The organism is Cellulomonas sp. ICMP 17802 (assembly GCF_041295535.1).
In the GTDB taxonomy this organism is placed as follows: domain Bacteria; phylum Actinomycetota; class Actinomycetes; order Actinomycetales; family Cellulomonadaceae; genus Cellulomonas.
This window is the reverse complement of sequence record NZ_JBGFQZ010000029.1, coordinates 1-45,415: the sequence shown is the minus strand read 5'-3', so window position 1 is coordinate 45,415 and position 45,415 is coordinate 1. Positions and strand designations below refer to the sequence as shown.

Genomic DNA, 45,415 nt, shown 5'->3' with positions numbered 1-45,415 from the left:
CCCCCTGCGCCCCCGGCGCGCACGCCCCGGCCCCCGCAGCCCCCGCGCCCGCCGCGTCCCCGCACCCCGGGTGCCGGCGTCGGCACGGTCGGCGTGGTCGTCGCGCTCACCCTGCTCAGCCTCGCGGTGCTGCTCATCGCCGAGCGCTCGGGCGACTTCACCGGCCCCGTCGGCCTCACCACCCTCGGCATCGGCATCGTGCTCTGCGGCCTCGGCATCATCGTGTCGGGCCTGCGCGGTCGGACCAGCGGCGGCCTGGGCGGCCTCGCGGTGGTCGGCATCCTCGTGGCCGTGCCGGTCGGCGTGGTGCAGAACAACCACTGGATCTGGACGGCCGAGGGTCGGCACGACTTCGCCGCCTCCGGTGACGTCACCGCGACCACCCGGACCGAGGCCGCCGACGGCTGGTCGATGGGCTTCGGCGACGTGACGATCGACCTGACCGACGTGCCGATGACCTCCCAGACCCTCGAGGTCCCGGTCTCGCTCGCCGCGGGCGACCTCACCGTCATCGTGCCGAGCGACGCGACCGTCAGCGCGGACGTCGAGCTCGGCGCCGGCAGCGTCCTCTGGGACGTCAACGGCGAGCAGAAGAGCCAGAACGGCGTCGGCCTCGGCCAGCGCTCGTTCACCACCGGCACCCTCGGCGGCGGCGACCCGCAGCTCCAGCTGCAGGTCCAGGTCGGCGCCGGCGACGTCACGATCACCGAGGAGAACTGATGCCCACCGAGAAGACCCCCCGCCCGGCGGAGGACGAGACGGCCGTGCAGCCGATCGAGGAGACCCCGGTCGACGAGACCGCCGCCGACGACACGGCCGTGCTGCCGGTCGAGGAAGCCGCTGCCGACGAGGCCGCAGCCGACGACACCGCGGCGCTCCCGGTCGAGGAGACGGCAGCCGACGACACCGTCGTCCTCCCCGTCGAGGAGTCGGCAGTCGACGAGGTCGAGCGCGACACCGACACCACGGTGCTGCCGACCGACCAGACGCGCCCGCTGCCGGTCGGAGCGACGAGCGCCGGCGGTGTCGAGGAGCCGGTCCCGGCCGAGGCCGCCGCGCCGATCGCGGCCACCGAGGCGTCTGCCCCGACGTCGCCGATCGGCGCGCTCTACGCACCGACCGACCGGCCGGAGCGCGTCACGTCCGCCTACCCGGCGGCCGGTGTCGACCCGACCGCCACGGCCTACGCCGGGCCGACGGCGGCCTACGCGCCGGCGGACCGCGTCGACCCCGTCGGCGAGCCGGCCGCTCCGGTGGCCCCCGTCACGCCGCCCCGTCGCCGGCTCCGGGTGGGCACCGTCGTCTGGGGCCTCGTGATCGCCGCGATCGGCGTCGGGCTGCTGGCGTGGGCGGCCGGCGTGGCGATCGACCTGCAGCTCGCGATGATCGTGCTGCTCGCGGTCGCGGGCACGGCCCTGCTGGTGGGCTCGATCGTCAGCGGCGCGCGCAACGCCCGGCGCTGACGCAGGACGTCCGGGCAGAAGGGGCCCCTGCCCCACCTCTGCTCGGACGTCCGGTGCGGTCCGACGACGCTCGAGGGGATCCTCGGGCGTCGTCGTGCGTCAGGCGACGGGGTCGGGGGTAGCCGTCGTCGGGGCCGCGCGGTCCACGGCCGTGCCGACGAGCGCGGCCGCCCGGCGCAGCGCCCAGCCGATGAGGATGAAGACGACGCCGATGCCGACCACCAGCAGCGCCACCCCGAACGCCACCACCGACGTGAACAGCGACGCCCGCAGGAACGACGCCGTCATGACCGTCTGCCGCTTCGGGTCGTCCTGGGCCAGCTCGGCATAGGTCTTGCCGCCCGACGCCTCGAGCGCGTGCGTGTTGATGATGTCGGCCTGGAACCAGGCCTCCCACGGCGTGTCGACCAGCTGACCGCCGAAGGCCTTCGCGTCCTCGGACACCGTGATCTTCTCGGCCGCCAGGTTGCTGGCCACCGCACCCCACGTCACGCCGCCCGCGATGATGAAGATGATCCCGAAGATGATCGTGATCAGCCCGAGCACGCGGACCGACCTCGAGCTTCCCGTTGTCGTCGTCATGTCTCTCCTTCCGAACCCCCCACAGGACGGGTCCGGAACCCTGGACCCGGTGGGCCGCGCGCGGCCCATGACAGAAGCGCCCAACGGCAACGACTCTAGGGGAGATAAGGGGTGAAATGCGTCAGACGTGCGCGTTCGTCCGCGCCCGGGCGTACTCGGCCTCGGCGGCCCCGAGGACGTCGTCCCAGCCGAACCGCGGCCGCACCGCCCGGTTGTGCGTGAGCATGCCCTCGAGCAGGCGGTTGTCGCGGGCGAGCTGCACGATCGCCTCCGACATCTCCGCGTCGTCCGCCACGAGCAGGCCGTCCACGCCGTCCTCGACGAACTCCTCGATGCCGGTGCCGCGCCGCGCGACGATCGCGAGGCCGGCCGTGCGCGCCTCGAGCGCCGCGATGCCGAAAGCCTCGAGCTCGGCGGGGGCGAGGAACACGGCGGCGTCGGCGTAGGCAGCCCGTACCTGCGGCCGGGTCAGCCGGCCCCGCAGCTCGACCACGTGCTGCAGCCCCTGCCCGGCCACGGCCGAGAGCACGCGGCCTTGCGCCGGCCCCGAGCCGATGATCGAGAGGCGCACCCGGTCCGGCGGCAGGCGCCGCGCCGCCGTGCCCACCAGCTCGACCAGGGGCACAGCCCGCTTGCGGGGGGCCAGGCGCATCGTCGAGACCAGCCGGAGCGGCCCGTGCTCGCCCGGGCGCCCGCGCCCCTCGGAGAAGGTCCGGGGCGCCCAGGCGTCGAGGTCGAGCCCGTTCGGCATCACGGTCACGTCCGTGCCGAACACGTCGCGCACCCGTGCCGCCGCCGCGTGGCTGACCGCGCTCAACGCGGCCGGCGTGCGCTTCCACCCGGTCCGCTGGACCAGCGTGCGCAGGGGGGCGACGACGCCGTCGAGCATGCAGTGCCACGTGATCGCGGTCGGCACGCCGGCGTCGAGGGCGATCCGCGCCCCGTCGTACGCGAAGGGCGAGAGCACGCCGGCATGCACGTGCACGACGTCGGGCCGCAGGGCGCCGAACGCCTCGCGGAACAGGCGCGGCCCGGCGGGGTTGACCGGCAGGTCGAACGGCAGCCGGGCGCCCAGCCGGTGCACGTGGACCCCGTCCTCGAGGTCCACCACGCCGCCGCGCTCGCCGCCCACGCCGAGGGTGGCCGTGAGCACGTGCACCTCGTGGCCGGCCGCGACCTGTCGGGCCGCCAGGTCGCCGACCTGCGACTCGATCCCGCCGGTCCGCGGCGCGTAGCAGTCGGACACGTGGACGATCAGCACGGGCACACCGTAACCGCGCGAACGGGACGGTCGGTCATGATCCGGGACATGTCACCCGCGTGCGCCACCCGCGGCCTCGATGCGGGCCAGGGCCTGGGCGTGCACCTTGCGCTCGAGGATGAACGACATCGCCGGCACGACGCCCGCCGCGGCCATCGTCGCCAGCCGGCCGAGGCGCCAACGCATCTTCGACCAGAGGTCGAACACCGTGACCAGGTAGACGACGTAGATCCAGCCGTGCGCGTAGGCCACCCAAGCGCCGATCACCGGGTTCGGGTGCCCGGAGGCGTCGACCCCGCTCGCGTGGAACACGTACTTGAGGATCAGCTCGAGGCAGAGCAGGAGCAGCATCGTGCCCGTGATCCACGCGAGCACGCGGTAGCGCTTGGTGGCCCCCGCGGCCTTGCGCACCCAGGGGTCCACGCCCGTCACCGTCTCGCTCACGCCTGCATCTCCTTCGTCATGGTCGCCGGTCACTCCCACTCGATCGTGCCCGGCGGCTTGCTGGTCACGTCGAGCACGACGCGGTTGACCTCGGGCACCTCGTTGGTGATCCGGGTCGAGATCGTCGCCAGCACGTCGTACGGCAGGCGCGTCCAGTCGGCGGTCATCGCGTCCTCGGACGACACGGGCCGCAGGACGACCGGGTGCCCGTAGGTCCGGCCGTCGCCCTGCACACCCACCGACCGCACGTCGGCGAGCAGGACCACCGGGCACTGCCAGATGTCGCGGTCGAGCCCCGCCCTCGTGAGCTCCTCGCGGGCGATGACGTCCGCCGCGCGCAGGATGTCGAGGCGCTCGGCCGTGACCTCGCCGATGATCCGGATGCCCAGGCCGGGGCCGGGGAACGGCTGGCGCCAGACGATGGCCTCGGGCACGCCGAGCTCCAGGCCGACCGCGCGGACCTCGTCCTTGAACAGGGTGCGCAGTGGTTCGACCAGCTCGAACTGGAGGTCGTCGGGCAGCCCGCCCACGTTGTGGTGGGACTTGATGTTCGCCGCGCCCTCGCCGCCGCCGGACTCGACGACGTCGGGGTACAGGGTGCCCTGCACCAGGAACTTCACCTCGTCGTCGCTGTGCTGGACGATGTCGCGCGCCGCGTCCTCGAACACGCGGATGAACTCGCGGCCGATGATCTTGCGCTTGGTCTCGGGGTCGGTGTGCCCGGCCAGCGCGTGCAGGAACCGCTCCCGCGCGTCGACCACCTTGAGCTCCACGCCCGTGGCGGCCACGAAGTCCTTCTCCACCTGCTCGGCCTCGCCCGAGCGCAGCAGCCCGTGGTCGACGAACACGCAGGTCAGCTGGCTGCCCACGGCTTTCTGCACCAGTGCCGCGGCGACGGAGGAGTCCACGCCGCCCGACAGCCCGCAGATCACCCGGGCGTCGCCGACCTGCGCGCGGATCTTCTCGACCTGCTCGGCGACGACGTTGCCGGCGTTCCAGTCGGCGGCCAGCCCGGCGCCCTCGTAGAGGAAGTTCTCGAGCGCCTTCTGACCCAGCGGGGAGTGCTTGACCTCGGGGTGCCACTGCACGCCGTACAGGCGGCGGGCCCGGTCCTCGAACGCGGCGACGGGGCTCCCCGCCGACGTCGCGAGCACCTCGAAGCCCTCGGGCGCGGCGTGCACCGCGTCGCCGTGGCTCATCCACACGGTCTGCTGGTCCGGGCTGCCGGCCAGGACGGTGCCGGCGGACGTCACCTCGACGGCCGTCCCGCCGTACTCGCGCTGCCCGGTCTGCGCGACGGTCCCGCCGAGCGCGGCCGCCATGGCCTGGAAGCCGTAGCAGATGCCGAGCACGGGCACCCCGGCCTCGAACAGCGCCGGGTCGACGAACGGGGCACCCGTCGCGTAGACCGACGACGGCCCGCCGGACAGGATGATCGCCGCGGGGTCCTTGGCCAGCAGGTCCGCGACCGACGCCGTGTGCGGCACGATCTCGGAGTACACGTTGGCCTCGCGCACGCGGCGCGCGATGAGCTGGGCGTACTGGGCGCCGAAGTCGACGACGAGCACGGGGCGGTGGGTGGTGGCGGCCGGGTCAGGCGTCTGCGTCACGCCCTCAGGGTAGTCGGCGCGCGCACCCTCCCCGTCCCGCGTCCGGGGTCACGGAAAACGGTTCGATGCCTGTCAGTACCCCCACGTAACGTTGCCCCTCATGCGTTCCCTCCCCCTCGACGACCCCGGTACACCGCCTCTGAGCGGTCCCTCGGCGCTGCTCTGGTGGCTCGCCGGTCGCCAGTGGGGCATCCTCCTGACCGCCGTGGGCCTGGGCATCGTGATGTTCGCCGCACAGGCGTTCACCCCGTACGTCGTGGGACACGCGATCGACGACGGCCTCACCAGCGGCTTCGGGCCCGACCTGTGGCGCGCGTGCGCGACCCTGCTCGGGCTCGGCGCGGTGGTCATCACGACGTCGGCGATCGGCCACCGGTACGACATCGCGAACTGGCTGCGCGCCGCCTTCACCTCCTCGCAGCTGGTCGGCAGGACGGTGTCCCGGTCCGGGCACGCGATCACCAAGGAGCTGCCCACCGGTGAGGTCGTCTCGGCCGTCGCCAACGACGCGCTGCGCATCGGCGAGGTCTACGCCCTGGCCGCGCACTTCCTCGGCAGCCTGGTGGCGTACGGGATCGTCGCGGTCCTCATGCTGCGGGTCTCGGTGCCCCTCGGACTCGTCGTCGTCCTCGGCCTGCCCACCGTCGCGGCGATCCTCGGCCTGCTGGTCAAGCCGCTCTCGCGGCGGCAGGCGGCGCAGCGCGAGGCGTCGGGCCGCCTGACCACCCTGGGCGCCGACACGGTCTCGGGCCTGCGCATCCTGCGCGGGATCGGCGGCGAGGGCGTGTTCACGGGGCGCTACCGCGCGCAGTCGCAGGAGACGCGGCGCCGCGGCGTCGAGGTGGCCAAGACCCAGTCGGTGCTCGACGCCCTGCAGGTGCTGCTGCCCGGCGCGTTCGTGATCACGCTGCTCTACCTGGGTGCCCACATGGCGTTGGCGGGCACCATCACGCCCGGCCAGCTGGTCTCCACCTACGGGTTCGCGGCCTTCCTCTCGTGGCCGGTGCAGAACGCCACGCAGATGCTGCAGGCCGCCACCCGCGCACACATCGGCGCGACCAAGGTGGTCAAGGTGCTGCGCGTCGTCCCCGCGACGGGCGCGACCGAGGGCACGGCCGCTGTCCCGGACCCGCACGTCCCGCTGGTCGACGAGGTGAGCGACCTGCGCCTCGAGCCGGGGCGCGTGATCGCGCTGGTCAGCGCCGACCCCGACGAGTCCGCTGCCATCGCGACGCGGCTCGGACGGTTCGACGACGACGCCGAGAAGGACACCCCGGTCCGGCTGGGCGGCGTGCTGCTGGCCGACCTGGACAAGGACGCGGTGCGCGAGCGCATCGTCGTCGCCGAGGCGACCCCGCACCTGTTCTCCGGCCTGCTCGAGCACGAGCTCGACGTCCGGGGCGACGCGACGCACGACGACCTCCTGCGCGTCATCGCCACGGCCGACGCGCACGACGTGCTCGACTCGGTGCCCGACGGCTTGGCCGGCGAGCTGCCCGAGAAGGGCCGGTCGCTGTCCGGCGGCCAGCGCCAGCGCGTCGCGCTGGCCCGCGCGCTGCTCATCGACCCGGAGATCCTCGTGCTCGTGGAGCCGACCAGCGCGGTCGACGCCCACACCGAGGCGCGGATCGCGGCCCGACTGGCGGAGGTCCGCCGCGGGCGCACCACGCTGGTGGTCACCGCGAGCCCGCTCGTGCTGGACCACGTCGACGAGGTGGCGTTCGTGCAGGACGGCGTCATCCGCGCGCGCGGCACGCACGACGAGCTGCTCGAGCACGGCGCCGACGACCTGTCGGTGGCGCGCGCCTACCGGGCCGTCGTCGGACGGAAGATGGACGAGGAGTCGCTGGAGAACCGCGCGGTCGAGGACCTGGCGGACGACGAGCGGCTGCACCAGGAACTGATGGCACAGCAGACGAACGGAGGACAGTCGTGAAGCTCCCCATCGCCGACTCGGCGACCGTGCGGGCCTACACCGGCCTCCTGATGCGCAAGCACCGTCGGCCGCTGACCACCATCGCGGTGCTGCACACGCTCGCCGCGACCGCGGGCCTGGCCGGCCCGTGGATCCTCGGCATGCTGGTCGACGCCGTGAACGACGGCACCACGGTCGGGTACGTCAACACCCTCATCGCGATCGGCGCGGTGGCGGTGCTGGCGCAGACTGTGATCATCCGGTTCGCGCAGCGCCAGTCGATGGTGTTCGGCGAGGAGGTCTTCGCCGAGCTGCGCGAGGAGTTCATCGAGAAGGTCACGGCCCTGCCGCTGTCCACCGTCGAGCGCGCCGGCACGGGCGACCTGGTGGCGCGCACCACGAACGACGTGAACAAGCTGCAGCACGCGGTGCGCTTCGGCGTGCCCCGGGTGATCGTCGCCGTGGTGACCATCACGCTGACCATCGTCGCGTGCGTGGTGATCTCGCCGCTCGTCTCGATCGCGATGTTCATCGGCGTCCCCACGCTGGTGGCGCTCGTGCGCTGGTACCTCAAGCGCGCGACGCCGGCCTACCAGCGCGAGTCGGCGGCGTACGCGACGCTCAACGGCACCATCACCGAGTCGGTCGAGGGCGCCCGCACGGTCGACGCCCTGCGGCTCGGCCGACGCCGGTCGGCCCGTGTGGACGACGACCTGCGCGAGGCGTTCGCCGCCGAGAAGGCGACGCTCCGGCTGCGCACCATCCTGTTCCCGGGCATCGACGGGGCGTTCGTCCTCGCCCCGGCTGCCGTGCTGCTGTGGGGCGGCTACCTCGCGTCGCAGGGTCAGGTCACGGTCGGCGCGGTCACCACGATCGTCCTGTACACGTACCAGATCACCGGGCCGGTGTGGGAGCTGATCTTCTGGATCGACGAGATCCAGGTGGCCGCCACGTCGCTCGCGCGCATCGTCGGGGTGCAGCTGGTCGAGCCCGACCGGACGTCCCGCGACGGCACGCCGACCGACGAGGACATCGCGGCACGGGACCTGACCTACGCGTACCGCGAGGGCCACAACGTGCTGCACGGGATCGACCTCGACCTGGCGGCCGGCGAGCGGCTGGCGGTCGTCGGGCCGTCGGGCGCCGGCAAGTCGACGCTCGGCCGCATGCTCGCGGGCATCCACCCGCCCACCGGCGGCACGGTGACGGTCGGCGGCGTGCCACTGGTGGACCTGCCGCTCGAGGAGCTGCGCGGGCACGTCGCCCTGGTCACGCAGGAGCACCACGTGTTCGTCGGCACGGTCGCGGACAACCTGCGGCTCGCGCAGGAGGACGCCGACCCGGCCGCCCTCGAGCGCGCGCTGCGGGCGGTCGACGCGTGGGAGTGGGTGCAGGCCCTGCCCGAGGGGCTGGCCACCGAGGTCGGTTCGGGCGGCGCGCCGCTCACGCCCGCGCAGGCGCAGCAGATCGCGCTGGCCCGGCTCGTCCTGCTCGACCCGCACACGCTGGTGCTGGACGAGGCGACCTCGCTGCTCGACCCACGCGCGGCCCGGCACCTGGAGAGGTCCCTGTCGGCGGTGCTCGCCGGCCGGACGGTCGTCGCCATCGCCCACCGCCTGCACACCGCGCACGACGCGGACCGGGTCGCGGTGGTCGACGCCGGTCGCATCACCGAGATCGGCCCGCACGACGAGCTGGTCGCGGCCGGCGGCGACTACGCGGCGCTGTGGCACTCGTGGCAGCACGACTGAGATGACCGGTCCCTTGGTGCTGCGCGGGGGTGTCGTCGTTCCCGACGATGCCCTCGCGTGGCGCTTCTCCCGGTCGAGCGGCCCGGGCGGTCAGTCGGTCAACACGACCGACTCGCGCGTGGAGCTCACGGTCGACCTCGCGCGGATCGCGTGGACCAGCCCGACCCAGCAGGACCGCGTGCTCGCGCGCCTGGCCGGGCGGCTGCGCGGCGAGCTGCTGACCCTCAGCGCGCAGGAGTACCGGTCGCAGCTGCGCAACCGCGAGGCCGCCCTCGCCCGGGCGCACGCACTGCTCGACGACGCCCTGGCTCCCCCGGGGCCCGTCCGCCGCGCCACCCGCCCGAGCCGGGGCTCTCAGGTGCGCCGGGTGCAGGGCGAGCAGAAGCGGCGCGAGGTCAAGGCGCTTCGCCGCCGGCCGCCGCTGGTCTGAGACCGACCGTCCGCCCGGGCCTGAGAATGCGGCCTTGGATGCAGGTCCCACGGCGTGACGCCGGTGGATCCTGCATCCATCCGTGCATCCCTGGGGTCGCGCGTCACGCCGCCGAGGGATCGCGGGTCCCGGCACCCCGCTCAGGCGCAGGCTCCGGTTCCGGGCCTGATCCCCTGGCCTCGTCGCGGACCAGGCGCAGCCACAGCAGCACCGCGAACGCGCCGAAGATCCACCACTGCGCGGCGTAGGCGAGGTTCTGGATGTTGAGCCCCGCGCCGGGCTTGGTCGGCGGGTCGAGCAGCACGACGGACGGGGCCTGCGCGGGGTCGGACACGGAGACCACCAGATAGCCCGTGTAGATCGGGCCGCCCCAGGAGTTGAGCAGCTCGGCGGAGCTGATCGCGTCGGTGCGCCCGTCGGCGACCCCGGTCCCGGCCTCCTCGGACGCCTGCAGGTACCCGGTGACGTCGACGGTGCCGGCGGGCGGGGCATCGGCGTCGGCGGGCGTCGCCACCCAGCCGCGGACCACCGGCAGGACCGCGTCGTCGGTCCGCAGCGGCGTGAGGACCAGGAACCCGGTCGTCCCGTCGTGCGCGCGGCCGGTCACCAGCAGCTGGCCGGTCGCGTCGTACGTGCCGGTCACCGACACCTTGCGGCCGACGAGGTCGCCGGTGAAGGTCGTCTGCGGCGCGAGCTCGTCGGCCAGCGGGACGGCGGGGGCAGCCACCAGCTCGGCGGTGTGCCGGGCCGCGGCGGCGGCGCCGTGCACCTGCGCGCGGTCCAGCTGCCAGACGCCGAGGCGCGCACAGAGGGCCGCCGCGGCGAGCAGGAGGACCAGGAGCAGGAGCATCCGGGGCCGGACGGCGGCGCGCAGCATCGTCGTGGGGGGCCGCCGGGTGGTCTGCTCCCAGGCGGTCGGCGGTCGGTCCGGCGCGGGGGTGGCCGGAGCGGCGGGGGTGCCGACATCGCGCGACGGCTGACCTGCCGCAGGCGCCGACGGTCGGGGACCGGGGCCGCTGCCGCCGGAGGGGCTCGACGCGGCCGACCCGGAGCGAGCACCGGATCCCGTGGCGCGCTCGCGCGCGACGGCTGCGGGGCTCTGCTCGGTCACGCCTCACGGTACCCCGCGGCGCGGACGCGACCGGAACCGCCGCAGCACCCCGCAGAGGCCCCCACAGCCCCGCTGACCTGCACAGCCACCCGGTCGCGACGCCATCGAACGTTCTGCGTGCGTTCGCCCACAACCACTGCGCCGGGGGGCAGAGTGCGGTTGTATGACAGCAGGGCACGCTCACCCCGGCGGGACGAAGGTCCTCCGCTCGTGGCGACGCCCGCCGCAAGGCTGACACCGGGCCGGCGCTCACCGCCGGCACGACGACTGGGGAGCGCGCATGACCACGACGACGTCGGCAAGCACCGCATGGCGGACCGGGAGCGGGGCGGCGATCGACGCCGACACCGTGGCCCGCATCGACCAGTGGTGGCGTGCCGCCAACTACCTCTCGGTGGGCCAGATCTACCTGCTGGACAACCCGCTGCTGCGTGAGCCGCTGACCCGCGACCACGTGAAGCCGCGCCTGCTCGGGCACTGGGGCACCACGCCCGGCCTGACCTTCCTGTACGCGCACCTGAACCGGGCGATCGCCGAGCGTGAGCAGTCGACCATCTACGTCACGGGCCCGGGGCACGGCGGCCCGGGTCTGGTGGCCGCCGCGTACCTCGACGGCACGTACTCCGAGTACTACTCGGACATCACCGAGGACTCCGAGGGCGTCCGCCGTCTGTTCCGGCAGTTCTCGTTCCCGGGCGGCATCCCGAGCCACGTGGCACCCGAGACGCCGGGCTCCATCCACGAGGGCGGCGAGCTGGGCTACGCGCTGAGCCACGCCTACGGCGCCGCGTTCGACAACCCCGACCTGCTCGTCGCGACCGTCGTCGGCGACGGCGAGGCCGAGACCGGGCCGCTGGCCACCAGCTGGCACTCGAACAAGTTCGTCAACCCGGAGAAGGACGGCGTCGTCCTGCCGATCCTGCACCTCAACGGCTACAAGATCGCCAACCCGACCGTGCTGGCGCGGATCCCCGACGACGAGCTCGAGTCGCTCATGGTCGGCTACGGGCACAAGCCGCACATGTTCGTCGCGGGCTTCGACGAGGAGTCGCACGAGGACATCCACCGCCGGTTCGCGACGCTGCTGGACGAGGTGCTCGACGAGATCGCGGAGATCAAGCGCAGCGCCCACGCCGGCAACGAGCAGCGGCCGCAGTGGCCCATGATCGTGTTCCAGACGCCCAAGGGCTGGACCGGCCCCGACTTCATCGACGGCAAGAAGACCACCGGGTCCTGGCGGGCGCACCAGGTGCCGCTGGCCAGCGCGCGGGACACCCCGGAGCACCTCGACGTGCTGCGGACGTGGCTCGAGTCGTACCGCGTGGACGAGCTGTTCGACGAGAGCGGCCGGCTGCACGCCGACATCCGCGCGCTGTCCCCGCAGGGCCACCTGCGCATGAGCGACAACCCCCACGCGAACGGGGGCCAGCTGCTCAAGGACCTGCGCCTGCCCGACTTCCGCGAGTACGCGGTCGACGTGCCCGTGCCCGGCGGCTCGATGAGCGAGGCCCCGCGCGTGCTGGGCGACTGGCTCACCGACGTGATCCGCCTCAACCCCGACAACTTCCGGATCTTCGGCCCGGACGAGACGGCCTCGAACCGCCTGCAGTCGGTGTTCGCGGTGACGGACAAGCAGTGGAACGCCGAGTTCTTCGGCGCCGACGTCGACGAGCACCTGGCCCGGGCCGGGCGCGTGCTGGAGATGCTCAGCGAGCACCAGTGCCAGGGGTGGCTCGAGGGCTACCTGCTGACCGGTCGGCACGGCCTGTTCAACTGCTACGAGGCGTTCATCCACATCATCGACTCGATGTTCAACCAGCACGCCAAGTGGTTGAAGGTCACGGACGACATCCCGTGGCGCCGGCCCATCGCGAGCCTGAACTACCTGCTGTCCAGCCACGTGTGGCGCCAGGACCACAACGGCTTCAGCCACCAGGACCCGGGGTTCATCGACCACGTGGTCAACAAGAAGGCGGACGTCATCCGGGTGTACCTGCCGCCGGACGCGAACACGCTGCTCTCGACGTACGACCACTGCCTGCGCAGCCGGCAGTACGTCAACGTCGTGGTCGCGGGCAAGCAGCCGGCCCCGAACTTCCTGACCATGGACCAGGCGGTCGCGCACTGCACGCGCGGCCTGGGCATCTGGGACTGGGCCGGGTCGGAGGTCGCGGGCGAGAAGCCCGACGTCGTCCTCGGCTGCGCGGGGGACGTGCCCACGCTCGAGGTGCTCGCGGCGGCGGACATCCTGCGGCGCGAGCTGCCGGACCTCAAGGTGCGCGTCATCAACGTGGTCGACCTCATGCGGCTGCAGGACGAGCGGGAGCACCCGCACGGGCTGTCCGACGCGCAGTTCGACGGCCTGTTCACCGACGACAAGCCGGTGATCTTCGCCTACCACGGGTACCCCTGGCTCATCCACCGGCTCACCTACCGCCGGCACGGGCACAGCAACATCCACGTGCGCGGGTACAAGGAGGAGGGCACCACGACGACGCCGTTCGACATGGTCATGCTCAACGACCTCGACCGGTTCCACCTGGTCATCGACGTCATCGACAACGTCCCGCACCTGCGCACGGCCCAGGCGAACCTGCGGCAGAAGATGGTCGACGAGCGCCTGCGGGCCCGCGAGTACACCCGCGCGCACGGCGACGACCTGCCCGAGGTCCGCGACTGGGTGTGGCCCGACGCACAGGACGCGGCCGACGAGGGGCAGGTGGCCGCCACGATCGCGACGGGCGGCGACAACGAGTAGCCCACACCTGTCCGTGGGGCGGACGACCCCCCCGTCCGCCCCACGGCACCGCACGACCGATCCACCGTTCAGGAGACGCCCACCGTGGCCCGCAGCATCTACGTGACCTCCCCCGAGGGGGACTCCGGCAAGTCCATGATCGCGCTCGGACTCGTCGACCTCCTCGCGCGCACCGTGCAGCGGGTGGGGGTGTTCCGGCCGGTCGCCCGCTCGACCGACGTGCGCGACTACGTGCTCGAGCTGCTGCTCCAGCACGACGGGGTCGACCTGTCGTACGAGGAGTGCGTCGGGGTGACGTACGAGCAGGTGCTGGACGACCCCGAGCAGGCGCTCGCGCAGATCGTGTCGCGGTACCACGACGTCGAGCGGCGCTGCGACGCCGTGGTCGTCGTCGGCACCGACTACACGGACGTCGCCGGCCCCACCGAGCTGGCCTACAACGCCCGCATCGCGGCCAACCTGGGTGCCCCGGTGGTGCTCGTGATCAACGGCGGCCACCGCAAGCCCGCGGTCGTCGCGCAGGTGGCCGACGTCGTCGTCACCGAGATGACGGCCAACCACGCCCAGGTGGTCTCGATCGTCGCCAACCGGTGCGCGCCCGGCTCCGTGAGCGGCGTCCGCGACGCGCTGCGGGCCGGCACGGGACTGCCGGCGTGGGCGGTCCCCGAGAACCCCCTGCTCACGGCCCCGACGGTCCGCCAGCTGACCGCGGCCGTGCACGGCACCCTCATCGCCGGCGACGAGGCCCTGCTGTCGCGCGAGGTGCTCGACGTGCTCGTCGGCGCCATGTCGGTCGAGCACCTGCTGAGCCGCCTGACCGACGGCGCCGTCGTGATCACCCCGGGCGACCGCTCCGACGTCCTGCTGGGCCTGCTCGTGGCGCACCAGGCCGAGGGGTTCCCGTCGCTCGCCGGCATCGTGCTCAACGGCGGCTTCCGGCCGGCTCCGTTGATCGCGCGGCTGGTCGAGGGCCTGGGCAGCCGGCTGCCCATCATCAGCACGGAGCTGGGCACGTTCCGGTCCGCGAGCGCCGCGGCCGACACCCACGGGCACCTGTCGGCCGACTCGCAGCGCAAGGTCGACACCGCGCTCTCGCTGTTCGAGCAGCACGTCGACGGGGCCGCGCTGCTGGCCGCCCTCGACGTCGAGCGGCCCGAGGTGGTCACGCCGCTGATGTTCGAGTTCGCGCTGCTGGACCGCGCGCGCTCCGACCGCAAGCACGTGGTCCTGCCCGAGGGTGGCGACGACCGGATCCTGCGCGCGGCGTCGACCCTGCTGCAGCGCGGCGTCGCGCAGCTCACGATCCTCGGCGAGGAGCCGGCCATCCGCGCCCGCGCCACCGAGCTGGGCCTCGACCTCGACGCCGCCGCGATCATCGACCCGCACGACCCGGTGCTGCTGGAGAAGTTCGCCGAGGCGTACACCGAGATGCGCAAGCACAAGGGCATGACCGTCGAGCGGGCGCGGGAGATCGTCTCGTCGGTCTCCTACTTCGGCACGATGATGGTCCAGCTGGGGCTGGCCGACGGCATGGTCTCCGGGGCCGCGCACACCACGGCGCACACCATCAAGCCCTCGTTCGAGATCATCAAGACCACGCCGGGCGTCTCGAACGTCTCGAGCGCGTTCCTCATGTGCCTCGAGGACCGCGTGCTGGTCTACGCCGACTGCGCAGTGATCCCCGACCCCACCGCGGAGCAGCTGGCGGACATCGCGATCTCGTCGGCGGGCACGGCCGCGCAGTTCGGCATCGAGCCGCGCATCGCGATGCTCAGCTACTCCACGGGCGAGTCCGGCTCGGGCGCCGACGTCGAGAAGGTCCGCGCCGCCACGGCGCTGGTCCGCGAGCGCCGACCCGACCTCTCGGTCGAGGGCCCGATCCAGTACGACGCCGCCGTCGACGCCTCCGTGGCGAAGACCAAGATGCCGGACTCCGCGGTGGCCGGGCGCGCGACGGTGTTTGTGTTCCCCGACCTCAACACCGGCAACAACACCTACAAGGCCGTGCAGCGCTCGGCCGGCGCGGTCGCCATCGGCCCCGTGCTCCAGGGGCTGCGCAAGCCGGTCAACGACCTGTCGCGCGGCGCCCTGGTCCAGGACATCGTGAACACGGTGGCGATCACGGCCATCCAGGCCCAGACGGAGACGCCCGCATGAACCCGATCACCCAGCCCGTCCCGCACAGCGCCCACGGCGCGCACGGCAGCGTCCTCGTCGTGAACTCGGGCTCGTCGTCCATCAAGTACCAGCTGGTCAACCCCGTGGGCGGCGAGGCGATCGCCTCCGGGCTCGTCGAGCGCATCGGCGAGTCCGAGGGCCTGGTCAAGCACACGTACGGCGGCAACACGACCCAGCGCACCGACCCGGTGCCCGACCACGGCGCGGGCCTGCGCGCGGTGCTCGCGCTCTTCGACGAGGTCGGGCCGGACCTGGCCGAGGCGCACGTGGTCGCGGTCGGTCACCGCGTGGTGCAGGGCGGCTCGGTCTTCGGCTCCCCCGTGATCGTCGACGACGACGTGGTCGCGCAGATCGACGCCCTCGCGCCGCTCGCGCCGCTGCACACGCCGCCCAACCTCACCGGCATCCAGGTGGCCCGCGAGCTGCTGCCCGACGTGCCGCACGTGGTCGTGTTCGACACCGCGTTCTTCCGCACGCTGCCCGAGGCCGCCGCCACGTACGCGATCGACCGAGCGGTGGCCAAGGCGCACGACGTCCGGCGCTACGGGTTCCACGGGACGTCGCACCAGTACGTGTCGGGCAAGGTCGCGCGCGTGCTCGGGCGTCGCCTCGAGGACATCAACCAGATCGTGCTGCACCTGGGCAACGGCGCCTCGGCGTCGGCCGTCCGCGGGGGCGTCGCGGTGGAGACGTCGATGGGCATGACGCCGCTGGAGGGCCTGGTCATGGGCACCCGGTCCGGCGACATCGACCCCGCCGTCCTCATCCACCTGCAGCGCAACGCGGGCATGTCGCTCGACGACATCGACGACCTGCTCAACCGGCGCTCGGGCCTCAAGGGCCTCGCGGGCGAGAACGACTTCCGCGAGCTGCACAAGCTCGTCGAGGCCGGCGACGAGGACGCCGTCCTGGCGCTCGACGTCTACATCCACCGCCTGCGCAAGTACATCGGCGCGTACCACGCGGTCCTCGGGCGCGTGGACGTCATCACGTTCACGGCCGGCGTCGGCGAGAACGACGACATCGTCCGCGCCCGCGCGCTCGAGGGGCTCGAGTCGATGGGCATCGCGGTCGACCCGGTGCGCAACGCGGGCCGCAAGAAGGAGCCGACGATCATCTCGCCCGACTGGACCAGCACCCTGGTCATGGTCGTGCCGACCAACGAGGAGCTGGCCATCGCCCGGCAGGCGGTCGCGACCATCGAGGCGGCCGGCTTCGAGGGCACCAGCGACGAGTCGGACCCCGCCCCGGCGGCCGCCGGGCACGCCTGAGCCCTACGGCAGGCGCAGCGTCCTCATCGCGCGCAGCGCCTCGGTGTACACGCGCGGCCACGTCTCGGTGCCCAGGTCGAACAGCCGGTGCAGGCCGACGCCGGGCGCACCGAGCACGCCGTGGACCCCGTGCTGCACGGCGACCGTCTGCGTCCGGGTGGTCTCCCACAGGCCCTCGCGCCCGTGCCGGCGGCCGATGCCCGACGAGCCCACGCCGCCCTGCGGCGCGCCCACCGAGCCCCACGTGGCGACGTAGCCCTCGTTGACGTTGACCGACCCCGCGCGCACCCGCGCGGCCAGCGCGGCGCCACGGCGGCTGTCCGCGGTCCAGACGCTGGCGTTCAGGCCGAACTCGCTGTCGTTCATGGCCGCGACCGCCTCGTCGTCGGACGCCACGCGGTAGAGCGTCACCACGGGCCCGAACGTCTCCTCGCGGACCAGCCGCGCCTCGTTCGGCACGTCGACCAGGATCGTCGGCTCGTAGAACCAGGGCCCGAGGTCGCTGCGGTGCACCCCGCCCGCCAGCACGGTCGCCCCGTGCCCGACCGCGTCCTCGACGTGCTCGACGACCGTGGCCAGCTGCGCGGCCGACGTCAGCGAGCCGACGTCCGACCGGTAGTCGAGCCCCGACCCGAGCCGCAGCGCCCGGGTGCGGCGCACGAACGCCTCGGTGAACGCCTCGGCCACGTCCTCGTGCACGTAGATCCGCTCGATGCTCACGCAGACCTGCCCCGTGCCGACGAAGCACGCCCGCACGGCGCCCTCGGCGGCCACCTCGACATCCACGTCCTCGGCGACGTACATCGGGTTCTTGCCGCCCAGCTCGAGGGTGACCGGCACCAGCCGCTCCCCCGCCTGCGCGGCGACGATCCGGCCGGTGCGCGTCGACCCGGTGAAGCTCACGTGGTCGACGTTCTCGACCACCGCGGCGCCGACCGTCGGGCCGTCGCCGACGACCACCTGCAGCAGACCCTCGGGCAGCCCGGCCTCCTCGAGCAGCTCGGCGGCCCACAGGGAGGTCAGGGCCGTCTGCGGGTCGGGCCGCAGGATGACCGCGTTGCCGGCCACGAGCGCGGGCAGCACGTCGCCGAGCGTGAGCGTCAGCGGGAAGTTCCAGGGCGCGATGATGCCGACGACGCCCACGGGGTGCCGCAGCACGCGCGTCGTGGTCAGGCCCGGGATCAGGCTCGCCACCCGCCGCGGCGCCAGGTAGCGACCGGCCCGCGCGGCGTAGTGCCGGGCGACGTTCGCGATGTCGCAGACCTCCTCGAACGCCGAGACGCGCGCCTTGCCCGCCTCCACCTGGATGAGGTCGAGCACGTCGCTCTGCCGCTCGAGCACGAGGTCGTGCACGCGGGCCAGGACGGCGGTCCGGTCCCGCAGGGGCCGCGCGGCCCACAGCCGCTGGGCACCCCGCGCGGCCCTGGCGGCGCGCGCGACGTCGTCCGGCGTGGACAGCGGGATCGCGGCGATCGGACCGCCCGTGAACGGCGCGTGCGACGTGAACACCGCGGCGCCGGGCGACGCGACGATGCGTCGGAGCAGCGGGCGGACGTCGTCCGGCTCGAGCACGTAGGTCGCGAGCGGGTCGGTCTCAGGGTCGTGGAGCTCGATGTGTCCCGGGTCGTGCGCCATACCGGCGAGGGTACGCGCGGCGGCCGGGGAATCCGCCCCCTCCGGCCCCCGCGCGCCGCGCTCTGCCTTCTGGGCTCACACGCTGTGCCTTTTGCGCTTACACGCCCAACGTCTCCCGCACGTCCGCGTGCAGCAGGCCCACCACCGCGGCGCGCCCCTCGGCCGCGGACGGCGCCGCGAGCGCCGCGGCGGCCATCGTGGCGCACTCCGACGTGGTGTGGTGCCGCAGCGCGTACCGGACCGCGGGGACCGCGCCGGCCGACATCGACAGGCTGGTGACCCCGAGCCCGACGAGCACGAGCGCGAGCACGGGGTCCGACGCCGACTCACCGCAGACGCCGACGGGCTTGCGCGCCTGCAGCCCCGCCCGCGCGGTCGCGTCGACCAGGTCGAGCACCGCGGGCTGCCACGGGTCGAGCAGGTCGGCCAGCTCGCCGCGCAGCCGGTCGGTGGCCATCGTGTACTGCGCCAGGTCGTTGGTGCCCAGCGAGACGAAGTCCACCTCGGCGAGGATCTCCTGCGCCCGCAGCGCCGCCGCGGGCACCTCGATCATCACGCCGACGGTGGCGACGCCGGCGGCCCGCGCCCGGGTGGCGAACGCGCGGGCCTCGGCCGCGGTGGCAATCATCGGCGCCATGACCCACGGGGTGGTGCCGGTGTCGGCCTGGGCGTGCGCGAGCGCCTCGAGCTGCGTGTCCAGCAGCTCGGGGTGCGTGCGCACCAGGCGGTAGCCGCGGACGCCGAGCGCGGGGTTCTCCTCGTCGGGCTGCGTGGCGAACGCGAGCGGCTTGTCGGCGCCGGCGTCCAGCGTGCGGACCACGACCTTGCGGTCGCCGAACGAGCGCAGCACCTTCGTGTAGACGGCCGCCTGCGCGTCGAGCGTCGGCGCCGTCGTGCTCTCGAGGAACAGCACCTCGGTGCGGAACAGCCCGACACCCTCGACCGCCCCGACGGCGACGCGCGCGGCGTCTTCCGCGGTCCCGATGTTCGCCAGCAGCATGACCGCCCGACCGTCGGCCGTGCCGCCCGGAGCGGTGTCCGACTCGAGCGCGGTCTCCACCTGCGCCCGGCGGGCGAGCTCGGCGCGCTGGGCGTCGTCGGGGTCCACGGTGACGGTGCCGTCGGCAGCGTCGACCGCCACGACGGCCCCGTCGGCCAGAGAGGTGGCCTCCGCGACGCGCACGATGCAGGGCAGGCCCAGCTGGCCGGCGATGATCGCGGTGTGGCCCGTCGGGCCGCCCAGCTCGGTGACGATCGCGAGCACGTTGGCCAGGTCCAGCGCGGCCGTGTCGGCCGGCGCCAGGTCCTTGGCCACGATCACCGAGGGCCGCTCCAGCGCGGGCACGCCGGGCGCCGGCAGGCCGAGGGCCTGGGCGACGACGCGGTCCCGTACCGAGCGCAGGTCGGTGACCCGCTCGGCCAGGTACCCGCCCGCCTGCGTGAACATGGTGGCGAACATCTCGACGACGCCGTCGATCGCGCTCACCACCGGCTCCCCGACGTCGATCTTGGCCAGCACGCCGCTGCGCAGCGCCTTGTCGTCGGCCATCTGCGCCGTGGCCGCGAGCACGTCCTTCACCGTGCCGGCGGACCGCGCCGACTGCTCGCGCAGCCGGGCGGCCACGTCCGAGAAGGCGGCCTCGACCACGGTGTGCGCCGTCGCGGCGTCGGCCGGGACCCCGTCGACCAGCAGCGGGGCGTCTGGCTCGACGTGCGGGGCGGGCCGCACCTGCGCGACGGGTCCCACGATCGCCCGACGCCCGACGCCGACTCCCTGGAGCACGTGCGGGGCGCCGACCGTGGGCGCAGTCACGACGCCTCCTCCGCGTCCAGGTCCGTGGCCAGCAGGTCGACCAGGCCGTCGAGCGCTTCGTCGGCACCCTCGCCCTCGGCCTCGAGCGTGACCTCCTCGCCGCTCGGCACGCCGAGCGACATGACGAACAGGATGCTGCCGGCGTCCACCGGCTCACCGCCCGGTCGGGCGATGGTGACGGGCAGCCCGGTCTCGGCGACGGCCTGCGTGAAGAGCATCGCGGGGCGGGCGTGCAGGCCGACGCGGGAGGCGACGACGACGGTGCGCTGGGGCATGACGGTTCTCCGATCGGGGGCCGCCCGGCCACGGTGCCGGGCGGCGGCGGGTGGTGCGGGGTCAGGCCGCCTGGGCGACGAGCGCCTGGGCGTCCGCCTCCTGCTCGGCCTGGACGAACTCGTTGGTGCGGGCGCTCTTGAGCACGATGACGAGCACCGCGGTGACGGCCATGCCGACGGCGACCGCCATGAGGAACCCGAGCGGGTTCGAGATCAGCGGCAGCACCCAGATGCCACCGTGCGGGGCGCGCTGGGCCGACCCGACCGCCATGACGAGGGCGCCGGTGACGCTCGAGCCCACGAGCGACGAGACGATGACGCGCCACGGGTCGGCGGCGGCGAACGGGATCGCGCCCTCGGAGATGAACGACAGGCCCAGGAGCCACGCGGCCTTGCCGTTCTCGCGCTCGGCGTGCGTGAACAGCTGCTTGCGGACCACGGTCGCGAACGCCATGGCCAGCGGGGCGACCATGCCGGCGGCCATGACCGCGGCCATGATCCGGTACTGCACCGCGTCGGTGGACAGCCCCTCGGTGGCCAGGCCGGTCACCGCGAAGGTGTAGGCGACCTTGTTGATCGGTCCGCCGAGGTCGAAGCCCATCATCGCGCCGAGCAGGGCGCCCAGCAGGACGAGGTTGGAGCCCGACAGGCCGTTCAGCCAGTTGCTCAGGCCGGTCATCAGGCTCGCGATCGGCTGCCCGATGATGAGGAACATCACGAGCCCGACGACGAAGGTCGACAGCAGCGGGATGACCACGACCGGCATCACGCCGCGCACGCCCTTCGGCACCTTCCAGCGGCTGATCCACAGGGCCAGGAACCCGGCCAGGAAGCCGGTCACCAGGCCGCCCAGGAAGCCGGCGCCGACGGCGACCGAGACCGCCCCGCCGACGAAGCCGGGCACCAGGCCGGGCCGGTCGGCGATCGCGTAGGCGATGAAGCCGGAGAGCACCGGCACCAGGAACCCGAAGGCCACGACGCCGGTCCGGAACAGCAGCGCCGCCCAGTCCATCCCGCTCGCGGCGTTGAAGTCGTTGAGCAGGTGGTCGACCGTGATGTTCGTGACGTCGATGACGCCCTGCGCGCCGTCCGCGAACTGGGCGACCATGAAGCCGAGGGCGATGAGGATCCCGCCCGCGGCGACGAACGGGATCATGTACGAGACGCCGGTCATCAGCCACTGGCGGACCTTGGTGCCCGCGCCGGCGTTGCGGTCGACCTTGGTCGCGGGACCGGCCGGAGCAGCCACGGGCGTCCCGGCAGGGACCCCCGCCTCGACCGCGGCGACGGCGGCGGCGATGACGCCCGGGGCGTCGTGCACGGCCTTCTTCACGCCGACGTCGATGAACGGCTTGCCGGCGAAGCGCTCCTTGTCCTTGACCTCGAGGTCGGCGGCGTAGATCACGCCGTCGGCCGCGGCGATGATCGCGGGGTCCAGCGGCGTGGAGCCCGCGGCACCCTGGGTCTCGACGTGGACCTCGTGACCGGCGGCCTTGCCCGCCTGCTCGAGGGCCTCGGCGGCCATGTAGGTGTGCGCGATGCCCGTGGGGCAGGAGGAGACGGCGACGAGCTTCATGAGGGGACCACCTCTCGGGTGACGATGTCGGCGACCGTGGTGGGGTCGGTCGCCTCCTTGAGCGACGTGCGGAACGACTCGTGGACCAGGCGGCGGGCGAGCGCCGCGAGGATCTTGAGGTGGTCGCCGTCGCCCTCGGTGGGCGCGGCGATGAGGAAGATCAGGGTCGCGGGGCCGTCGGGGGCGCCGAAGTCGACGCCGGCGGCGACCTTGCCGACGGCCAGGCTCGGCGCCGTGACGTAGCTGGACCGGGCGTGCGGCAGGCCGATGCCGCCGGGCATGCCGGTGGCCATCTGCGCCTCGCGGGCACGCACGTCCGCGTGGAACCCATCGGCGTCGGTGACCCGGCCTGCCGCGTGCAGCAGGTCGATCAGCTGGCGGGTCGCGTCGTCGCGATCCGTGGCGACCAGGTCGACGGCGACCAGGTCCGGGGTGATCAGCGGGGTGCTCACGTCACAGCTCCTTGAGTGCGAGTCGGGGATCGGGGTTCTCCACGACCTGGACGGCGCCCAGGTCGATGTCGGTGGGTCGGGGGACGGCGGTGCCGGGCAGCAGGACGGCGGCGCGGCCGAAGGCGACGGCGGTGCGCAGCCGCTCGCCCGCGCGGCCCTCGGCGGCGAGGAAGCCCGCGAGCGTCGAGTCGCCGGCGCCGACGGTGGACAGCGGGACGATCGGCGGGCCGCCGGCCCACCAGACGCCCTCGGCGACGACGAGCATCGCGCCGTGCGCCCCGAGGCTGACCAGGACCGCGCGGTTGCCGGCGTCGAGGACCTCGTGCGAGGCGTCGACGACGTCCCCGACTGTGACCAGGTCGCGGCCCACCAGCTCGGCCAGCTCCTCGTCGTTGGGCTTGACCAGGGTCAGCCCACCGGAGCGGATCGCCCGGGCCAGCGGCAGGCCCGAGGTGTCGAGGGCGAACGGGACCGCGTACCGGGCGGCGAGCCCGGCCAGCCGGACGAAGAACGTCTCGGCGGCGCCGAGCGGCAGGCTGCCGGCGCCGACGAGCGCGCGCGGCCGGGTGGCCAGCTGCTGCTCGACGGCGGCGAGCAGCGCGTCGACCTCGTCGGGCGTGAGCTTCGGGCCCGGCGCGTTGACCTTGGTGGTCGCCCCGCCGCGCTCGACCAGCGTGAGGTTGGTGCGCGTGTCGCCGTGCACCGGGACGGCGACCGCGGGCACGCCGTGCTCGTCGAGCAGCTCGACCAGGCGCCGTCCGTCGGGTCCGCCGGTGGGCAGGACGGCCAGCGAGTCGACGCCGTGCCCGACCAGGACGCGCGAGACGTTGATGCCCTTGCCGCCCGGGTGCACGTGGGCGCGGTCGGCGCGGTTGACCTCGCCGACGACGAGCCGGTCGAGCTCGAGCGCGCGGTCGAGGCTCGGGTTGGGGGTCAGCGTGACGATCATGCGGTCACCACCCGGGGTCCGGCGGCCTCGAGCTCCTCGACGAGCTCGGGCTCCGCACCGCTGTCGGTGATCACGGTGTCGACCGCGCTCAGCGGGACGACGTGGGCGAACTCGACGCGACCGATCTTCGAGTGGTCGGTCAGCACGACCGTCCGCCGGGCGTTGGCGACGAGCGCGCGCTTCACCGCGGCCTCCGCCAGGTCCGGCGTGGTGAGCCCGTGCTCGACGCTCAGCCCGTTGGTGCCCAGGAACGCGACGTCCGCGTGGATGTCCGCCAGCTCGCGCTCGGCCCACGAGCCGACCGCCGCGAGGGTGCGGCCGCGGACCGTGCCGCCGACGAGGTGCAGCGTGATGCCCGGGCGGGTGGCCAGCACCATCGCGACCGGCAGCGCGTGGGTGACCACGGTGAGCTCGCGGTCGAGCGGCAGCAGCTCGGCCAGCCGCACGGTCGTGGTGCCGGCGTCGAAGATCACGGCGCCGCCGTCGGGGAGCTCGTCGAGCGCCGCCTTGGCGATCCGGTCCTTCTCCCCCGCGAACTTGCCCTCGCGGTCGGCGATGCCGGGCTCGAAGCCCAGCCGCTCCACCGGGATGGCCCCGCCGTGCACCCGGCGCACGAGGCCGTGGCGCTCGAGGACGGTGAGGTCCCGGCGGATGGTCTCGGGGGTGACGTCCAGGTCCTCGGCCAGCCGGTTGACGTCGACCCGGCCGTCGGCGCGTGCCGTGGCCAGGATCTGCTGGTGCCGCTCCGGTGCGTACACATCGACTCCGTCGTCCCCTGCGCCGACCCTGTCGTCGGCGTCCAGTGGCTCCAGAGTGCCCCCGATCACACCTCCGCGTCAAGCGATACGGACAATATCGGCGCCAAACAAATGTTGATACGGACAGACGTGCTGGTCAGTTGCCCGTTTCGGCGAGCCCCCGGACAGACAAGAACGCCCGGTTGCGCCCGTGTCGGGCGCCACCGGGCGTCTGCGGAGCGGTGGGGATCAGTGCGGCTGGTACGGGCTGACGACGACCTCGACCCGCTGGAACTCCTTGAGGTCCGAGTAGCCGGTGGTGGCCATCGCGCGCTTGAGGGCGCCGATCAGGTTGAGGGTGCCGTCGGCCGTGTGGCCCGGGCCGAAGAGGATCTGCTCGAGCGACCCGGCGGTGCCCACCTCGACCCGCTCGCCGCGCGGCAGCTGCGGGTGGTGCGCCTCGGGCCCCCAGTGCCAGCCGCGTCCGGGCGCCTCGGTGGCCCGCGCCAGGGCGGCGCCGAGCATGACCGCGTCCGCGCCGCACGCGACGGCCTTGACCAGGTCGCCGGAGCGCCCGACGCCGCCGTCGGCGATCACGTGCACGTACCGGCCCCCGGACTCGTCGAGGTAGTCCCGGCGCGCCGCCGCGACGTCCGCCACGGCCGACGCCATCGGCGCGTGGATGCCCAGCGAGAGCCGCGTGGTGTGCGCGGCGCCCCCGCCGAAGCCGACGAGCACGCCCGCCGCCCCGGTCCGCATGAGGTGGAGGGCGGCCGTGTACGTCGAGGCGCCGCCGACGATCACAGGGACGTCGAGCTCGTAGATGAACCGCTTGAGGTTGAGGGGCTCCGCGCGGCCCGAGACGTGCTCGGCCGAGACCGTGGTGCCGCGGATGACGAACAGGTCGACGCCGGCGTCGACCACGGTCCGCCAGAACTCGTTGGTGCGCTGCGGGGAGAGCGCGCCGGCGACGGTCACGCCGGCCGCGCGGACCTCCTTGAGCCGGGCCGTGATCAGCTCGGGCTGGATCGGGGCCGCGTAGATCTCCTGCATGCGGGAGGTCGCCCGGGCGCTGTCGAACGTGGCGATCTCGGCCAGCAGCGGCGCGGGGTCCTCGTAGCGCGTCCAGAGGCCCTCGAGGTCGAGGACGCCGAGCCCACCGGCCTGGCCCAGCGCCACCGCGGTGGCCGGGCTCATCACCGAGTCCATGGGGGCCGCGATGATCGGCAGGTCGAAGTGGTAGGCGTCGATCTGCCAGCCGACCGAGACCTCCTCCGGGTCCCGCGTGCGCCGCGACGGGACGACCGCGACGTCGTCGAAGGAGTACGCGCGGCGTCCGCGCTTGCCGCGGCCGATCTCGATCTCGTTGCTCACCGGACCAGGCTACCGGCGCACGGTCCCCCGCCCGCGCCGAACGGAGCCCGAGGCCACGCGCGGGCCGATCTGCGGCACGCGGGGCCACCCTCCCCGGCCATGTCAGCGCCCGGTGCCATCCTGGCCACGCACGGGATCCCCAGGGCGGCACGGATCCACCGAAGGACGAGAGCGGGACGCGATGAGCTGGACGGACGGGCCACTTCTCGGCTTCGACACGGAGACCACCGGGGTCGACGTGGACAACGACCGGATCGTGACCGCCGCCCTGGTCCGCCGCGACGAGTCCGGCACCCACGTGCGCAGCTGGCTGATCGACCCGGGCGTCGAGATCCCGGAGGCCGCCGCGGCGATCCACGGGGTGAGCACGGAGCACGCCCGCGAGCACGGCCGCCCGCCGCGCGAGGCGCTGGAGGAGATCGCCACCGAGCTGGCCGAGGCGTTCCGCGGCGGCGTCCCCGTCGTCGCCTACAACGCGGCGTTCGACCTGTGCCTGCTCGACGCCGAGCTGCGCCGCCACCGGCTCAAGACCCTGCCGGACCGGCTGTGCAGCGACGCCCGGCCGGTCATCGACCCGCTCGTGCTGGACCGCGCCGAGGACCAGTTCCGGCGCGGCAAGCGCAAGCTGGTCGACCTCTGCGGCTACTACCAGGTGGTCGAGTCGGGCGCGCTGCACACCGCCGACGTCGACGTCGTCGCCACGCTCGACGTGCTCGAGCGGATCATCGGGCGGTTCCCGCACCTGGCCTCCCTGGACCTCGACACGTTGCACGAGTACCAGTCGACGGCGCACCAGGCGTGGGCCGAGGGGTTCAACGCCTGGCGCGCTGAGCAGGGCTTCGACGGCCCCGGAGCCTCCGGCGTGTGGCCGACCCGGGAGCCGGTCGGTACTCTCTGGTGAGATGCGCGTCATATCGCGGCTGAGTTCACCCGCGAGCGGTCGGCCGGTTCTGACCGATTCGATCGCGAGGATCCCACTGGCGATATCTCATCCATGAGTTAATCTCGTCCTCATGACCACGACGACGACCTCGGTCCCCACGAGCACGGGCGCCCTCCCGACCATCGAGGACCCGCTCGCGCACGTCGGCTCCCTCGTCCGCTCCGCGCGCCAGCACCGGGGGCTCACGCAGACCCAGCTGGCCGAGCGCCTGGGCACCAGCCAGTCCGCGATCCACCGGATCGAGCAGGGCGCGCAGAACATGAGCCTCGAGATGCTCACGCGGATCGGCGCGGCGCTCGACTCCCCCATCGTCACGCTCGGCGGCCCGCAGCGGACCCACCTACGGGTGCACGGCGGCCAGACCCTCAGCGGCCGCATCGACGTCAACACCAGCAAGAACGGCGCGGTCGCGCTGCTCTGCGCGTCGCTGCTCAACCGCGGCACCACCCGGCTGCGCAACGTCGCCCGGATCGTGGAGGTCGACCGGATCGTCGAGGTGCTGCGCTCGGTCGGCGTGCGCGCCACGTGGTCGACCGACGGCCGCGACCTCGAGATCGTCGTCCCTGAGCACCTGAAGCTCGACGCGATCGATGTCGACGCCGCGCGCCGGACCCGCTCGATCATCATGTTCCTGGGTCCTCTGCTGGGCCTCGAGGACGAGTTCCGGCTCCCCTACGCGGGCGGCTGCGACCTGGGCACGCGGACGGTCGAGCCCCACCTGATCGGGTTGCGCCCGTTCGGTCTCGACGTCACGGCGACCGCCGGCGACTACCACGGCCTGGTCACGCGGGGCGGGGCGAAGGACCTCGCGGTCGTCCTCACCGAGCGCGGCGACACCGTGACGGAGAACGTCATCATGGCCGCCGCACGGCGCGAGGGCGTCACCACCATCCGCAACGCCAGCTCCAACTACATGGTCCAGGACCTGTGCTTCTACCTCGAGCTGCTCGGGGTCCGGATCGACGGCATCGGCACCACGACCCTGCGGGTGCACGGCCTGGCCGACATCGACGCCGACGTCGAGTACGCGGTCTCCGAGGACCCGGTGGAGGCCATGAGCCTGCTCACGGCCGGCATCGTGACGAACTCCGAGATCACGGTCGGCCGGGTGCCCATCGAGTTCATGGAGATCGAGCTGGCGACCCTGGCCGAGATGGGGCTGCGGTACTCGCTCTCCGACGAGTACGCGGCCGCCAACGGTCGCACCCGGCTGGTGGACGTCACCGTCCACCCGAGCGAGCTTCGCGCACCGATCGACAAGATCCACCCGATGCCGTTCCCCGGGCTCAACATCGACAACCTCCCGTTCTTCGCGGCGATCGCGGCGAACGCCGAGGGCACGACGCTGATCCACGACTGGGTCTACGAGGGCCGGGCCATCCACCTCACCGACCTCACGCGGCTCGGCGCCGACGTCCGGCTCCTCGACGCCCACCGCCTCCAGGTCACCGGCCCGACCCACTGGTCCGGTGCCGAGGTCTCCTGCCCGCCGGCGCTGCGTCCCGCGGTCGTCATCCTGCTCGCGATGCTCGCCGCCAAGGGCACGTCCGTGCTGCGCGACGTCGACATCATCGCGCGCGGCTACGAGCAGCTGCAGGACCGCCTGGTGGAGCTCGGCGCGCAGATCGAGACGTTCCGCGACTGAGCGACCCGCGGTTCACGGTCGGCTGACGACTGGGTCCTCATCGGACCACCCCGCCCGTGCGAGAGCCCGGAGCGTGTAGTCGTCCGGGAGGTCGAGGTTCACTCGCGACCCGTGGCCCGCTGTGCGGGTCTGTGTGTCGGTGTCAGGTGCCGGGGGGCTGTCCGTGGCGGCCCGCTGCGCGGGTCTGCGCGCCTCTGTCAGGTGCGCAGGGGTTGGCCGTGGCGGTCGGTGAAGTGCCAGTGGCCGTCGGGGTGGTGGGTGATCTCGATGCCGTGGTCGTGGACGGTGCCGTGGTGGTGCCAGCACAGGAGCACGCCGGTGTGGGTGTCGCTGGTGCCACCGTCGCGGTGCCAGTGCTGGGTGTGGTGGATCTCGGCCAGGGCGGGTGGGGCGTCGCAGGTGGGGTATTGGCAGTGCCGGTCGCGGGCGATGATGGCGCGGCGTTTGGGCCCGGTGTAGGTGCGTTCGGTGCGGCCGACGTTCAGGATCTGGGAGGCGGGTCCGAACACGATGCGGGTGATCGCGGAGTCGCAGGCCAGGCGGGCCAGCACGGTGTCGGGGATGGGTCCGGTGCCGACCAGCTCGGCGACCGCGAACCGGTCCGGGTCGACCGGCACGGGCCCTGGGGGCGGGGCCGGTGATGGCGTCGGGTCGTGCGTGCCGCCGAGGGTGTGGTCCTGCCGCCCTCGACCCGGTCCGGGACCCGTCCACGGGCCACGTTCGGCTCTAGGTGCGGGCCCGGTTCCCGGGTCGGGGTTGCCGGGGGCGTGGTCGAGGGCGCGGTGCAGGGTGGTGTAGTCGACGATGGCGGTGATCTGGGGGCGGTGGGTGCCGGTGGCGCCGGTCAGGTCGCGGTCCAGGGCCAGGCGGGTCAGGGTGACCAGGGCGCCGGCGCGGCGCCGCCCGGCGGGCAGCCCGGCCTGGTCGGGGGAGGTGCCGGTCAGCGCGGCCAGCGCGGCCCGTAACGCGTGGCCGTGCTCGGTGGTCAGGAACCCGGTCAGATGGCACCCCTCGGTGGACTGGGCCAGGGTGAGGAACTCGCGGTCGGTGGCGTCCCGGTAGCCGCGCTCGTCCGCGCCGGGGTCGGCGTGCGCGGCCCACCGGCGGGTCAGCACCCGGAACTGCGCGGCCGGCAGCCCGGCGAACTCCAGCAAGAACCCCTCCCCGCACTCCTGGGCGGGGGCGGTCAGCAGGGTGCGCCGGTCGGGGGTGTTGGCCACCGCGGCGATCGCGTGCGCGGCCTGCACCGGGACCCGGCCCGCGACCGCCGCGACCGCGGTGGCCGGCAGGGCGTCCCGGAACGCCCGCCCCAACCTCACCAGGTCGGCGGCCTGGGTGTGCGGCAGGCGTCCCTGGGTGGCCAGCCAGGTGGTGAGCGACCTCGCCCCGTCCGACGCCCAGCACCCGTCGGCCTCCACCACCGGCACCACCCGGGCCGCGATCGCGGCCAGCCGGCCCGCCACCACCAACGCCTCCCGCACCACCTCAACGGCGGCCGCGCCCGGCAACCGGCCCGCCACCGTCGTGGGGTCCGCCGCCACCGCCAACGCCTCCACCGCCGCGGCCAACGCCACCAACGCCGCCGACGCCGTCGACTCGGGCGACACAGCAGGCGCCGGCGGCATGGGAGAGGCAGCGGATGCGGGCGACACGGGAGAGGAGGGCGGCGCGACAGGCGCAGAACCCGGGGATACCTCCTCGACCGACACCCGCACCCACCTCCTCTGCGTCCTCGGGACGGGCCGACCAACCAGCCCCATCAATCCCGCCACGAAGAAGTCTCCCAGCCACCACTGACATTCACCGCGACAATCGCTCGAATGGTGAGACGAGAACAAGACTCACCGTCCCCGCAGGTCAGAGCCACACCGAGCCGCCCACAGCCCCCGACAGGAACCCATTAATCCACAGGGCCAGAAAGGAAGGTAAAGGGGCGTCGAACAATCATCTCTGCGCATTCCTCATGAATCCCGGGCTGCCGCGCACCTTCTGGGAACCCAGAACAGTGAAGCCTCAGCGCTCGACCACCGGCTCGACGCGAGCGTTGCGCAGGTACTGGCACACGATCGACGTGCGCACGTCGGCGACCTCGGACCGCTCCGTCAGCCGATCGACCACGAAGACGCAGAGCCGGTGTTCCCGGCCACGGCGACGTGCAGGAGGAAGTCCTCCGTCCCGCTGGTGACGAGCACGCCGATCACCTCGGGGAGCGTGGCGGCCCAGGTGCGGAGGCCCTCGGCGTCGGCGCAGCACACCCGCGTCTACGACGAGTACCTGGCCGCGGTGTCGACGACGGACGCGCCCCGGTACTCCGCGATCAGCCTCGTCGGGCCGCGCAACCGGGTCGACAAGATCGTCGGGAAGCTGCCCCTGCTGCCCTGAGGGCGGGTCAGCGGCCGGTGTAGTTCGGCGCCTCGACCGTCATCTGGATGTCGTGCGGGTGCGACTCCTTGAGCCCCGCGGCGGTGATCCGGATGAACTTCCCGCGGTCCTGCAGCTGCGGGATGGTGTGCGCGCCGACGTAGAACATCGACTGGTGCAGGCCACCGATGAGCTGGTGCGCGACGGCCGACAGCGGCCCGCGGTACGGCACCTGGCCTTCGATGCCCTCGGGCACGATCTTCTCGTCGGACGACACGTCGGCCTGGAAGTACCGGTCCTTGGAGTACGAGATGCGGCCGCGCGACGCCATCGCCCCGAGCGAGCCCATGCCGCGGTAGTGCTTGAACTGCTTGCCGTTGACGAACACGAGCTCGCCCGGCGACTCGTCGCAGCCGGCCAGCAGCGAGCCGAGCATGACCGTGTCCGCACCGGCCACGAGCGCCTTCGCGATGTCGCCGGAGTACTGCAGGCCGCCGTCGCCGATGACCGGCACGCCGGCCGGCTTGCACGCGCGGGCGGCGTCGTAGATCGCGGTGACCTGCGGGACGCCGACGCCGGCGACCACCCGGGTGGTGCAGATGGATCCCGGCCCGACCCCGACCTTCACGGCGTCGACCCCCGCGTCGACCAGCGCCTGCGCGCCGGGGGTCGTCGCGACGTTGCCGCCGATGACCTGCACGTGGCGGGTGGACGGGTCGGACTTGAGGCGGCGGACCATGTCGAGCATGAGCCGGGCGTGGCCGTTGGCCGTGTCGACGACGAGCGCGTCCACGCCGGCCTCGACCAGCGCGGTCGCCCGCTCCCAGGCGTCACCGAAGAACCCGATCGCGGCGCCGACCACCAGGCGGCCCTCGCCGTCCTTGGTGGCGTCGGGGTACTGCTCGGACTTCACGAAGTCCTTGACGGTGATGAGGCCGCGCAGGATCCCGGCGTCGTCGACCAGCGGGAGCTTCTCGATCTTGTGCTTGGCCAGCAGCGCGGCGGCGTCGTCGCGGGCGATGCCCACGGGCGCGGTGACCAGCGGCATCGGCGTCATGATCTCGCGCACGCGGCGCGTCTCGAACTCCCCGCCGGGCACGAAGCGCAGGTCGCGGTTGGTGATGATGCCGAGCAGCAGCCCGTTCTCGGCGATGACCGGCAGGCCGGACACCCGGTAGATGCCGCACAGGTGGTCCAGCTCCGCGAGCGTCGCGTCCGGACCGACCGTCACGGGGTCGGTGATCATGCCCGACTCGGAGCGCTTCACCAGGTCGACCTGGTGCGCCTGGTCCTCGATCGACAGGTTGCGATGCAGGATCCCGATGCCGCCCTGGCGCGCCATGGCGATGGCCATGCGCGACTCGGTGACGGTGTCCATGGCGGCGGAGAGCAGCGGCACGCGCACGGAGATCTCGCGCGTCAGCCGCGAGGTGGTGTCCACCTCGCTCGGGATGACGTCCGTCTCCCCCGGCAGGAGGAGCACGTCGTCGTAGGTGAGCCCGATGCGGGCGAACGGGTCGGCAGGCGAGTGCTCCGTCATCCGGCAAGGATACGTGCTCGGAACTACCGGATCAGCCCCCGGCGCAGTCCGATCGCCACGGCCTGTGCCCGGTCGTTGGCGCCCAGCTTGCGGAACAGCCGGCGCGCGTGCGTCTTGACCGTGTCCTCGGAGAGGTAGAGCTCGGCGCCGATCTGCGCGTTCGACCGGCCGTGGCTCATGCCGGTGAGCACCTCGATCTCCCGCTTGGTCAGCGGCACGCCCGGGATCGCGCCCGTGGTGGGCGCGGCGGCGGGTGCGACGTTCGCGTCGGGCGCCGAGGCGGGCACGACGGGCACGCCCTCCGACGGCGTCCGCGCGTCTCCGCGGAAGCCGCCCTGGCTGGGCACGTCGACGGGCGGGGTGCGCTGACCGGCCGGGGCCGGGAGGACCGGGCTGGCGAGCACGTGCGCGGCGACCGCGGACAGCTCGGCGCGGCCGACGTCAGGAGCGAGGAAGCCACGGGCGCCGAGCGCGAGCGCCCGGTCGAGCGCCACGGTGTCGTCCGGGAGCGCGAGCAGCACGATCGCGGCGGCGGGCGCCACGGCGCGCAGGCGACGGATCGCCTCGATCGCCCCGGGCGCAGCCAGGTGCGCGTCGAGCAGCACCACGGTCGGCGGCATGCGCCGCGCCAGGCTCAGCAGCTCGTCCACCGACGACGCCGCACGGACCGGACCGAGCGCAGGCACGCCGATGGAGGTCACGACGAGCCGCTCTCGAACGACCGCCGAGCCGTGACAGACCACGACTCCCGCCATGAGTGTTCCCCTCTCGGGCCCCGTCCGGGGCACCTGACGTCTATCGGCCGACGATCCCGCGGAAGTTAGCCGTTGTGGCGAACCCCACCCGCTGCGGGCGGGGCTTCGTCCGCCCATGAGCCGCCTGCGAGGAATGTCTCCCCCACTCGGCGGTGGCGATTCGTCCGTTCAGCGCTCGACACCCGTCGTCGCGACCGCCAGCACCTCGTGCAGCAGCCCCGTGAACGAGCGCGCGCGGTGCACCGACCGGCCCAGCGGAACGGCGCCGGCGGCGCCCTCGGGGACCATCACGAACTGCGCCAGCTCCGGCTGCTCGACGGCCAGCCGGTCCACCACCTCGAGGTCCGCGTCGGCGCGCTCGCCGATCGTCACCACCGCGCGCGTCCGGGTCATCGCGGCCAGCTCGACGGCGTGGTGCGCCCCGACCGGCCCGCCGACGATCCGGGCGTCGACGCCGCGCGCGGCCAGGGCGCCGGCGAGGGCGTGCGCGACGAGCGGCCGGGCCTCCCGGGGCGCGACGAGGACCAGGACGACCGGCCGGCCCGAGCCCGCCAGCGGGGCGGGCCGCGCCCGGAGCGCCGCCAGCACTCCCCCGTGGACGGCGGCGACCGCGTCCACACCGGGCGGGTCCACCACCGTCCGCCGGGCCAGCGCGGCCAGCGCCGGCTCGACCAGACCGGTCCACCAGTCGACCACGTCCGCGCCCGGCTCGAGCGCGAGCAGCCGCGCGCACCGCTCGACGTCCCCGGCCAGGGAGGCGTCGACGACCGCCGTGGGGGTCGCGGCGACCTCCCCGCCGTCGTGGGACGGCGTGGCGGAGACGTCGGTTGCCAGCGCGATGCGCGCCGACTCCGCGGGGGCGACCCCGTCCAGCGTGAGGCGCCGCATCACGAGCAGCCGCTCGACGTCGACCGCGGAGTAGCGACGGTGCGCGCCCGCCGAGTGCTCGGAGGGCCCCAGCCCGTACCGGCGGTCCCACGTGCGCAGCGTCGCGGGTGCGACCCCGAGCCTGCGCGCGACGGCGGCGACAGCGAGGGCCGGCGTCGGCGGTCCCGCCGGTTCGTCGTCCTCGCGCGTCACCATGGCGCGATTCTGCCAGGCCCGGAGGATTCGGCCCGTTCTGGCGTGTCGCCGCGCGACACGCCGAGCTGGGCGTTCATCGACAATCGCGTCATCGCACGAATGTGTGACACGGTCTTGAACAACTTCTGGCGCGGTTGTAACGTCCTCACCAACGCCCCACCCGTACGGATCTCCACCAAGCGCAACTCGCACGGGAATCCCGTGTTCACGACCTTCCCGGCGCAGCTGCCCACCCGGCGGCGCGGCGGACAGACTGAGGAGGAACTCATGGCCGAGATCTCGCGCCTTCCCGGACCGGTGATGGACCTGTGGGAGTGGCAGTTCGACGGTGCCTGCCGTGACGAGGACCAGGACCTGTTCTTCCACCCCGAGGGTGAGCGCGGATCGGCCCGCCGCCGTCGCGCCGAGGCCGCCAAGGCCATCTGCGCCACGTGCCCGGTGATCAAGCAGTGCCTCGAGCAGTCGCTCGCCGTGCGCGAGCCCTACGGCGTCTGGGGCGGGCTGTCCGAGGACGAGCGCGCCGCGGTGCTCGCCCAGCGCGGCCGCGCCACCCGCGTCGGCTGACCGCCGGCACCACGCACCAGAGCCCTCCCCTCCAGGCACGACGAGGGGAGGGCTCTTCCGCGCCCGACGACGAGAAGGCCGTGCGAGACGACGAGAAGGCCCCCACGGCGACGCCGTGGGGGCCTTCTCGTGCGGGGCGCGGGCGCCCCTCAGATCACTTGACGACGATCGCGAGGATGTCGCGGGCCGAGAGGATGAGGAACTCCTCGCCCGAGTACTTGACCTCGGTGCCGCCGTACTTCGAGTAGATGACCTTGTCGCCGACGGCGACGTCGAGCGGGATCCGGACGCCGTTGTCGTCGACACGGCCGGGTCCGACCGCCAGGACCTCGCCCTCCTGGGGCTTCTCCTTGGCGCTGTCCGGGATGACGAGACCGGAAGCGGTCGTCGTCTCTGCCTCGAGCGTCTTGACGACGATCCGGTCCTCGAGGGGCTTGATGGAGACCGACACAGCGGACCTCCCCTTCGCATGTGAGTAGTTCTCTGAGGTTCGTGCGCGCTGTCGGGTCACGTCGTCGCGGGTGCCGTGGCCTGGAGCGCAGCTGGCACACTCACCGGGAGAGTGCCAGCGACTCACTCTAGGAACCGGTTAGCACTCGGTCAAGGCGAGTGCCAGCAAGCCCCGCGGACCCGCCCCCGGAGCGGCGCTGCGTGCGAGGATCGCGGCATGGATCGCGACGGCATCGCCCAGCTGCTCAGCCCCGCGGGCTGGGCCCTGCTGTCGGCGCTGCCGCCGTACGACGAGGCCCGCACGATGGCGTTGTCGGAACGCCTGCGCGACGAGGGCATCGACCCCGCGCTCGTCGCCGCCGCCCTGACCCAGTCGCGCCTGCGCGCGAAGGCCGCCGCCAAGTTCGGCACGTTCGCCGACGGCATGCTCTTCACCGCGGCCGGCCTCGAGCAGGCCACCCGGCTCACCGTCGCGGCGCACCACGCCCGCCGGTTCCGCGACGCCGGCAGCACGCTGGTCGCGGACCTCACGTGCGGCATCGGCGCCGACGCCATGGCTGTCGCGGGCATCGGGCTGCGCGTGCTCGCCATCGACCGCGACGAGGCCACCGCGGCGATCGCGACCGTCAACCTGCGGCACTTCCCCGACGCGGTGGTCCGCCACGGCGACGGGCTCGCGCTCGACCTGGCGGCCGAAGGAGTCGACGGGGTCTACGCCGACCCGGCCCGGCGCACCTCGTCGGGAAGCCGCGTGTTCGACCCGGCCGCCTACGAGCCCCCGCTGGACGCCGTCCTCGCCCTGCGGGAGGCGATCCCCGCGCTCGGCCTCAAGCTCGGGCCCGGCATCCCCCACACCGCACTGCCCGCGGACGCCCACGCGCAGTGGGTCTCCGTGGACGGCGACGTGGTCGAGGTGGGCCTCTGGTTCGGTCCGCTGGCCCCCGAGGGGCCCGGCCGCTCGGCGCTCGTGCTGCGCGCCGGCGAGGCGCACGTGGTCGAGCAGACCTCCGACGAGCGCCCGCCGACAGGCCCGGTCGGTGGCTACCTGTACGAGCCGGACGGCGCCGTGATCCGCGCCGGCCTGGTCGGCGAGATCGCCGCCCAGGTGCGCGGGCGGCTGGTGGACCCCACGATCGCCTACGTGACGTCCGACGCGCTGGTGCCGGTGCCGACCGCGACCGCCTACCGCGTGCTCGACACCCTGCCGTTCGGCCTGAAGCGGCTCCGCACGTACCTGCGAGGACGCGACGTGGGCAAGCTGACCATCAAGAAGCGCGGCACCGCCGTGGTGCCCGAGCAGCTGCGCCGCCAGCTCGACCTGCGCGGCAGCGCCACGGGCACGATCATCCTCACCCGCGTCGCGGGCAGCCAGCAGGTGCTCGTGGTGGAGCCCGCCTGATGGCCGCGCCGGTCACCCTGCCGTTCGCGCACTCGGAGCGGTCCTCCGTCGGCATCGAGTGGGAGGTCGGGCTCGTCGACGCCGACTCCGGGGACCTGCGGCAGGCCGCCGAGGCCGTCCTCGCGGCGGTCCGACCCGCCGACGGCAGCGAGCACCCCCTCATCACGCAGGAGCTGCTGCTCAACACCGTCGAGATCCGGTCGGGCAAGTGCCGCACCATCGGGCAGGCCACCGCCGACCTGCAGCGCGCGCTCGACGAGGTGCGCGCCGCCGCGGCGCCCCTGCGCATCGAGCTCATGGGCAGCGCGACGCACCCGTTCGCCCACTGGGCGCAGCAGAAGGTCACCGACAAGCAGCGGTACGCCACGCTGATCGACCGCACGCAGTGGTGGGGCCGCCAGATGCTCATCTACGGCGTGCACGTGCACGTGGGCATCGAGGACCGCGACAAGGTGCTGCCCCTCTCGCGCGCGATGCTCACGGTGTTCGCGCACATCCAGTCCCTGTCGGCGTCGTCCCCGTTCTGGGGCGGCAAGGACACCGGCTACGCCTCCAACCGTGCGCTGCTCTTCCAGCAGCTGCCCACCGCGGGGCTGCCGTTCGCCTTCGAGCAGTGGTCGCAGCTCGAGCAGTACGTGGGCGACATGCTGCACACGGGCGTGATCGACCAGTTCGACGAGATCCGCTGGGACGTCCGCCCCTCCCCGCGGTTCGGGACGCTCGAGATGCGGATCGCCGACGGCGCGTCGAACCTGCTCGAGGTCGCCGCGATCTCGGCCCTGACGCACTGCTTCGTCGAGCACTTCTCCGGCATGATCGACCGCGGCGAGCCGCTGCCGTCCCTGCCGCCGTGGTTCGCGCAGGAGAACAAGTGGCGCTCGGCGCGGTACGGCATGGACGCGATCATCATCACGAACGCGGCCGGCGACGAGGAGCTGGTGACCGACGCCGTGAGCCGCTGGCTGGTCGACCTCGCGCCGGTGGCCGAGCGCCTCGGCTGCTCCGCCGAGCTCGAGCAGGTGCGGGTCATCCTGCGCCGGGGAGCCTCGTACCAGCGCCAGCGCGCGGTGGCGCGACGGCACGCGGGCGAGCTCGACGCGGTCGTCCGCTCGCTGGTCGCCGAGATGGCGGCCGGCCGGCCGCTGTAGCCGGCTAGCGCGCCGTCACGACGAGCTCGTCGACCATGCCCGCCGCGTAGTGGCGCGGGAGGTTGCAGACCAGCTCGTACCGGCCCGCGGGGAGGTCGAGCGTCACCCATCCGACGGCGCCCGGCGTGAGGCCGTCGCCGGCCCCCTCGGCGCACGGGGCCGACGCCTCGCCCAGGCTGCCGGTCTCGTCCACGGTGCCGTCGACGCCCACCGCCCGCTCACCCACGGACTCACCGGGAGCCAGCGGCAGCACGACGAGCTCGTGCGTGCGGCGGCCCATGTTCTGGGCCAGCAGCGTCACCGGACCCGCCGGGACCGTCGCGGGGACCGCCCGTAGCATCGCGGTGCCGCCGTGCATCCGGCGCATCATGCCGCCGTCGCCGAGCATGACCACGACGGTCGACCCGGAGGCGTCGACCGGCGGCGCGCACGTCGATCGCACGACGGTGGCCCCGCGGCCGTGCATCATGCCGGGCCCGGCCTGCTCGTTCACCGTCACGCAGCCGGTCAGCACCGCTGCCGAGGCCACCGCCACCAGGACTCGTCCCGCACGCACCACACCCACCGCCTCACCGCCGGTGCCGCGCGGCGCGCGACCCCTCCCCCCATGGCACGCCGGGGCGTCACGAGGAGGTAGGGCAGAAGGTCCTCAGACGAGCACGTGGGTGAGCGGCATCGACGAGTCGACCGGCAGGTCCAGCGACGACGGGGGCAGGCCGCGGCGCACCACGGCCGAGCCGAGCGCCGCGATCATCGCGCCGTTGTCGGTGCAGTACCGGATGGGCGGGATCCGCAGCTCGATGCCGGCCTCCGCGCAGCGCTTCGCCGCCATGTCGCGCAGCTGCGAGTTGGCGGAGAACCCGCCGCCGACCACCAGGGTGTCCACGCCGTGCGCGCGGCAGGCGGCGATCGTCTTGGCCGTCAGCACGTCGGCCACCGCCTCCGCGAACGACGCCGCGACGTCCTCCAGCGGCACGGCCTGGCCGGCGTCCTGCCGGGCCTCCACCCAGCGGGCCACGGCGGTCTTGAGCCCCGAGAACGAGAAGTCGGCGGCGTGCGCGGCCTGGTCCTTGGCGGCGGTGAGCCCGCGCGGGAAGCGGATCGCGGTGGGGTCCCCCTCGCGGGCGAGCCGGTCGATGTGCGGGCCGCCCGGGTACGGCAGCCCGAGCAGGCGGCCCACCTTGTCGAAGGCCTCCCCCGCGGCGTCGTCGAGCGTCGAGCCCAGCTCCGTCACGCGCACGGTGTCGTCGATGAGCAGCAGCGACGAGTGACCACCCGAGACCACCAGCGCCATCACGCGCTCCGGGAACGCCCCGTCGACCAGCTCGTCCACCACCGCGTGGCCGATCACGTGGTTGACGCCGTACAGGGGCTTGTCCAGCGCGAGCGCGAGCGCCTTGGCCGCCGAGGCGCCGACGGTCAGGGGTCCGACGAGGCCCGGACCGGCGGTCACCGCGATCGCGTCGACCTCGCCCAGCGAGACGTCCGCCGTGGCCAGCGCCCGCTCGATCGTGGGGACCATGGCCTCGAGGTGGGCGCGCGAGGCGATCTCGGGGATGATGCCGCCGAACCGCGCGTGCTCGTCCACCGAGCTGGCGACGGCGTCGACCAGCAGGTCGTAGCCGCGGACGAGGGCGACGCCGGTCTCGTCGCAGGACGTCTCGATCCCGAGCACGAGGGGGTCAGCCATGCGCACCAGGATAGGCGGGCGCGACGGTGTGACGATCGCCACCTCGAGGCCCGGAACAAGCATGGATAGTTGACGCTTCAACGAGGCATGACCACTGACACCACCGTCCTGGACGGTCTCGACTTCCCCACGTCCGGTCTGGCGGTCGCCGACGACGTCGCCGACCTCCTGTTCCGCGAGGCCCGCACGGCCGCCGCGTTCACGCCCGACGAGGTCAGCGACGAGCAGATCGCCGCGGTGTACGACCTGGTGAAGTGGGGCCCCACCGCCCTCAACACCATCCCCCTGCGCCTGCTCGTGGTGCGCACCCCGGAGGCCCGGCAGCGCCTGGCCGCCCACATGAACGAGGGCAACCGCGACCGCGTGCTCGCCGCCCCCGTCACGCTGGTCCTGGCCGCCGACACCGGCTTCCACGCCCACATCCCGACGCTCGCGCCGCACATGGCCGCGCTCGCCGGCGCGCTCGAGGGTCAGCCCGAGCAGCGCGAGACGATGGCGCGCACCAACGCGCTCATCCAGGCGGGCTACCTCATCGTCGGCCTGCGCGCCGCCGGCCTGGCCGCCGGCCCGATGGGCGGCATGGACGCCCAGGGGATCGACCAGGAGTTCTTCGCCGACAACGGCTGGAAGTCGCTCCTCGTCGTCAACGTCGGCCACGTCGAGGGTGCCGGCACGCACCACCCGCGCGCCGAGCGCCTCGCCTACACGCAGGCCGCGCTCACGGTCTGACGGACCGCGCGCCCGACCGGCCGGCTCAGGAGGCCGCGATCCCCGAGGGGGTCGCGGCCTCCCCCGTCTCCGCCGGGCGCGCCGGGTCGTTCGACCACTGCGACCACGACCCCGGGTACAGCGCGGCCTCGACGCCGATCGACGCGAGCGCCGCGACCTCGTGCGCGGCGGTCACGCCGGACCCGCAGTACACCGCGACCGGCCCGACCAGCCCCGCGAACCGCTCCCGCAGCCGCTCGTCGGGCAGGAACGTGCCGTCGGCGCCCAGGTTCCCCGCCGTGGGCACCGACAACGCGCCCGGGATGTGGCCCGCGCGCGGGTCGACGGGCTCGACCTCGCCCCGGTACCTCTCGGCGGCGCGGGCGTCGAGCAGCGACCCGGTCCACGCGGCCGCCTCGTCCGCGTCGATCGTCGGCAGCGAGCCCGGCACCAGCACGACGTCCCCGGGCTCGGGCGTCACGGACCCGGCCTCGAGCGGGAACCCGGCGGCGGTCCACGCGGCCAGGCCGCCGTCCAGCAGCCGCACGTCGGTCAGCCCCGCCCAGCGCAGCAGCCACCAGACGCGCGCGGCGGACGTGCCGCCGACGGCGTCGTAGGCCACGACCGTCCGCTCGGCGGACACGCCCCAGCGCCGTGCGTCGGCCTCGAGCCGGGCCAGGTCGGGCAGCGGGTGCCGGCCGTCCTGCGGGGACGCCGGCCCGGCCAGCTCGGTGTCCAGGTCGACGAACACGGCGCCGGGCACGTGTCCCGCCAGGTACTGCTCGTGGCCGTCGGTCTGCCCCAGCGCCCACCGGACGTCGAGCAGCACGGGCGGCTCGTCGCCCGCGAGCGCGGCGGCCAGCCCCTCGGCGTCCACGAGGACCGTGTCTCGCGGGTCCCTCGTCATGCCGCTCCCCCCTCGTCCCGGCGCAGGTCCAGACGCATGGTCCACGCGTCGATGTTCCCCGGCTGGTAGTACGCCCGGCGCTTGCCGAGCCGCTCGAAGCCCACGCTCTCGTACAGGTGGATCGCGGGGTCGTTGTCCACGCGTACCTCGAGCAGCACCACGGCCGCGCCGAGCGTGCGCGCGCGGTCCAGCAGGTTCTCGAGCATCCGCCGGCCGAGCCCGCGGCCCTGGAACCGCTCGTCGGTCCCGATCGTCATGACCTGCGCGTCGAACCCGTCGAACCACAGTCCCGCGTAGCCGACCAGGGTCCCGTCGACCACCGCGCCCACGTACCACCGCCCGACGCCGACGATCTCCGACGCCAGGCTCTCGGGCGACCACGCGGCCGGACCGAACAGCTCGATCTCCATGCGCTCGAGGTCCGGCAGGTCGGCCGGGCCCAGCGCGCGGACGACGACGCCACCCGGCTGCTCGGTCATCCCAGCACGCGCTTGCGCGCGGCCTGGGGCACCGCGTCCGGCCGCCGCAGGTAGAGCGGCTCGGTCCCCTGCTGCTCGCCGGCCGCGACGCGCAGCAGCGCGAGGCGCGCCAGCTCCGAGGGGTCGGGGTCGAGGAGGCCGAGGCCGTCCAGGTCGACCCCGGGCGCCGTGTCCGACACCAGGTTCGGGTACAGCACTGCGCCGCGCCCGATCGCGAGCGCGCCCGCGGCGCGGGGGTCGGCGGCCACGTCGGTCGCCGCGGCGACCTCCGGCCCGGCCAGCACCGCGATCCGTCCCGCCCCGGCCAGCCGGTACGTGGCCCAGTAGACCTCGCGACGCCGCGCGTCGGTGGCGACCAGCACGTCGGTGCCCGGCGGGAGCACCCGGGACGCCCGGGCCGCGAGCGCGTCCAGGCTGGGCACGCCGTGCACCGGGATGCCGAGCGCGAGGGCCAGCGTGCGGGCCGTGACCAGCCCGACGCGCAGGCCGGTGAAGGGCGCCGGACCGGTGCCGACCACCACGGCGGTCAGGGCCCGGCGGTCCACGCCGGCCTCGGCCAGGACGTCGGCGATCATCGGGGTGAGCAGCTCGGCGTGGTGGCGCTGCTGGGCGTCCGAGCGGGCGGCCAGCACCGCACCGGAGTCGTCGGTCAGGGCCACCGCGACGGCGGCGGAGGTGTCGAGGGCGAGGACGGGCACGGGCTCAGCCTGCCACCGGTGCCGCGTCGGGCAGCGTGACGTCCGCCCAGCGGGGGCCCACCGCGCGCACCGTGACGACGCGCTCCCCCGCCGCGGCGTCGTCGAGGTCGTCGTCGGCCAGCGCCCCGCCGCGCGGCCGCTGGAGGGTGACCTCGAGCCGGTCCTGCGCCAGCGACTCGACCCACCCCTCGCCCCACTCGACCACCGTGACGGCCTCGTCCAGGCTCGCGTCGAGGTCGAGCGCGTCCACCTCGTCGAGCGAGCCCAGCCGGTACGCGTCGACGTGCACGAGCGTGGGGCCGCGGCTGCCGTCCTCGCGGGCCAGCGGCGGGTGCTCGCGCGCGATGATGAAGGTGGGCGACGCCACCTGCCCGCGCACGCGCAGCCCGGCCCCGATGCCCTGCGTCAGGGTCGTCTTGCCGGCGCCCAGGTCGCCCGTGAGCACCACGAGGTCGCCCGCCCGCAGCACGTCCGCCAGGGCCCGGCCGTACGCGCGGGTGGCGTCGGCGTCGGGCAGCCGCACGGTGACGACGGTCATGACGCGGCCTCGCTGTCCACGTGCACCCGCGGGACCCTCGCCCCGACGCGCGTGACGATCTCGTACGAGATGGTCCCCGCGACCTCCGCCCAGTCCTGCGCGGTGGGGCCGCCGTCGTGGCCGGTGCCGAACAGCTCGACGCGATCGCCCGCGCGCTCGGTGGCCCCGGGACCGAGGTCGACCACCACCTGGTCCATGCAGACGCGCCCGGCGACGCCGAGGGTGCGACCCCCGACGCGCACCGGCCCGCCCGGCCGCTCCTGGGTGCCGGACGCGTGCCGCGGGATGCCGTCGGCGTACCCCAGCGGCACCAGCCCGAGCACGGTGTCGCCCGGGGTGACGTAGTGGTGCGCGTACGAGACCCCGTGCCGGCCCGGCACCGACTTCACGTTCGCCAGCTCGGCCTCGAGAGTCATGGCGGGCACCAGCCCGAAGTCCTCCGGGCCGCCCAGCTGCGGCACCGGCGACAGCCCGTAGACCGCGATGCCGGGCCGCACGAGGTCGTAGTGCATGCCGGGCGCCGTCAGGGTCGCCGCGGAGTTGGCCAGGTGCCGCACCTCGAGCGTCACACCGGCGCCCTCGACGGTCCGCAGCGCGTCCGCGAACACCTCCGCCTGGAGCTTGACCGTGGGGTGCTCGGGCTCGTCGGCGAACGCGAGGTGGCTCCACAGCCCCACCACCTCGACCGCGCCCTCGGCGCGCAGCCGCAGGACCTCCGGCAGCAGCGAGGCCAGGTCGTCCGGCGTGAGGCCGTTGCGCCCGAGCCCCGTGTCGACCTTCAGGTGCGCGCGCGCGGGACGGCCCGCGGCGCGCGCGGCGTCGGCAAGCTCGCGCAGCGCCCAGGGCGCGGACACGGACACGTCGATGTCCGCGTCGAGGGCGTCGCGCAGGGGGGCGCCGGGCGCGTAGAGCCAGGTCAGCACGCGAGGGCCGACGATCCCGCCGCGCCGCAGCGCGAGGGCCTCGTCCATCTGCGCGGCGCCCAGCCAGGTGGCGCCGCCGGCGATCGCGGCGGAGGCCGTCGGCAGCAGGCCGTGGCCGTAGCCGTCGGCCTTCACCACGCCCATCACCTGGGCGGTCGGGGCGTGCGCGGCCAGCGAGCGGACGTTGGCGCGGACGGCCGCGAGGTCGACGACGGCGCGTGCGGGGTAGCTCACGGCGCCCAGTCTCGCACCGTCCGTCACGCGAGCCGCACGACGACGTCGGCGCGAGAGGCGGTCGCGGCCACGAGCCGGGCGTTGCTCTCGTCGGGACCGTGCGACCACGCCCGCGCCGCCTCGGGCGACTTGCCGAACGCCTCGTGCCGGGCCACCAGCCGGTCCAGCCGCACGGCGTCGTCGGGTGCGAGGAACCACGACTCGTCGAGCAGACCGGCGACCGGGCCGAACCCGTGGTCGTCGAGCAGCAGGTAGTTCCCCTCGACCACGACGAGCACCGTCTCCGGCGGCACCGCGATCGCGCCGGCGACGGGGTTGCGCAGGTCGCGGCGGTACTCGGGCGCGTAGACGGTCCGCTCGGACCGGTGCAGGCGGGTCAGCAGCGCCACGAACCCGTCGGCGTCGAACGTGTCCGGAGCGCCCTTGCGGTCGGCGCGACCGATCCGCTCGAGCTCGGACTGCGCCAGGTGGAACCCGTCCATCGGCACCACGACCGCGGCGGGTCCCACGGCCGCGACCACCTCCGCGGCGACCGTCGACTTGCCGGCCCCGGGCGCGCCGGCGATGCCGAGGACCCGGCGCTGCCCGCTGCTCGTCAGTGCCTCGACGCGGGCGCGGAGGTCGGGCGGGAGCGTCATGCGTCGAGCAGCTCCGCAATCGTGCCGGGCAGGGCGTCGGCGACGTCGCGCGCGCCCACCGGACCGCCCGGGTTGGCGCGGTGCGCCGCGCGCCCGTGCACGAGCGCCGCCGTCGCCGCGAGCGCCGCCGCGAGCGACGGGTCGTCGTGGATAGCGTCCGCCCGCCCGGCCAGCAGCGCCCCCAGCAGGCCGGCGAGCACGTCGCCCGCCCCCGCGGTCGACAGCCACGCGGGCGCGTCCGCCTGGGCGTACGCGGCGCCCTGGGCCCCCGCGACCACCGTCACGGGACCCTTGAGCAGCACGGTCGCCCCGGTGAGCTCGTGCGCGCGGCGCGCCCAGCGCAGCGGCTCGGCCTCGACGGCGGCCCGCTCGACGTCCTCCCCGCGCTGGCTCAGCAGCCGGGCGAGCTCGCCGGCGTGCGGCGTGAGGACCGCGTGCGGCCCGATGTGCGCCGGCAGCAGCTCGAGCGCGCCCGCGTCGACCACGGCCGCCTCGCCCCGCCCGACCACGTGCTCGAAGGCGTACTCGATGCGCCGGCGCTGCCCCGCGTCGTCGGGCGACACCCCCGGGCCGAACACCCACGCCTGCACCCGCCCGGTGCCGACCACGACCTCGGGGTGCGCCGCGACCACCACGTCGCCGACGTCGCCCAGGTACCGCACCATGCCGACGCCCGACCGCACGGCCGCGCTCGTCGTCAGCACCGCCGCCCCCTGGTACGTCCGCGACCCCGCGACGACCCCGACCACGCCGCGGGTGTACTTGTGCGCGTCGGCGGCGGGCACGGGCCACAGCCCCGCGACGTCTCCCACCTCGAGCCGGGCCACCGCGGGCGGTCCGTCGAGCTCGAGCCCGAGGTCCACCAGCTCGACGCGGCCCGCGGCGACCGACGCGGGCGACACGAGCAGCCCGGGCTTGAGGGCGCCGAACGTCACCGTCAGGTCGGCGTCGAGCACGACTCCGTCGCGCCGCCCGTCGTCGACCCCGATCCCGGAGGGCACGTCGACCGCGACGACGTAGGGGCGACCCAGCGACAGGACGGCCTCGACCAGCTCGCCCGCGACGCCGCGCAGCCCGGAACCGTCCGCGCCGATGCCCAGGACCCCGTCGAGCACCAGGTCCGCCCC

42 protein-coding genes are annotated in these 45,415 nt (G+C 74.0%); 15 read left to right on the top strand and 27 right to left on the bottom strand.

What is annotated here, in order from left to right; translation table 11 throughout:
* Both AB5970_RS16345 and AB5970_RS16340 read left to right on the top strand, forming a co-directional pair.
* Nucleotides 1-720, top strand: a 720-nt coding sequence (locus AB5970_RS16345) for a LiaF domain-containing protein (protein WP_370505010.1), incomplete at its 5' end; no start/stop codon positions are given.
* The gene (locus AB5970_RS16340) at nucleotides 720-1,463 is read left to right on the top strand and encodes a hypothetical protein (RefSeq protein WP_370505009.1); all 744 of its coding nucleotides are present in this window, start codon (nucleotides 720-722) and stop codon (nucleotides 1,461-1,463) included. The genes AB5970_RS16345 and AB5970_RS16340, both read left to right, overlap by 1 nt.
* Before the next feature lie 99 nt (nucleotides 1,464-1,562).
* Here AB5970_RS16340 and AB5970_RS16335 read toward each other — a convergent pair whose 3' ends face one another.
* The 4 genes from AB5970_RS16335 to guaA all read right to left on the bottom strand — a co-directional run bounded on the left by AB5970_RS16335 (nucleotide 1,563) and on the right by guaA (nucleotide 5,360).
* Complete coding sequence (locus AB5970_RS16335) at nucleotides 1,563-2,045, bottom strand: aromatic ring-opening dioxygenase LigA (protein ID WP_370505008.1); 483 nt, start codon at nucleotides 2,043-2,045, stop codon at nucleotides 1,563-1,565.
* 121 nt (nucleotides 2,046-2,166) lie between these two features.
* A complete protein-coding gene (locus tag AB5970_RS16330; protein WP_370505007.1) occupies nucleotides 2,167-3,306 on the bottom strand; it encodes a glycosyltransferase family 4 protein in 1,140 nt (379 codons plus the stop codon).
* A gap of 51 nt (nucleotides 3,307-3,357) precedes the next feature.
* Nucleotides 3,358-3,750, bottom strand: coding sequence for a DUF3817 domain-containing protein (locus AB5970_RS16325; RefSeq protein WP_370505006.1), 393 nt, complete (start codon nucleotides 3,748-3,750; stop codon nucleotides 3,358-3,360).
* Nucleotides 3,751-3,779: 29 nt separating this feature from the next.
* A complete protein-coding gene (guaA, locus tag AB5970_RS16320; protein ID WP_370505005.1) occupies nucleotides 3,780-5,360 on the bottom strand; it encodes a glutamine-hydrolyzing GMP synthase in 1,581 nt (526 codons plus the stop codon).
* 100 nt (nucleotides 5,361-5,460) lie between these two features.
* On the opposite strand from guaA, the gene AB5970_RS16315 reads away from it, so the two are divergent.
* Genes AB5970_RS16315 through arfB form a run of 3 tightly spaced genes read left to right on the top strand, consistent with a single transcriptional unit; the run spans nucleotide 5,461 to nucleotide 9,456 of the window.
* Nucleotides 5,461-7,296 carry an ABC transporter ATP-binding protein gene (locus AB5970_RS16315; RefSeq protein ID WP_370505004.1) on the top strand — a complete coding sequence of 612 codons (1,836 nt, stop codon included), beginning with the start codon at nucleotides 5,461-5,463 and terminating at the stop codon, nucleotides 7,294-7,296.
* Nucleotides 7,293-9,026: an ABC transporter ATP-binding protein gene (locus AB5970_RS16310; protein WP_370505003.1), complete on the top strand. Its 1,734-nt coding sequence runs from the start codon at nucleotides 7,293-7,295 to the stop codon at nucleotides 9,024-9,026. The genes AB5970_RS16315 and AB5970_RS16310 overlap by 4 nt, the downstream gene beginning before the upstream one ends.
* Nucleotide 9,027: 1 nt before the next feature.
* Nucleotides 9,028-9,456: an alternative ribosome rescue aminoacyl-tRNA hydrolase ArfB gene (arfB, locus tag AB5970_RS16305; RefSeq protein WP_370505002.1), complete on the top strand. Its 429-nt coding sequence runs from the start codon at nucleotides 9,028-9,030 to the stop codon at nucleotides 9,454-9,456.
* A gap of 103 nt (nucleotides 9,457-9,559) precedes the next feature.
* Here arfB and AB5970_RS16300 read toward each other — a convergent pair whose 3' ends face one another.
* A complete protein-coding gene (locus AB5970_RS16300; RefSeq protein ID WP_370505001.1) occupies nucleotides 9,560-10,567 on the bottom strand; it encodes an SURF1 family protein in 1,008 nt (335 codons plus the stop codon).
* A gap of 280 nt (nucleotides 10,568-10,847) precedes the next feature.
* Between AB5970_RS16300 and AB5970_RS16295 the strand changes: the two genes are divergently transcribed.
* The 3 genes from AB5970_RS16295 to AB5970_RS16285 all read left to right on the top strand — a co-directional run bounded on the left by AB5970_RS16295 (nucleotide 10,848) and on the right by AB5970_RS16285 (nucleotide 16,774).
* On the top strand, nucleotides 10,848-13,325 hold the full coding sequence (locus tag AB5970_RS16295; RefSeq protein WP_370505000.1) for a phosphoketolase family protein: 2,478 nt from the start codon (nucleotides 10,848-10,850) through the stop codon (nucleotides 13,323-13,325).
* A gap of 84 nt (nucleotides 13,326-13,409) precedes the next feature.
* On the top strand, nucleotides 13,410-15,482 hold the full coding sequence (gene pta / locus AB5970_RS16290) for a phosphate acetyltransferase (RefSeq protein WP_370504999.1): 2,073 nt from the start codon (nucleotides 13,410-13,412) through the stop codon (nucleotides 15,480-15,482).
* The gene (locus tag AB5970_RS16285) at nucleotides 15,479-16,774 is read left to right on the top strand and encodes an acetate/propionate family kinase (RefSeq protein WP_370504998.1); all 1,296 of its coding nucleotides are present in this window, start codon (nucleotides 15,479-15,481) and stop codon (nucleotides 16,772-16,774) included. The genes pta and AB5970_RS16285 overlap by 4 nt, the downstream gene beginning before the upstream one ends.
* A 3-nt stretch (nucleotides 16,775-16,777) precedes the next feature.
* On the opposite strand, the gene AB5970_RS16280 is transcribed toward AB5970_RS16285, so the two are convergent.
* The 8 genes from AB5970_RS16280 to AB5970_RS16245 form a co-directional block, all read right to left on the bottom strand.
* A complete protein-coding gene (locus AB5970_RS16280) occupies nucleotides 16,778-18,409 on the bottom strand; it encodes a succinic semialdehyde dehydrogenase (RefSeq protein ID WP_370504997.1) in 1,632 nt (543 codons plus the stop codon).
* A gap of 97 nt (nucleotides 18,410-18,506) precedes the next feature.
* Nucleotides 18,507-20,222, bottom strand: a complete 1,716-nt coding sequence (ptsP, locus tag AB5970_RS16275) for a phosphoenolpyruvate--protein phosphotransferase (RefSeq protein WP_370504996.1) — start codon at nucleotides 20,220-20,222, stop codon at nucleotides 18,507-18,509.
* Nucleotides 20,219-20,497 carry an HPr family phosphocarrier protein gene (locus tag AB5970_RS16270; RefSeq protein ID WP_370504995.1) on the bottom strand — a complete coding sequence of 93 codons (279 nt, stop codon included), beginning with the start codon at nucleotides 20,495-20,497 and terminating at the stop codon, nucleotides 20,219-20,221. The genes ptsP and AB5970_RS16270 overlap by 4 nt, the downstream gene beginning before the upstream one ends.
* A 61-nt stretch (nucleotides 20,498-20,558) precedes the next feature.
* Nucleotides 20,559-22,073, bottom strand: a complete 1,515-nt coding sequence (locus AB5970_RS16265; protein ID WP_370504994.1) for a PTS fructose transporter subunit IIC — start codon at nucleotides 22,071-22,073, stop codon at nucleotides 20,559-20,561.
* Nucleotides 22,070-22,525: a PTS sugar transporter subunit IIA gene (locus AB5970_RS16260; RefSeq protein ID WP_370504993.1), complete on the bottom strand. Its 456-nt coding sequence runs from the start codon at nucleotides 22,523-22,525 to the stop codon at nucleotides 22,070-22,072. Before AB5970_RS16260 ends, AB5970_RS16265 begins: the two co-directional genes overlap by 4 nt.
* Nucleotide 22,526: 1 nt before the next feature.
* Nucleotides 22,527-23,474, bottom strand: coding sequence for a 1-phosphofructokinase (gene pfkB / locus AB5970_RS16255; protein WP_370504992.1), 948 nt, complete (start codon nucleotides 23,472-23,474; stop codon nucleotides 22,527-22,529).
* On the bottom strand, nucleotides 23,471-24,232 hold the full coding sequence (locus AB5970_RS16250; protein ID WP_370504991.1) for a DeoR/GlpR family DNA-binding transcription regulator: 762 nt from the start codon (nucleotides 24,230-24,232) through the stop codon (nucleotides 23,471-23,473). The genes pfkB and AB5970_RS16250 overlap by 4 nt, the downstream gene beginning before the upstream one ends.
* A 228-nt stretch (nucleotides 24,233-24,460) precedes the next feature.
* Nucleotides 24,461-25,585: a GuaB3 family IMP dehydrogenase-related protein gene (locus AB5970_RS16245; protein ID WP_370504990.1), complete on the bottom strand. Its 1,125-nt coding sequence runs from the start codon at nucleotides 25,583-25,585 to the stop codon at nucleotides 24,461-24,463.
* A gap of 181 nt (nucleotides 25,586-25,766) precedes the next feature.
* Between AB5970_RS16245 and AB5970_RS16240 the strand changes: the two genes are divergently transcribed.
* Both AB5970_RS16240 and AB5970_RS16235 read left to right on the top strand, forming a co-directional pair.
* Complete coding sequence (locus AB5970_RS16240; RefSeq protein WP_370504989.1) at nucleotides 25,767-26,486, top strand: exonuclease domain-containing protein; 720 nt, start codon at nucleotides 25,767-25,769, stop codon at nucleotides 26,484-26,486.
* A gap of 112 nt (nucleotides 26,487-26,598) precedes the next feature.
* Entirely contained in the window at nucleotides 26,599-28,173 is a 1,575-nt protein-coding gene (locus AB5970_RS16235; RefSeq protein WP_370504988.1) for a helix-turn-helix domain-containing protein, read from the top strand.
* Nucleotides 28,174-28,370: 197 nt separating this feature from the next.
* Here AB5970_RS16235 and AB5970_RS16230 read toward each other — a convergent pair whose 3' ends face one another.
* Nucleotides 28,371-29,780: an HNH endonuclease signature motif containing protein gene (locus tag AB5970_RS16230; RefSeq protein ID WP_370504987.1), complete on the bottom strand. Its 1,410-nt coding sequence runs from the start codon at nucleotides 29,778-29,780 to the stop codon at nucleotides 28,371-28,373.
* 574 nt (nucleotides 29,781-30,354) lie between these two features.
* Between AB5970_RS16230 and AB5970_RS16225 the strand changes: the two genes are divergently transcribed.
* Nucleotides 30,355-30,555 (top strand): DUF2000 family protein, encoded by a 201-nt coding sequence (locus AB5970_RS16225; RefSeq protein WP_370504986.1) that lies wholly within the window; start codon nucleotides 30,355-30,357, stop codon nucleotides 30,553-30,555.
* A 7-nt stretch (nucleotides 30,556-30,562) separates the two neighbouring features.
* Here the strand turns inward: AB5970_RS16225 and guaB are convergent, their stop codons facing one another.
* From guaB to AB5970_RS16210, 3 genes are all read right to left on the bottom strand, one after another.
* Nucleotides 30,563-32,074, bottom strand: a complete 1,512-nt coding sequence (gene guaB, locus AB5970_RS16220) for an IMP dehydrogenase (protein ID WP_370504985.1) — start codon at nucleotides 32,072-32,074, stop codon at nucleotides 30,563-30,565.
* Nucleotides 32,075-32,097: 23 nt separating this feature from the next.
* Nucleotides 32,098-32,829 (bottom strand): helix-turn-helix transcriptional regulator, encoded by a 732-nt coding sequence (locus AB5970_RS16215; RefSeq protein WP_370504984.1) that lies wholly within the window; start codon nucleotides 32,827-32,829, stop codon nucleotides 32,098-32,100.
* Between the two features lie 168 nt (nucleotides 32,830-32,997).
* A complete protein-coding gene (locus AB5970_RS16210; RefSeq protein WP_370504983.1) occupies nucleotides 32,998-33,912 on the bottom strand; it encodes a MerR family transcriptional regulator in 915 nt (304 codons plus the stop codon).
* Nucleotides 33,913-34,179: 267 nt separating this feature from the next.
* Here AB5970_RS16210 and AB5970_RS16205 point away from each other — a divergent pair, with 267 nt between their 5' ends.
* On the top strand, nucleotides 34,180-34,476 hold the full coding sequence (locus AB5970_RS16205; RefSeq protein WP_370504982.1) for a WhiB family transcriptional regulator: 297 nt from the start codon (nucleotides 34,180-34,182) through the stop codon (nucleotides 34,474-34,476).
* A gap of 154 nt (nucleotides 34,477-34,630) precedes the next feature.
* Here the strand turns inward: AB5970_RS16205 and groES are convergent, their stop codons facing one another.
* Nucleotides 34,631-34,927, bottom strand: a complete 297-nt coding sequence (groES, locus tag AB5970_RS16200) for a co-chaperone GroES (RefSeq protein WP_370504981.1) — start codon at nucleotides 34,925-34,927, stop codon at nucleotides 34,631-34,633.
* 216 nt (nucleotides 34,928-35,143) lie between these two features.
* Here groES and AB5970_RS16195 point away from each other — a divergent pair, with 216 nt between their 5' ends.
* Both AB5970_RS16195 and AB5970_RS16190 read left to right on the top strand, forming a co-directional pair.
* Nucleotides 35,144-36,325, top strand: a complete 1,182-nt coding sequence (locus tag AB5970_RS16195) for a class I SAM-dependent methyltransferase (protein WP_370504980.1) — start codon at nucleotides 35,144-35,146, stop codon at nucleotides 36,323-36,325.
* Complete coding sequence (locus AB5970_RS16190) at nucleotides 36,325-37,473, top strand: glutamate--cysteine ligase (protein ID WP_370504979.1); 1,149 nt, start codon at nucleotides 36,325-36,327, stop codon at nucleotides 37,471-37,473. The genes AB5970_RS16195 and AB5970_RS16190 overlap by 1 nt, the downstream gene beginning before the upstream one ends.
* 4 nt (nucleotides 37,474-37,477) lie before the next feature.
* On the opposite strand, the gene AB5970_RS16185 is transcribed toward AB5970_RS16190, so the two are convergent.
* Complete coding sequence (locus AB5970_RS16185; RefSeq protein WP_370504978.1) at nucleotides 37,478-38,029, bottom strand: hypothetical protein; 552 nt, start codon at nucleotides 38,027-38,029, stop codon at nucleotides 37,478-37,480.
* Nucleotides 38,030-38,122: 93 nt separating this feature from the next.
* Nucleotides 38,123-39,163: a tRNA (adenosine(37)-N6)-threonylcarbamoyltransferase complex transferase subunit TsaD gene (gene tsaD, locus AB5970_RS16180; protein WP_370504977.1), complete on the bottom strand. Its 1,041-nt coding sequence runs from the start codon at nucleotides 39,161-39,163 to the stop codon at nucleotides 38,123-38,125.
* An 87-nt stretch (nucleotides 39,164-39,250) separates the two neighbouring features.
* On the opposite strand from tsaD, the gene AB5970_RS16175 reads away from it, so the two are divergent.
* Nucleotides 39,251-39,892, top strand: coding sequence for a malonic semialdehyde reductase (locus tag AB5970_RS16175; RefSeq protein WP_370504976.1), 642 nt, complete (start codon nucleotides 39,251-39,253; stop codon nucleotides 39,890-39,892).
* Nucleotides 39,893-39,917: 25 nt separating this feature from the next.
* On the opposite strand, the gene AB5970_RS16170 is transcribed toward AB5970_RS16175, so the two are convergent.
* From AB5970_RS16170 to AB5970_RS16140, 7 genes are all read right to left on the bottom strand, one after another.
* Nucleotides 39,918-40,778: a sulfurtransferase gene (locus AB5970_RS16170; RefSeq protein ID WP_370504975.1), complete on the bottom strand. Its 861-nt coding sequence runs from the start codon at nucleotides 40,776-40,778 to the stop codon at nucleotides 39,918-39,920.
* Nucleotides 40,775-41,257: a ribosomal protein S18-alanine N-acetyltransferase gene (gene rimI / locus AB5970_RS16165; protein ID WP_370504974.1), complete on the bottom strand. Its 483-nt coding sequence runs from the start codon at nucleotides 41,255-41,257 to the stop codon at nucleotides 40,775-40,777. The genes AB5970_RS16170 and rimI overlap by 4 nt, the downstream gene beginning before the upstream one ends.
* Complete coding sequence (gene tsaB, locus AB5970_RS16160) at nucleotides 41,254-41,955, bottom strand: tRNA (adenosine(37)-N6)-threonylcarbamoyltransferase complex dimerization subunit type 1 TsaB (protein ID WP_370504973.1); 702 nt, start codon at nucleotides 41,953-41,955, stop codon at nucleotides 41,254-41,256. The genes rimI and tsaB overlap by 4 nt, the downstream gene beginning before the upstream one ends.
* 4 nt (nucleotides 41,956-41,959) lie before the next feature.
* Entirely contained in the window at nucleotides 41,960-42,493 is a 534-nt protein-coding gene (gene tsaE, locus AB5970_RS16155; protein ID WP_370504972.1) for a tRNA (adenosine(37)-N6)-threonylcarbamoyltransferase complex ATPase subunit type 1 TsaE, read from the bottom strand.
* A complete protein-coding gene (alr, locus tag AB5970_RS16150) occupies nucleotides 42,490-43,650 on the bottom strand; it encodes an alanine racemase (protein WP_370504971.1) in 1,161 nt (386 codons plus the stop codon). Before alr ends, tsaE begins: the two co-directional genes overlap by 4 nt.
* A 23-nt stretch (nucleotides 43,651-43,673) precedes the next feature.
* Nucleotides 43,674-44,288 carry a nucleoside/nucleotide kinase family protein gene (locus AB5970_RS16145; protein ID WP_370504970.1) on the bottom strand — a complete coding sequence of 205 codons (615 nt, stop codon included), beginning with the start codon at nucleotides 44,286-44,288 and terminating at the stop codon, nucleotides 43,674-43,676.
* Nucleotides 44,285-45,415: bifunctional ADP-dependent NAD(P)H-hydrate dehydratase/NAD(P)H-hydrate epimerase (locus AB5970_RS16140; RefSeq protein WP_370504969.1), on the bottom strand; the 1,131-nt coding region annotated here is incomplete at its 5' end. The genes AB5970_RS16140 and AB5970_RS16145, both read right to left, overlap by 4 nt.

What these genes read in the sequence shown, in the direction of transcription:
- AB5970_RS16340 (WP_370505009.1), top strand. Translation starts at nt 720, where the DNA reads ATGCCCACCGAGAAGACCCCCCGCCCGGCGGAGGACGAGACGGCCGTG.
- AB5970_RS16335 (WP_370505008.1), bottom strand. Translation starts at nt 2,045, where the DNA reads ATGACGACGACAACGGGAAGCTCGAGGTCGGTCCGCGTGCTCGGGCTG.
- AB5970_RS16315 (WP_370505004.1), top strand. Translation starts at nt 5,461, where the DNA reads ATGCGTTCCCTCCCCCTCGACGACCCCGGTACACCGCCTCTGAGCGGT.
- arfB (WP_370505002.1), top strand. Translation starts at nt 9,028, where the DNA reads ATGACCGGTCCCTTGGTGCTGCGCGGGGGTGTCGTCGTTCCCGACGAT.
- AB5970_RS16295 (WP_370505000.1), top strand. Translation starts at nt 10,848, where the DNA reads ATGACCACGACGACGTCGGCAAGCACCGCATGGCGGACCGGGAGCGGG.
- AB5970_RS16285 (WP_370504998.1), top strand. Translation starts at nt 15,479, where the DNA reads ATGAACCCGATCACCCAGCCCGTCCCGCACAGCGCCCACGGCGCGCAC.
- AB5970_RS16280 (WP_370504997.1), bottom strand. Translation starts at nt 18,409, where the DNA reads ATGGCGCACGACCCGGGACACATCGAGCTCCACGACCCTGAGACCGAC.
- AB5970_RS16270 (WP_370504995.1), bottom strand. Translation starts at nt 20,497, where the DNA reads ATGCCCCAGCGCACCGTCGTCGTCGCCTCCCGCGTCGGCCTGCACGCC.
- AB5970_RS16265 (WP_370504994.1), bottom strand. Translation starts at nt 22,073, where the DNA reads ATGAAGCTCGTCGCCGTCTCCTCCTGCCCCACGGGCATCGCGCACACC.
- pfkB (WP_370504992.1), bottom strand. Translation starts at nt 23,474, where the DNA reads ATGATCGTCACGCTGACCCCCAACCCGAGCCTCGACCGCGCGCTCGAG.
- AB5970_RS16240 (WP_370504989.1), top strand. Translation starts at nt 25,767, where the DNA reads ATGAGCTGGACGGACGGGCCACTTCTCGGCTTCGACACGGAGACCACC.
- AB5970_RS16235 (WP_370504988.1), top strand. Translation starts at nt 26,599, where the DNA reads ATGACCACGACGACGACCTCGGTCCCCACGAGCACGGGCGCCCTCCCG.
- guaB (WP_370504985.1), bottom strand. Translation starts at nt 32,074, where the DNA reads ATGACGGAGCACTCGCCTGCCGACCCGTTCGCCCGCATCGGGCTCACC.
- AB5970_RS16215 (WP_370504984.1), bottom strand. Translation starts at nt 32,829, where the DNA reads ATGGCGGGAGTCGTGGTCTGTCACGGCTCGGCGGTCGTTCGAGAGCGG.
- AB5970_RS16210 (WP_370504983.1), bottom strand. Translation starts at nt 33,912, where the DNA reads ATGGTGACGCGCGAGGACGACGAACCGGCGGGACCGCCGACGCCGGCC.
- AB5970_RS16205 (WP_370504982.1), top strand. Translation starts at nt 34,180, where the DNA reads ATGGCCGAGATCTCGCGCCTTCCCGGACCGGTGATGGACCTGTGGGAG.
- AB5970_RS16195 (WP_370504980.1), top strand. Translation starts at nt 35,144, where the DNA reads ATGGATCGCGACGGCATCGCCCAGCTGCTCAGCCCCGCGGGCTGGGCC.
- AB5970_RS16190 (WP_370504979.1), top strand. Translation starts at nt 36,325, where the DNA reads ATGGCCGCGCCGGTCACCCTGCCGTTCGCGCACTCGGAGCGGTCCTCC.
- tsaD (WP_370504977.1), bottom strand. Translation starts at nt 39,163, where the DNA reads ATGGCTGACCCCCTCGTGCTCGGGATCGAGACGTCCTGCGACGAGACC.
- AB5970_RS16175 (WP_370504976.1), top strand. Translation starts at nt 39,251, where the DNA reads ATGACCACTGACACCACCGTCCTGGACGGTCTCGACTTCCCCACGTCC.
- AB5970_RS16170 (WP_370504975.1), bottom strand. Translation starts at nt 40,778, where the DNA reads ATGACGAGGGACCCGCGAGACACGGTCCTCGTGGACGCCGAGGGGCTG.
- rimI (WP_370504974.1), bottom strand. Translation starts at nt 41,257, where the DNA reads ATGACCGAGCAGCCGGGTGGCGTCGTCGTCCGCGCGCTGGGCCCGGCC.
- tsaE (WP_370504972.1), bottom strand. Translation starts at nt 42,493, where the DNA reads ATGACCGTCGTCACCGTGCGGCTGCCCGACGCCGACGCCACCCGCGCG.
- AB5970_RS16145 (WP_370504970.1), bottom strand. Translation starts at nt 44,288, where the DNA reads ATGACGCTCCCGCCCGACCTCCGCGCCCGCGTCGAGGCACTGACGAGC.